General features: G+C 57.8%; 51 protein-coding genes, 1 tRNA gene and 1 pseudogene (1 of these 53 cut by a window edge). 15 read left to right on the top strand and 38 right to left on the bottom strand.

Annotated features, from left to right (window positions below):
- Window positions 1-110: 110 nt before the first annotated feature.
- From ACR0A1_RS18660 to ACR0A1_RS18625, 8 genes are all read right to left on the bottom strand, one after another.
- A complete protein-coding gene (locus ACR0A1_RS18660) occupies window positions 111-1,355 on the bottom strand; it encodes a molybdopterin molybdotransferase MoeA (RefSeq protein ID WP_480868756.1) in 1,245 nt (414 codons plus the stop codon).
- Window positions 1,348-1,833, bottom strand: coding sequence for a plastocyanin/azurin family copper-binding protein (locus ACR0A1_RS18655; protein WP_480868754.1), 486 nt, complete (start codon window positions 1,831-1,833; stop codon window positions 1,348-1,350). Before ACR0A1_RS18655 ends, ACR0A1_RS18660 begins: the two co-directional genes overlap by 8 nt.
- Window positions 1,834-1,847: 14 nt before the next feature.
- Window positions 1,848-4,052 carry a HEAT repeat domain-containing protein gene (locus ACR0A1_RS18650; RefSeq protein WP_480868752.1) on the bottom strand — a complete coding sequence of 735 codons (2,205 nt, stop codon included), beginning with the start codon at window positions 4,050-4,052 and terminating at the stop codon, window positions 1,848-1,850.
- 143 nt (window positions 4,053-4,195) lie between these two features.
- Window positions 4,196-6,877 carry an arsenate reductase (azurin) large subunit gene (locus ACR0A1_RS18645; protein ID WP_480868750.1) on the bottom strand — a complete coding sequence of 894 codons (2,682 nt, stop codon included), beginning with the start codon at window positions 6,875-6,877 and terminating at the stop codon, window positions 4,196-4,198.
- 13 nt (window positions 6,878-6,890) lie between these two features.
- Complete coding sequence (locus ACR0A1_RS18640) at window positions 6,891-7,460, bottom strand: arsenate reductase (azurin) small subunit (RefSeq protein WP_170425700.1); 570 nt, start codon at window positions 7,458-7,460, stop codon at window positions 6,891-6,893.
- Between the two features lie 5 nt (window positions 7,461-7,465).
- The gene (locus ACR0A1_RS18635; RefSeq protein WP_480868748.1) at window positions 7,466-8,650 is read right to left on the bottom strand and encodes a cytochrome-c peroxidase; all 1,185 of its coding nucleotides are present in this window, start codon (window positions 8,648-8,650) and stop codon (window positions 7,466-7,468) included.
- A gap of 11 nt (window positions 8,651-8,661) precedes the next feature.
- A complete protein-coding gene (locus ACR0A1_RS18630) occupies window positions 8,662-9,768 on the bottom strand; it encodes a cytochrome-c peroxidase (RefSeq protein WP_480868746.1) in 1,107 nt (368 codons plus the stop codon).
- 159 nt (window positions 9,769-9,927) lie between these two features.
- Window positions 9,928-10,182 carry a BolA family protein gene (locus ACR0A1_RS18625; protein ID WP_170398480.1) on the bottom strand — a complete coding sequence of 85 codons (255 nt, stop codon included), beginning with the start codon at window positions 10,180-10,182 and terminating at the stop codon, window positions 9,928-9,930.
- 107 nt (window positions 10,183-10,289) lie between these two features.
- Between ACR0A1_RS18625 and ACR0A1_RS18620 the strand changes: the two genes are divergently transcribed.
- Window positions 10,290-10,913, top strand: coding sequence for a DnaJ domain-containing protein (locus ACR0A1_RS18620; protein WP_170398478.1), 624 nt, complete (start codon window positions 10,290-10,292; stop codon window positions 10,911-10,913).
- A 33-nt stretch (window positions 10,914-10,946) separates the two neighbouring features.
- Here ACR0A1_RS18620 and dld read toward each other — a convergent pair whose 3' ends face one another.
- The 3 genes from dld to ACR0A1_RS18605 all read right to left on the bottom strand — a co-directional run bounded on the left by dld (window position 10,947) and on the right by ACR0A1_RS18605 (window position 15,891).
- Window positions 10,947-12,629 carry a D-lactate dehydrogenase gene (gene dld / locus ACR0A1_RS18615; protein WP_480868744.1) on the bottom strand — a complete coding sequence of 561 codons (1,683 nt, stop codon included), beginning with the start codon at window positions 12,627-12,629 and terminating at the stop codon, window positions 10,947-10,949.
- Between the two features lie 14 nt (window positions 12,630-12,643).
- A complete protein-coding gene (locus ACR0A1_RS18610; protein ID WP_480868742.1) occupies window positions 12,644-14,710 on the bottom strand; it encodes a TRAP transporter large permease subunit in 2,067 nt (688 codons plus the stop codon).
- Between the two features lie 128 nt (window positions 14,711-14,838).
- Entirely contained in the window at window positions 14,839-15,891 is a 1,053-nt protein-coding gene (locus ACR0A1_RS18605; protein ID WP_170513809.1) for a TRAP transporter substrate-binding protein, read from the bottom strand.
- A gap of 330 nt (window positions 15,892-16,221) precedes the next feature.
- Here ACR0A1_RS18605 and ACR0A1_RS18600 point away from each other — a divergent pair, with 330 nt between their 5' ends.
- The gene (locus ACR0A1_RS18600; RefSeq protein ID WP_170408227.1) at window positions 16,222-16,995 is read left to right on the top strand and encodes a FadR/GntR family transcriptional regulator; all 774 of its coding nucleotides are present in this window, start codon (window positions 16,222-16,224) and stop codon (window positions 16,993-16,995) included.
- A 68-nt stretch (window positions 16,996-17,063) separates the two neighbouring features.
- Here ACR0A1_RS18600 and ACR0A1_RS18595 read toward each other — a convergent pair whose 3' ends face one another.
- The 10 genes from ACR0A1_RS18595 to ACR0A1_RS18550 form a co-directional block, all read right to left on the bottom strand.
- Window positions 17,064-17,813, bottom strand: a complete 750-nt coding sequence (locus ACR0A1_RS18595; RefSeq protein ID WP_170425690.1) for a hypothetical protein — start codon at window positions 17,811-17,813, stop codon at window positions 17,064-17,066.
- Between the two features lie 144 nt (window positions 17,814-17,957).
- Window positions 17,958-18,551 (bottom strand): GNAT family N-acetyltransferase, encoded by a 594-nt coding sequence (locus tag ACR0A1_RS18590; protein ID WP_480754693.1) that lies wholly within the window; start codon window positions 18,549-18,551, stop codon window positions 17,958-17,960.
- Window positions 18,544-18,942: a ketosteroid isomerase-related protein gene (locus tag ACR0A1_RS18585; protein ID WP_170398462.1), complete on the bottom strand. Its 399-nt coding sequence runs from the start codon at window positions 18,940-18,942 to the stop codon at window positions 18,544-18,546. Before ACR0A1_RS18585 ends, ACR0A1_RS18590 begins: the two co-directional genes overlap by 8 nt.
- 2 nt (window positions 18,943-18,944) lie before the next feature.
- Entirely contained in the window at window positions 18,945-19,397 is a 453-nt protein-coding gene (locus ACR0A1_RS18580) for an arsenate-mycothiol transferase ArsC (RefSeq protein ID WP_170398460.1), read from the bottom strand.
- A 3-nt stretch (window positions 19,398-19,400) separates the two neighbouring features.
- Complete coding sequence (locus ACR0A1_RS18575) at window positions 19,401-19,880, bottom strand: UPF0262 family protein (RefSeq protein WP_170398457.1); 480 nt, start codon at window positions 19,878-19,880, stop codon at window positions 19,401-19,403.
- Window positions 19,881-19,978: 98 nt separating this feature from the next.
- A complete protein-coding gene (gene hisD / locus ACR0A1_RS18570) occupies window positions 19,979-21,280 on the bottom strand; it encodes a histidinol dehydrogenase (protein ID WP_170595202.1) in 1,302 nt (433 codons plus the stop codon).
- A 60-nt stretch (window positions 21,281-21,340) separates the two neighbouring features.
- Window positions 21,341-21,862, bottom strand: coding sequence for a GNAT family N-acetyltransferase (locus tag ACR0A1_RS18565; RefSeq protein WP_480868738.1), 522 nt, complete (start codon window positions 21,860-21,862; stop codon window positions 21,341-21,343).
- The gene (locus ACR0A1_RS18560; RefSeq protein WP_170425681.1) at window positions 21,859-22,335 is read right to left on the bottom strand and encodes a DUF2948 family protein; all 477 of its coding nucleotides are present in this window, start codon (window positions 22,333-22,335) and stop codon (window positions 21,859-21,861) included. The genes ACR0A1_RS18565 and ACR0A1_RS18560 overlap by 4 nt, the downstream gene beginning before the upstream one ends.
- Entirely contained in the window at window positions 22,332-23,600 is a 1,269-nt protein-coding gene (murA, locus tag ACR0A1_RS18555) for a UDP-N-acetylglucosamine 1-carboxyvinyltransferase (RefSeq protein WP_480868736.1), read from the bottom strand. Before murA ends, ACR0A1_RS18560 begins: the two co-directional genes overlap by 4 nt.
- Window positions 23,601-23,606: 6 nt before the next feature.
- On the bottom strand, window positions 23,607-23,762 hold the full coding sequence (locus ACR0A1_RS18550; RefSeq protein WP_170513789.1) for a hypothetical protein: 156 nt from the start codon (window positions 23,760-23,762) through the stop codon (window positions 23,607-23,609).
- Between the two features lie 83 nt (window positions 23,763-23,845).
- Here ACR0A1_RS18550 and ACR0A1_RS18545 point away from each other — a divergent pair.
- The 7 genes and pseudogenes from ACR0A1_RS18545 to ACR0A1_RS18515 all read left to right on the top strand — a co-directional run bounded on the left by ACR0A1_RS18545 (window position 23,846) and on the right by ACR0A1_RS18515 (window position 29,219).
- A tRNA-Thr gene (locus tag ACR0A1_RS18545) sits at window positions 23,846-23,920 on the top strand.
- Window positions 23,921-24,045: 125 nt separating this feature from the next.
- Window positions 24,046-24,180, top strand: a pseudogene (locus tag ACR0A1_RS18540) (DUF6538 domain-containing protein); the annotation flags it as partial.
- 42 nt (window positions 24,181-24,222) lie between these two features.
- A complete protein-coding gene (locus tag ACR0A1_RS18535; protein WP_480868734.1) occupies window positions 24,223-24,417 on the top strand; it encodes a hypothetical protein in 195 nt (64 codons plus the stop codon).
- 1,009 nt (window positions 24,418-25,426) lie between these two features.
- Window positions 25,427-26,923, top strand: coding sequence for an alkaline phosphatase family protein (locus tag ACR0A1_RS18530; protein ID WP_170566766.1), 1,497 nt, complete (start codon window positions 25,427-25,429; stop codon window positions 26,921-26,923).
- Window positions 26,916-27,143, top strand: a complete 228-nt coding sequence (locus tag ACR0A1_RS18525; RefSeq protein ID WP_170398438.1) for a hypothetical protein — start codon at window positions 26,916-26,918, stop codon at window positions 27,141-27,143. Before ACR0A1_RS18530 ends, ACR0A1_RS18525 begins: the two co-directional genes overlap by 8 nt.
- Window positions 27,112-28,560: a hypothetical protein gene (locus ACR0A1_RS18520; RefSeq protein WP_170566762.1), complete on the top strand. Its 1,449-nt coding sequence runs from the start codon at window positions 27,112-27,114 to the stop codon at window positions 28,558-28,560. Before ACR0A1_RS18525 ends, ACR0A1_RS18520 begins: the two co-directional genes overlap by 32 nt.
- A 44-nt stretch (window positions 28,561-28,604) precedes the next feature.
- A complete protein-coding gene (locus ACR0A1_RS18515) occupies window positions 28,605-29,219 on the top strand; it encodes a YidC/Oxa1 family membrane protein insertase (RefSeq protein WP_170566741.1) in 615 nt (204 codons plus the stop codon).
- A 621-nt stretch (window positions 29,220-29,840) separates the two neighbouring features.
- On the opposite strand, the gene ACR0A1_RS18510 is transcribed toward ACR0A1_RS18515, so the two are convergent.
- From ACR0A1_RS18510 to ACR0A1_RS18485, 6 genes are all read right to left on the bottom strand, one after another.
- On the bottom strand, window positions 29,841-31,658 hold the full coding sequence (locus ACR0A1_RS18510) for a BCCT family transporter (protein ID WP_170398432.1): 1,818 nt from the start codon (window positions 31,656-31,658) through the stop codon (window positions 29,841-29,843).
- Between the two features lie 77 nt (window positions 31,659-31,735).
- Entirely contained in the window at window positions 31,736-32,746 is a 1,011-nt protein-coding gene (locus ACR0A1_RS18505) for an Ldh family oxidoreductase (protein ID WP_480754699.1), read from the bottom strand.
- Between the two features lie 13 nt (window positions 32,747-32,759).
- Complete coding sequence (locus ACR0A1_RS18500) at window positions 32,760-33,389, bottom strand: DUF3726 domain-containing protein (protein WP_480868730.1); 630 nt, start codon at window positions 33,387-33,389, stop codon at window positions 32,760-32,762.
- Entirely contained in the window at window positions 33,386-35,068 is a 1,683-nt protein-coding gene (locus ACR0A1_RS18495) for a hypothetical protein (protein ID WP_480868770.1), read from the bottom strand. The genes ACR0A1_RS18500 and ACR0A1_RS18495 overlap by 4 nt, the downstream gene beginning before the upstream one ends.
- Window positions 35,068-36,045 carry a membrane dipeptidase gene (locus tag ACR0A1_RS18490; RefSeq protein ID WP_480754703.1) on the bottom strand — a complete coding sequence of 326 codons (978 nt, stop codon included), beginning with the start codon at window positions 36,043-36,045 and terminating at the stop codon, window positions 35,068-35,070. The genes ACR0A1_RS18495 and ACR0A1_RS18490 overlap by 1 nt, the downstream gene beginning before the upstream one ends.
- On the bottom strand, window positions 36,045-37,487 hold the full coding sequence (locus ACR0A1_RS18485) for an aldehyde dehydrogenase family protein (protein WP_170398417.1): 1,443 nt from the start codon (window positions 37,485-37,487) through the stop codon (window positions 36,045-36,047). Before ACR0A1_RS18485 ends, ACR0A1_RS18490 begins: the two co-directional genes overlap by 1 nt.
- A 99-nt stretch (window positions 37,488-37,586) precedes the next feature.
- Here ACR0A1_RS18485 and ACR0A1_RS18480 point away from each other — a divergent pair, with 99 nt between their 5' ends.
- The gene (locus ACR0A1_RS18480) at window positions 37,587-38,459 is read left to right on the top strand and encodes a LysR family transcriptional regulator (protein WP_170648399.1); all 873 of its coding nucleotides are present in this window, start codon (window positions 37,587-37,589) and stop codon (window positions 38,457-38,459) included.
- A gap of 28 nt (window positions 38,460-38,487) precedes the next feature.
- Here ACR0A1_RS18480 and ACR0A1_RS18475 read toward each other — a convergent pair whose 3' ends face one another.
- From ACR0A1_RS18475 to ACR0A1_RS18455, 5 genes are all read right to left on the bottom strand, one after another.
- Entirely contained in the window at window positions 38,488-38,733 is a 246-nt protein-coding gene (locus ACR0A1_RS18475; RefSeq protein WP_170408213.1) for a MoaD/ThiS family protein, read from the bottom strand.
- Window positions 38,726-40,981, bottom strand: a complete 2,256-nt coding sequence (locus tag ACR0A1_RS18470) for a xanthine dehydrogenase family protein molybdopterin-binding subunit (RefSeq protein WP_480868728.1) — start codon at window positions 40,979-40,981, stop codon at window positions 38,726-38,728. Before ACR0A1_RS18470 ends, ACR0A1_RS18475 begins: the two co-directional genes overlap by 8 nt.
- Window positions 40,981-41,460 (bottom strand): (2Fe-2S)-binding protein, encoded by a 480-nt coding sequence (locus ACR0A1_RS18465; protein WP_170408211.1) that lies wholly within the window; start codon window positions 41,458-41,460, stop codon window positions 40,981-40,983. Before ACR0A1_RS18465 ends, ACR0A1_RS18470 begins: the two co-directional genes overlap by 1 nt.
- Window positions 41,457-42,323, bottom strand: coding sequence for an FAD binding domain-containing protein (locus tag ACR0A1_RS18460; RefSeq protein ID WP_480868727.1), 867 nt, complete (start codon window positions 42,321-42,323; stop codon window positions 41,457-41,459). Before ACR0A1_RS18460 ends, ACR0A1_RS18465 begins: the two co-directional genes overlap by 4 nt.
- Before the next feature lie 129 nt (window positions 42,324-42,452).
- On the bottom strand, window positions 42,453-45,665 hold the full coding sequence (locus ACR0A1_RS18455; RefSeq protein WP_480868725.1) for a reductive dehalogenase: 3,213 nt from the start codon (window positions 45,663-45,665) through the stop codon (window positions 42,453-42,455).
- A gap of 77 nt (window positions 45,666-45,742) precedes the next feature.
- On the opposite strand from ACR0A1_RS18455, the gene ACR0A1_RS18450 reads away from it, so the two are divergent.
- The gene (locus tag ACR0A1_RS18450) at window positions 45,743-46,645 is read left to right on the top strand and encodes a LysR family transcriptional regulator (protein ID WP_480868723.1); all 903 of its coding nucleotides are present in this window, start codon (window positions 45,743-45,745) and stop codon (window positions 46,643-46,645) included.
- Here ACR0A1_RS18450 and ACR0A1_RS18445 read toward each other — a convergent pair.
- A complete protein-coding gene (locus ACR0A1_RS18445; protein WP_480868721.1) occupies window positions 46,636-47,487 on the bottom strand; it encodes a LysR substrate-binding domain-containing protein in 852 nt (283 codons plus the stop codon). The two genes, ACR0A1_RS18450 and ACR0A1_RS18445, sit on opposite strands and share 10 nt — an antisense overlap.
- Window positions 47,488-47,590: 103 nt before the next feature.
- Here ACR0A1_RS18445 and ACR0A1_RS18440 point away from each other — a divergent pair, with 103 nt between their 5' ends.
- Window positions 47,591-48,292, top strand: a complete 702-nt coding sequence (locus tag ACR0A1_RS18440) for an SDR family oxidoreductase (protein ID WP_480868719.1) — start codon at window positions 47,591-47,593, stop codon at window positions 48,290-48,292.
- Between the two features lie 2 nt (window positions 48,293-48,294).
- On the opposite strand, the gene ACR0A1_RS18435 is transcribed toward ACR0A1_RS18440, so the two are convergent.
- From ACR0A1_RS18435 to ACR0A1_RS18425, 3 genes are read right to left on the bottom strand one after another with little or no spacing between them, the layout of a single operon-like run.
- On the bottom strand, window positions 48,295-49,566 hold the full coding sequence (locus ACR0A1_RS18435; RefSeq protein WP_480737599.1) for an NAD(P)/FAD-dependent oxidoreductase: 1,272 nt from the start codon (window positions 49,564-49,566) through the stop codon (window positions 48,295-48,297).
- A gap of 41 nt (window positions 49,567-49,607) precedes the next feature.
- Window positions 49,608-50,642: an ACP S-malonyltransferase gene (locus tag ACR0A1_RS18430; RefSeq protein WP_480868717.1), complete on the bottom strand. Its 1,035-nt coding sequence runs from the start codon at window positions 50,640-50,642 to the stop codon at window positions 49,608-49,610.
- Complete coding sequence (locus ACR0A1_RS18425) at window positions 50,639-52,831, bottom strand: dehydrogenase E1 component subunit alpha/beta (protein WP_480868715.1); 2,193 nt, start codon at window positions 52,829-52,831, stop codon at window positions 50,639-50,641. Before ACR0A1_RS18425 ends, ACR0A1_RS18430 begins: the two co-directional genes overlap by 4 nt.
- 217 nt (window positions 52,832-53,048) lie before the next feature.
- On the opposite strand from ACR0A1_RS18425, the gene ACR0A1_RS18420 reads away from it, so the two are divergent.
- On the top strand, window positions 53,049-53,948 hold the full coding sequence (locus tag ACR0A1_RS18420; RefSeq protein ID WP_170595154.1) for a LysR substrate-binding domain-containing protein: 900 nt from the start codon (window positions 53,049-53,051) through the stop codon (window positions 53,946-53,948).
- Window positions 53,949-53,955: 7 nt separating this feature from the next.
- On the opposite strand, the gene ACR0A1_RS18415 is transcribed toward ACR0A1_RS18420, so the two are convergent.
- Both ACR0A1_RS18415 and ACR0A1_RS18410 read right to left on the bottom strand, forming a co-directional pair.
- Window positions 53,956-54,708 (bottom strand): nuclear transport factor 2 family protein, encoded by a 753-nt coding sequence (locus ACR0A1_RS18415; RefSeq protein WP_170625426.1) that lies wholly within the window; start codon window positions 54,706-54,708, stop codon window positions 53,956-53,958.
- A gap of 216 nt (window positions 54,709-54,924) precedes the next feature.
- On the bottom strand, window positions 54,925-56,082 hold the full coding sequence (locus ACR0A1_RS18410) for an acyl-CoA dehydrogenase family protein (RefSeq protein WP_480868713.1): 1,158 nt from the start codon (window positions 56,080-56,082) through the stop codon (window positions 54,925-54,927).
- A gap of 219 nt (window positions 56,083-56,301) precedes the next feature.
- Here ACR0A1_RS18410 and ACR0A1_RS18405 point away from each other — a divergent pair, with 219 nt between their 5' ends.
- Window positions 56,302-56,943, top strand: a complete 642-nt coding sequence (locus ACR0A1_RS18405) for a pyridoxamine 5'-phosphate oxidase family protein (protein ID WP_170425645.1) — start codon at window positions 56,302-56,304, stop codon at window positions 56,941-56,943.
- A 114-nt stretch (window positions 56,944-57,057) separates the two neighbouring features.
- A protein-coding gene (locus ACR0A1_RS18400; protein WP_480459897.1) for an NAD(P)-dependent oxidoreductase crosses the window boundary here: on the top strand, window positions 57,058-57,439 show its start. Its footprint extends 545 nt past the window's final position; only the first 382 of its 927 coding nucleotides appear in the window; it begins with the start codon at window positions 57,058-57,060; its stop codon lies beyond the right edge, outside the window.

Genomic DNA, 57,439 nt, shown 5'->3' with positions numbered 1-57,439 from the left:
CCGAAGGTCCCGACATAGGTCGGCACCAATGGCCTAAAGCCGCGCGCCATCGACAGCAAAGGGCGCTCGTTGACCAAAGAATTTGATACCTCAAGCGCATCGGGATCCATCTAGAATCGAAGGAAATCCAGAGCTTCTCCGGCTGGCAGCTTCTCAGTTTCTGCCGGAATAATTGCCAGACCATCGGCCTGTGCAAGAAGGGCAACGCGCCCGCTGTAAGACTCGGCCATCAGGCGCAATCGCGGTGCGCCATTCGGTGTACATCCGTCGATGCTTACCGGGCGGTACTCACGCCGCCCCGCGCGGCGTTGAATAGGTTCTGCCAAAACCGCCTGCTCGGGGGTGCGTTCGTTCCGATGCAGACCGGCACGGCGTTCCATCATCCGCGCACCAATGATCTGCCACGTCACAAAAGCCGAAACCGGATTTCCCGGCAGGCCCACATAAAGCGCATCACCCCGACAACCGAACATGATCGGCTTGCCGGGTTTCATCGCCACTTTCATCACCTCGGTTTCGCCACCGATTTCACTGAACAGGCGCGGCATGTGGTCTTCGTCCCCGACCGAAACACCGCCCGTGGTGATGATCAGGTCCGAGCTATTACAGGCATCCCTCAAGACCTGCTTCAGCAGCACCGGATCATCTTCGACCGGGCCTCGGTCGGCTAGTTCGATCCAGGGTTTATCCAGCAAAGCCAAAAGCATGTACCGGTTCGAGTTGTAGATCTGTCCGGGGCCAAGCGCTTCACCCGGCTGGCGCAGCTCGCTACCGGTCGAGAAGATCGTGACCTTGAGCTTGCGATAAACCTTCACCTCGCCATAACCAGCCGAGGCCAACGCGGCGGCCTCACGCGCAGTAATTTCACACCCGCGCCGCAGGATCGGGGCACCAGCTTTCAAATCCTCGCCCGCGCGACGGATATGCTGACCGGATTTTGGACGGCGGTTGAACCGGATGCGATCGGACTGTAACTCACAGTCTTCCTGCATTAATACCGCATCGAACTCGGACGGCACCGGCGCTCCTGTGAATATACGCAAGGCACTGCCATCCGGCGCATCGTGTGCGCCGCTATCACCGGCGGCTATGCGCCCGCCAACTAGCAGTTCGAACACAGGCCCCTCGCCCAGATCGGCGCTGCGAACGGCATAGCCGTCCATGGCCGAGTTATCGAAGGCGGGCATGTCTACATTGCTAGCGCAATCCTCGGCCAATATCCGGCCAATGGCCTGCACCAGCGGCAGTGTTTCGATATCCGTGATGGGGTTGGCCACGGACAAACCGCGCCTCAGGGCGTCATCTACGGTCAGGTACATATGAGCATGGTGGTCGCAGGCACATCCATCAGCCATTTTGGGCCTCCATATACGCAAAGAGCTCTTCGAAACCGACCCGCTCGGCCTCTCCAAGTTTAAATAGATAGGCCTTGGCTTCTTCGAGATTCGAGCTTGGATCACCAACTACCAGCAGCATGACCATTCCGTGACGCCCATGAACGCGGCAACGGATGCCGTAGACTCCCTCTTTCTCGAAAGTCAGATCCAGTTCGGGTTTGCCCCGAATCTCGAAGACGCGCGCGCCCACGGGTATCATTCGAGGAATGGCAGTGACCGTGTGCCGCCCGGTCGAGCCTTTGAAACGCACAGTCGCCCCAGCTGGAACCTGCAGGAATTTGGGTTCGAACCGAAATGCATGCGCCGGAGTGTCGGCGTTCAGGTCGATGACCTGATGAACTACGGCAACCTCGGGGATCTCCTCGGCCAGTGCGACACTACCAAAAGCCATTGCCCCCGTTAAAATCGCCGCGCCTAGTTTCAGCGAAATCGCCATCTATCCCTCCGGTTTCAGACCGCCCGGTAGGGGTCTCCCAACAGGTCGGCCAAAGCGCTGATCAACACCGGCCACTGGGCGCGGCGGTTCTCGTCGCGCAATCCGGCCAACAATTCGCGCCCAATGGACACCAAGGCAGGGGCGCTGTCATTGACATAGGTCACGATCCGTTGCTCAGGATTGGCCAGAAGGAAGGGTACGATGGCCGCACCTGCCTGATCCGGGGCCGTTTCAGACAAAAGCCGCATCGCCGCCTGCCGTACCGGGGCCGAGACATCGTCCAGCAAGCTGCGCGCCACATCGGCCGTCCCGTCCCAGCGGGTCAGAATCTGCATGGCGTCGATACGAAAGGCAGTATCTCCGGTTTTCAGCATAGCCCGCAATTTGCCCCGCAGCGCATCCTGCGGTGGCAGGTCAGCCTGTTGCAGCAGGTTCAGCGCTTGCAGAGACAGATTGGCATCGGTATGCGAAAGCCCCTGTGTGATCAGCTCGATCAAATGCGACTGGTTCAGTTCGGACCCGTTGCGCGCGACCGACAAGCCCAGTGCCGCCAGCGCCTGCGCGGCGATCTCGGTCTCGGGGTCCTGCGCGATCTGGGCCAGCATGATCTGCATACCTGTGACGTCGCCCAGCAGGCGGATGGCCGAAATGCGGGTCTCACGCTCCAAGGCTTCGGCATTGTCATCCAACGCCACGCGGCGGCGTTTGGGATGGCGGGTGGCCTTGACCAACAATGCCTGCTCGCGTGGCGTCAGGGGGTGCAGGTCATCATCCTCGGCCTCTTTCTTCATCTCTGCCGCGATAGCGTCATGGCCAAGGATCGCGCCGAGGCTGGAGGTAGGGCCGTTTTCACCACCGTCGGATACATCCAGCCCTGCCTCTTCCAGCGCGGCGATGTCGGTTTGCGGGGCCTCTTCCTCGTGCGCGTCTTCGACCACGCTCATCGGTGCGAGCGCGAAGGACAGCAGCAATTCGCGGCCCTGCTGCTGGTTCACATGCGGGCGGTCGGTGTCAGTAACAATCATCGCCAGCGAGGCCACGGCCTTCAGCCGCACCGACCGGAAGGGCGCGCGGCAGGCGCGTTGCAGCCATTCTGCCGCCTCGCGCAGGGGCGAGGTCGCCAGCGCGTCGACGATGGCCCATTGGATACGCTCGGCCTTGAGGTCGTCCGCCTCGACCGAGAACAGCGCGTTCAGCCGATCTGCCACCAGTTGCGGGGCCAACGCCGCCAGCAGGCCCAGCGCCTGCGCCGAGACCTCAGGCTGTTGTCCGGTTGCGAGGAAATCCAGCACCTGCCAGCGCAGGTCGTCTTGATCAACGATAGGCTGGCTGCGGTCCAGCCGGTCGATCAGCGCCAGTTGCACCTTTGCGCCGGGGTCGCGCATCATGCGGTCCAGCAGTTCGGGTTCGGAAAGGCCGGACTGGTTCAGCGCTGCGTTGCGGATATCCTCGACCGCATCTGTCAGGGCCTGTTCGACCAGCGCCGGGTCGTTCGGCATCAGCGCCTCATAGGCGATCAGACGCACGGCCCCGTCCTTGTCGGTGGTGGCTTTGCGCAAGATGGCTTCGGCCTCGGGTCCTCCGATGGTGGCCAGCGTGCGCAGAGCGCGGTGACGCAGACGGCGGTTCGAGGATTGAGCGAACACACCCAAGGTCGGCACGGACGGCGTACCGATCTGGCCCAGCGCTTCGCAGGCCACATCCCCCAGTTCTTGCCCGTCTTCGTCCATCAGGGCCATGACAATGGGTTCAATCGCAGCCGCATCGCCCATGCGACCTAACGCTTTGATCGCCGCGATCTGAGTATCCAGCCAGTCGTCCCATTCATCCTGATGCAGCTCGTCCTCGTCCCACGTGATATCCTCGCCGCGTCCAGTGACGAGGGTGCGCAGGTACCGCGTGGCGTCCTTGGCGTTCAGCTGTGCTAAGGCGGTGACGCAGGCCAGTTTCACCTCACCGCAGGGATCGTGGATCAGGTTTTCCAGCAGTTGCGGCGCGGCCTCCGTTACGCCCAGCGCGCCCAGCGCTTGGGCTGCGTCTTGACGGACGTCTTCGTCATCATCCAGCAACGCCTCGACCAAGGCCGGGCTGTTGCTGGCTCCAATGGCGGTCAGGGCCTGAATGGCGCGCAGGCGGATCACGTCATAATCGGATTTTGCGTAGTCGGAGAACAGGCTGGTGGCCTCGTCACGCAGGGCGGTATCGGAATGCATGTTCATATCAGGTCTGCCATGTTTTGCGTTGGGACGGGTTGGGTAAAGTGGAAGACAGGTTTCCCAACCGAAGCCTGCCTTCCAGGTGGTCCCTTCTGCAGCGGGACCGGACCCGAGGGGCGGCATGGCGTCCGCCCCCCGGAAAAGCGTCAGGCGATATCGCGCGGCGCGAAGGACATCGTGCGGAACGAGGTCTTGTAGGGGCTCGGCCCCAGCTTGCGGACCTTGGCAACGCCCATCTTGTAGTTGTAGTTGCCGCTGATCCAGTCGACGATCCGGCCCTCAAGCGCGTTGGCGGGCTGCTGCATGTGCAGGAAGTCCATGTAAACGACGCTTTTCTTTATGGCGGGCGTAACCATGGCCACGGCGGTGATCGCCGCTTTGGTCAGTTCGATATGCCCGTTCTCCATCAGTTTCGAGAACTGGAAGTCGTCGCCTTCCACACCGAGCAGCGTGTGCTTGTTACCCGGAACGCGCTCCGAATAGACCATCACATAGTCGCCGCTTTCGATGCCACGCTCGGCCGCATCGTCGGGGTGAATCTCGACCCAGTTTTCCGGCCAGCGCTGCACGATATAGGGGCGGCGGCGGTCGTCGAAACCGGACTGCCAGCGTTCGTTGATCCGACCGGATGTGGCCCACAACTCGCCTTCGTCCTTGTTGGGTTTCAGCCATTCCCAGTAATCCGAGAACAGGTCCCACGGCGATTTCTGGATGTTGCACTTGCCGGTCTGGCTGTTGAAGTGCGTCAGCTTCTTGTTGAATACATCCGCACCAGCCGCACCGGTATCAGGCAGCGTGCGGGTTGTGTCATGCAGACGCTTGGTTTCAATCAGCGTGACACCGTCGGCATCCAGCATGACCGGGCATTGCACACCATCGGTGCCGAATTCTCGGACCTTCTGGTGCAGACCCTTGCCCTCTTTCTTTGCCAGACGTAAGACCGCGTGGAAGTCCTTGCGCGACCCGCGCGTAAAGCGCACGGCCTCTTCGGCGACCTCGTTCGAGTTCTGCCAGTCGAACCCGTCAAAGCCCATCCGCTGTGCCAGTTGCGCAATGATCCACCAGTCGGGCTTGGCCGCACCGGGCGCATCATAGAACTTCTGGTACAGGCGCAGGCGGCGTTCGCCGTTGGCGCGCAGAAAGTCCTCTTCGCCCCAGGTCGCTGCAGGGAACACGATGTCGGCATAGCGGTTGCCGATCGGATCCTGCAGATAGATGTCCTGGTCGATGACCACCATACCGCCGCTGTCGGCGCGGGCCTTCAGCGCGTCGATCATTTCTTGTTTGTCGAAAGACGCAATCTGATGCGGGTTGCGGACGGTCAGTTCCTCGAACTTGTCAGCTAACTGTTGCGAACCACACATCGCCTGAATCCATGTGGTGCCGATCACATGGGCCATACGGGTATGACCTGCAATCAGATACCGGTCCGTATCCATGGCGCGGCGACGGCGACCCGGCAGTTTCTCGGGCGACTTGTTGCGCGGGTATTTCCCGCCCTTCACGCCGCCCCGCTGGTGACCACCGGCCCGGCCAATCACCTGACCCGGACGACCACCACAGCCGCAGATGATGCCCAGAGCCGAGATCGCCTGCGTGTTGCCGGTGTTGTTCGACCAGTAGAACCCTTTCTCGATCATGACCGAGGTCTTGGGCCGGGTGCCATCCGCCTTGGGCTTGGCAAGCCATTCGGCGGCAGTATAGATTTTCTGCACGTCGATCTCGGCCATGGCTGCAGCGGTTTCAGGCGCGAATTCGTCCTGCGACAGCAGCCATTCTTTCCAATCCTCAAAGCCTTTGGTCTGGAACTTGCCCCAGGTCGTGCGCCACTGCCATGGCGTGTTGCGCGTACCCTGACCGAAGCCCGACGAGCTTTCCCATTTGTTGTTGACCCATTTCTTGATCCAGTCGCTGTCTTCCCAGCCATTTTCCACGATGACGCGGGCGATGGCGTTGACGACCAGAAGGTCGGTGCCGGGCAGAACGTCGATATGCAGGCCACCCATCTTTTCAGCATGGGCCACACCGGCAGACCGGCGCGGAATCAGATAGATCTCTTTCTGACCGTTCTGCATCCCCTTCATCATCCACTGGGTATATAGGATAGTCTTGGTCTCATACGGGTCGGTGCCACAGACCAGAAGGGTTTCCGCATCCCGCCAGTCCTCGTACGAGGGACCAAAGTTGTCGAAACCCGCGTCCCGGAAACCGGGGGTCGAGGTCACGTCGGACGGCGTGTCGTGGAAGGTGAAGTTCGCGGTGTTGATATGGCGCAGCGCGTATTTCGAGATCGCATAGGTGTTCTCGATATATTGATAGCTGAAGGTTTTTACGCCATAGGCATTGGTACCGTGCTTGGCGATCACGTGGTTGCCCACCTCAGCCGCAACATCCAGCGCCAGATCCCACGGAACCGGCATCAGCGTGCCATAAATTCGCATCAGCGGCGTCTTCAGACGGTCACGAGTGGGCGTCTGCGGGTTGTAGCATTTCTGCGCGATACACCCGCCCCGCAGAGAGCTGTCGCCGTCGGTGTTGACGTATTGCGTGTCCTTGTCGGGGATGATCACAACGTGGTGCGGCTGACCTTTGTGCAGGACGATATTGTGTTGGTTCGGCGCGACCCAGGCACCCAGCGGTGCAACGGGGAAATCCTCGCCAAAGGCGTTCTCGTCCGCGGTGGGGCCGCCGGGTTTGGCCGTCACGGGCCAGCGATAGACTTTGTAACCACAAGCCACGATGCAGTAGTCGCAGGCGGTCGAGATGACCTCGGCCCCTTTGGGCGGCAGCGGAACGTTGGTTTCGGGTACGTAATACGGGGTTGCCATGATTCCGCTTCCCTTATGCAATGAGGTTGTCGTAACGGCCGTAGATCAGGCCGAACATGCCAACGGCGTAGATGTCATCGCCGTCCAGTTCCAAAAGGACCTGCGGCAGCGACTGATAGGCCTGCCCCGAGACGAGGATGCCGTGCCGTGTCACGTCATAGGTGGACAGGTGCAACGGGCACGGGCCCAGCACCTTATGTTCAGGCTTGTAGCTGTCATACATCGACCCGCCCTGATGGGTGCAGGTGAGGTTGAAGGCCACAACATCCTTTTGCGGACCAATGCCGCCGCCGCTTTCCACGCCGGTTTTCACAAGGATCGAGTCCGAATAGTCGCCCTCGTCCGGGTAGTAGAACTCGACCGGCACATCCTGTTCCAGTTCGGACAGTTTGCCGATCAGCTTGCGCGGATAGGTCGATACCAATGCGGGCACCTGTTCGGCCTGACCGTGGCGGGTAGGCATGGTCACCATCACGGCAAAGGTGGTGGCACCCGAGGCGAACAGGAACTGGCGGCGGTTCACGGTGCAGGCCTTTTTGGCCTCGCCCGAACAGCTGCATCCGGTTGCGTTATGATCTTTCATGACGCTTACTCCTCTGCTGCCGCGGGAAGCGGCTGGTAATCCGGCAGATCAGGTTCTTCGACCAGAATCTCGTCACCGGACAGGGATTTCAGGAAGGCCACCAGATCCGCTTTTTCTTGATCATTCAGGCCAAGGGGTTGGATCAGCGGGGATTTGTTTTCAGCGAACTCATTCTCGCCGCCGCCCTGGTTGTAGAACTCGACCACATCCTCAAGCGTCTCCAACATGCCGTTATGCATGTAGGGTTCGGTATAGAGGGTGTAGCGCAGGCTTGGCGTGCGGAACTTACCCTTGTCGGCCTTTTCCTTGGTACGGAAATAGAAGCCGGGGTCGTCCTTGGTGTGGCGGTACATCTCTTCGGTCGAGCCTTTGGCATAAAGCTCATACCGGAAGGTGACTTGCGCCAGACCATCGTCCTGCCAACCGTCATAGGCGGGCACACCGGTGTTGTAGTATTTTTCATCCGACAGCAACGCGCCGTTATGGCATTCGGAACACTGCGCCTTACCGGCGAACAATTCCAGCCCGCGTTTCTGCTCGTCGGTCAGCGCCGCGTCATCCCCACGGAGATAATTGTCGAAGGGCGTGTCGGTCTGAACGATGGTTCGTTCAAACGCGGCAATAGCCCGCCATGCATTGCTGATACGCGGCCACTGATCGCCGAAGACATCGTTGAAGCGTTCGACATATTCGGGAACGAAGGCCAGGCGCGCCTCCATCATGTCGGCCTCACCGTTGCCGGCGACCGCACCGCCTGCGGCGGATTTGGCCTGGTTCTCAAGGCTTTTCGAGGAACCTGCCCAGAACAGCTTGCCGTAATAGGCCGAGTTCACGATGGTCTGGCTGTTGCGCCAGTGGGTCGTGCCCGGATAGCCGAACGAGATCGGTGCCTCGACGTCCCAGCCGACATCTGGCATGTGACAGGCCGAACAGGGCGTCGACGGATTCCCGCCAAGACGGGCATCAAAGAACAGCATCTTGCCCAGTTCGATCTTGGCGTCGGTTTGCGGGTTGTCCAGCGGGATCGGCGGCTCGCCCAGCGCCACCAGCGGCGAGTCTACATCGGGGTCTGCGCCACCGATGCCGGCCTCAATCTCCATGCTGGTTTCCGCAATCGCCTGTGCACCTAGGACGGCAAACAGGGCAGCGGTGGCGATTGTGCCTGAAAGGTAAGACTTTAGGTCTTTCATGGGTCCACTCCTCAGTTTGTCGCGTCTTGCCAGTTTTCGATCGGCGCATAATCCGTATCGATGTCCTCGGCGACGAAGTCCGGGCCGGTCAGCGGCTCACCAGACAGCGCCTTAAGGAAGGCCACCAGCTGTGCTTGTTCGGTCTCGCTGAGGCCAAGCGGCTTGATGCGCGGATCCTTGTTTTCATCTTCGCCACCACCGGCGTTGTAGAAGGCCACCACATCCTCGAGCGTCGCAATCGAGCCGTTATGCATAAATGGCGCGGTATAGATCAGCTCACGCAGCGTGGGGGTCATAAACGTGCCGAAGGTATCGGCGGTGTGAGTGCGGATATACGCACCGGGGTCGGCGCGCAGGTTCATGTAATTCTCGACGCCGAGGAACTTCATCATGGTCACAAAGGTGATGCGACGTTCCGGGGTCGCCCAGATATCGGGGTTGTCGCCCACGCCGATATTGTGCGGCAGATCATCCGTGAACCGCTCGCCCGAGTGGCAGGAATTGCAGCCGCTGGCATTGAACAGCTCATAGCCCGCCTTGGCGTCTTCCGACATCTCGCCGGTATCGAACGGCGCGCCGCGCGAAATTAACGTTTTCAGATATTCCGGGATGGCGTTACGGACCCCGCCGTTCGACGGCTCGCCAAATCCGGCGGCTTCGAACATCTCGACATAAACCGGATCTTGCTTGATGCGTTCCTGCATCAAACGCATATCCATGTTCATCGAGTATGTCTCGGTGATGCTTTCGCGGGTCGCGTCGTTGAGGTTGGTGCCAATGCGCCCGTCATGGAACCACGCGGCGCGCTTGGCGCTGTTAATCAGCGTCGGCACGTTGCGGAAATGCAGGCTGCCGGCATAGGCATCCGATAGGGCCTGCCCGTCGGTAAAGCCGTTTTCCGGCTGGTGGCAGCTGGCGCAGGACAGTTCGGTGTCGCCAGACAGGCGCGGGTCAAAAAACAAACGTTTGCCAAGTGCCGCCTTGGCTTGGTCGAACTCAATGGCTTCTACCGGGCCCGGCTGTTCCGCCTGGGCATGGTGAACCGGGAACGCAACACCCACCGACAGCAATGAAACTGTCGACAGTGCCGAGAACCACGTTCTGGCTTTGGTCATCATTTAAAAAGCCCTCATTATCCGCAAATCTGATCGCTCCGGTTAACCGGAGATCGACGAGGCGAATATTAGAGGGTCATGTATCGCGATGCCTTGATCGAGATTAAATCCGCAGAGAATTGGCGACGTAATCGTCGCTTATCTGAACCAAGGCCGCGACTGTCAGACGTCGATATCCAGAGCAAGCGCATGGATACGGGGGACTATATCCCCCAATGCCGTATGTACTGCGCGATGGCGGGCAACGCGGGATTGCCCCTCGAAAGCCGCAGAACGAATAAGGACGTTGAAATGACTCTCACCGCCCTCCTGATATCCAGCGTGACCACGATGGCTCTCGCTGTCGTCAACCACCTCCAGCTCACGCGGGTTAAATGCTGCCTGCAATCGTTCACGGATTTCGTCGGTCACGCTCATTTTTATGCTCAACGGCAAATAAATTGCCGTCCCCCTCTTCTACTTTCGGCTGCTTAGATTAAACTGCTGCCTCCGAGTCGAAAAGATGCCTTCGTGAGGTTGTGCAGATGGTAAAGTCAGATCCCTTCGGATTCGATATGTCCGTGTCGAGCGCTAAGAAAAAGAAGCCGCGCGGCCGTCGGGGTATGTCAGGTGCGTCCGAAACTTCGGTGCGAATCTGTGATCATGAGGGCTGTGAAGAACCCGGTAAGTTTCGCGCGCCCAAAGCTCCGGACGTGCTGGATGATTTTTTCTGGTTCTGCCAGCAACATGTGCGCGAATATAACCAGAAATGGAATTTCTTCGACGGCACCACCGAGGCCGAACTAAACGCGCAGCGTTCGAAGGACAAAGTGTGGGAGCGTGAGACCAAACCGATGGGCGACCCTGAGGCCCGTGCCTGGGCACGTCTGGGGATCGAGGACCCGCATCAGGTTCTAGGCGAAAACGCCACCAAAAATCCCGGCCGCGCCAATTCCGGCGGTCGACGCCTGCCTCCGACCGAGCGCCGCGCGATTGAGATCCTCGAAGCGCAAGATAGCTGGTCGAAGGCAGAGATTCGCAAAGCCTACAAGAAGCTGATCAAAGTGCTGCACCCGGATATGAACGGTGGTGACCGATCTCAGGAAGAGCAGTTGCAAGAGGTCGTCTGGGCCTGGGATCAGATCAAGGACAGCCGCAGCTTCAAGTAGTATCCAACGGATACGGGTCAGCGGCGTTCCGTCTCACGAATAGTGCTTGTTGCGGGACATCTTTCCGATTCCCGGGTTCATACTGTTCGTGGGATCGATCGACTTGTAGAAAGCTGCCAGATCGGGTTTGGCTGCATAGAGATGGCCAACATTATGTTCCGCCGGGTATTCAGCGCCGCGTTTGTCCAGCAACTTTAGCATTGCGGCCTTCAACGCGTTCGGGTCTGCGTCTTTCTTGACGATGTAATCCTGATGCAGAACATGACACATGAAGTGGCCATAGTAGAGTTTGCCGACCAGTTGATCCGCGATCTCAGCTGGCAAATCTTCGAACCAGTCGACATCATTGCGGCGCAGAGCGATATCTAGGGCGATGATATCTTCCACTTCGGCTGCATGAACCTTCATATAACGAATGGCTGCACCTGCGGCAGCAAAACGATGTAGCCCAGCGATCTTTGCCTCACGCAGGTCGCATTCAAAGAAATCCAGCTTGTCTTCGGCAGTCATGTCATTGAGTAGATCGCGCGCTTCATCGATACCGCCATCGCGCATTTTGAGTATGAGGTGATGCGGATACCGATCCCGATAGGCCCGCATCCGGCGCGGTAGGATATCGGGCCAAAGTCGCATCGCGAACTGCATGAAACGATCGGTAAAATTGCCGAGAACCGGTATGCCTTCCAAACGCGCGTCCACCGCGCCCTTCAGCGCAAAGAAAGTGGGCAAACGATCGGTGCCCAACTTGTCAATCATCACCATGGTGTCTTTGCCATAGCGGTCAGAGATATCGAATACCTCCTCATGCATGTATTCAGCACTGACCGGCAGGGTTTTGAAGTTGGACAGGATTCGACGGCGCAATTCCGTGAATGCCTCGGTGTCATGCGCCCCGACGTAGAAAGTACGCTCTGCTTCGTTCTTGGCATATGTATCCAGCCGAACCGCAAAAACCGCCAGTTTACCCGCGCAGCCCGCTGCTTCGTATAGACGCGACTTGTCAGCGTTAAAGCGTGCTGGCGTTTCAGCATCTACATTACGCACCCGACGGGCGTAATCGGTGTCAGAGGCTTTGCGATTGTCGGTCTCGATATCAGTTGCTGAGAAATCACCGTTCTGCAGCCGGGTCAGGATTTCTTCGGGCGTATCACCCAACTGCATGCCCAGATGATTGACCAACTCAAGCTCGCCGTCCTGAGTGATCCGCGCGTACAGTGACAGCTCGGTATAGGAGGGGCCGCGCTCGACCAGCGAACCGCCCGAGTTGTTGCACACCCCGCCAACGACTGAGGCACCGATGCACGAAGATCCGATCACCGAATGCGGCTGGCGGCCAATCGGGTCCAGCAGCTTTTCCAGCGCAAACAGTGTGCTGCCCGGAAAGCTGATGACCTGTTTGCCTTCATTGATCAGATGCAGATCGTCCATCCGCCGCGTGTTGATCAACACTACATCACGATCGTAGCTACCCTTGGGCGTAGACCCTTCGGTCAGGCCGGTATTGGCGGCTTGCATGATGACGATTTTGTCGGCGGCAACGCAGGCTTGAAGCACCTGCCATTGTTCCAGCAGCGTGGCGGGTTGAGCCACCGCGAGCGCGTCCCCTTCACCTGATCTGAACCCCCGGCGAAAGCGGCGGGTGCTGCGCGACGAAGTCAAAACGCGCCGCCGCCCACAAATGGCCTGAAGACGCTTGATCAGATCGGCATCGTTCATCCCGCTACCCTCCGTTAATACGCGACCGAGGGCAACCACGTGGCCAGTTGCGGCCACAAGAAGACAAAGAACAGGCCGGTCAGCTGCAGGATCACGAATGGGATAATCCCTTTGTAGATGTCAGTCAGCTTGATCTCGGGCGGGCAGACCCCTTTCAGATAGAAAAGCGCAAATCCAACCGGAGGTGTCAGGAAAGAGGTCTGCAACGTCACCGCCACAAGGATTACGAACCACACCAGCGCAGGTTCATCGATGACACCGAAGCCGTCGATATCCAGGCCCAGCCCGTTCACGATGGGGCGCATCAAGGGCAGAACGATGAGCGTGATCTCGATCCAGTCCAGCACGAAGCCCAGCAGGAAGACGATGAACAGGATCATGAAGACAGTGCCATTTGGGCCAAGCCCGGTACCGTGGATCATATCCTCGATCAGCGCGTCGCCGCCCAGTTCGCGCAAGACATAGGAGAACACCGTCGCACCAAGGAAGATCGCGAAGATATAGGCGGTGGTGTTGAACGTTGCTTTCAGCACGTTGATCAGCTTGGTCAACGTCAGTTTGCGATATCCAAGCGCCAGCAGGGTTGCCCCCAGCGCACCCACGCCCGAGGCTTCGGTCGGTGTGGTCAAACCCGCGAAGATCGAGCCCAGCACGGCGAGAATCAGGGCCAGCGTCGGCAAGACTGCAATCAGCACGTCCTTGACTGCGTTCCAGTCAGGACGGGTTGCGCCTTCGGGTACTGGGGCCACGTCGCGTTTGATCAAGGCGATGACAAAAATATAGGTCAGGTAGAGCGCGCCAATGATCACGCCGGGGAACACTGCAGCCATAAATAGGTCGCCGACCGATAGCGCCATCTGGTCCGCCATGATGACAAGCATGATCGACGGCGGGATGAGGATGCCCAGCGTGCCTGAAGCGCTGACCACACCGGCGGCCAATGAGGGGCTGTATTTCTGCTCCATCATCGACGGCAGCGAAAGCACGCCCAACAGAACCACAGACGCCCCAATGATCCCGGTCGAGGCGGCCAGAATGATGCCGATCATCGTTACCGTGATCGCCAGCCCGCCGCGCACCGTGCCGAACAGGCGCTGCATCGAGGACATCAAACGCTCGGCCACGCCGGATTCGTCCAGCATCAGGCCCATGAAGATGAACATTGGCAGCGCGACCAGAACCGCATTCGACATGGTGGCATAGACCCGGTTCACCACCGCGCCCAGCGTCAGATAGTCCAGACCGGTCAGCGTTTCCTCAAGCCCGGTCCAGTTCATCAGGCCGTTGTCGAACAGATAGGCCAGACCGCAATAGGCAACACCAACCCCGGCCAGCGTCCATGCCACCGGGAAGCCGGTGAAAAGCAGCGCGATGAAGGTCAAGAACATCGCGATGACCAGTTTTTCCTCGGTCGTTTCCACCAGGAAGGTCAGCGCGGTCGCCACCAGAGCAAAGCACACCAGCGCCCAGACGATCAGACGCAGGCCCTTGCCCTGCCGTTCCTCGTCGAGATTGACGAACAGGGCGTGCACATCGTGGATCAGCCGTGCCGCCGCAGCCAATGCCAGCAATACAAAACTGGCCGGGATCACACCTTTCAAAGCCCAACGCGCGGGCAGGCCGGTGGGGCTGTCCGAGGATTCGTTGACCCTCCAGCTTTCGTAGAAATAGTCATAGCCCTGATCGATCATCAGATAGATGAACGGCACGAGCAGGGTGAAAATTCCGATGATCTCGATGATCCGGCGCGCGCGCTGGCTGAGCTGCATGTGCAGCAAGTCCACCCGCACATGACTGTCAGTAACCAAGGCATACGAGATACCGACCATCGTCACCAGACCATAGAAATGCCACTGAATCTCATCCAGCTTGGGATAGTTCTGGTTCAGCAGATAGCGCATCGCCACTTGCGAAACGATGGCCGCAACCAGCAGCAAGTTGGCCCACATGACCACATGACCCACCGCCTTGACGCCGTTGTCGATGGCAACGGCCAGTTTCTGGCGATCGGGCTCCCCATGCTCAAGGATGCTTTCATAGACTTCAATCGGGTCGTCCTGATGACGCTGTGTCTCGGCCATGGTCTCCTCCTCAAGAGTTCGGCAGTGGGGACGTGAATGCGCCCGGGTCGTTGGGGAAAATAAAGAAAATCAGAAGGGTCCGAGGGCGGCGGAAGGAAGCCGCCCCCGGATAATCGCAAGCGGCAAATTTACTTGCGGGGGAGGAATGCGTTCTCTTTCCAGACCGCATAACCGTCACGGAATTCGTTCATGTCGGCCAGAACCTTGGCAAAGAATTCGTCGTTGGCGGCCTGTTCTGCGGCAACCTCTTCCCAGGTCGCGCGGAAGGTCGACAGCATCTCGTCGTTCCACTGCTTGATCTGAACACCATTGTTTTCAACGTTGTCCAGCAGCGCAGCGTGTTGGATCGCCTCACCTTCGGCAAAGCTGTCAGCCATCGAAGCCTTACAGGCATTTTCGATGATCGCTTTGTGCTGATCGCTGGCTTCGTTCCAGACGTCCTTGTTGATCATCAGTTCAAACACCGTCGCTTGCTGGTGCCAGCCGGGGAAGTAGTTGTACTTGACCAACTTGTGGAAGCCGAGGCGTGCGTCGATGGCAGGCATCGAGAATTCGGTCGCGTCGATCGCGCCTTTTTCCAGCGCCGGGAAGATTTCACCTCCGGGCAGGAGCGAGGTGGCCACACCCAGCTTCTGCATCACTTCGCCACCCAGACCGAAAAAGCGCATTTTCAAGCCGTTCAGGTCTTCGGGGCTGTTGATCTCATTCGCGAACCAGCCCGAGGTTTCGGGGGCGATGATTGCGCAGGGAATGACATGGACGTTGAAGCCTGCCTGATCATACATCTCCTGATACAGGTTCATGCCGTTGCCATAGTACAGCCACGCCATGTATTCGCCCGCCTCAGGGCCAAACGGAACGGCCGAAAACAGCGGTGCAGCCGGGATCTTACCCGCCCAGTAGCCGGCGGTGGTATAGCCCGAATTGATCTTGCCTGAAGACACCGCATCCAGAATTTCAAACGGCGGGACCAGCTTGCCCGGTTCGTAAACCTTCATCTTCAGCGTGCCGCCGGACATCAGGTCCAGCTGTTCGGCCACGCGCGGGATCGGCGAGCCGAGGCCCGGTAGAGCGGTTGAAAACGCGATTGGGGTTTTCAGCAGCATCTTATCCGCCGCGTGGGCAACCGGGGCTGCCAGCAGCGAGGCCGCAACGGCAAGCGATGTCAGGGTGGTCTTCATGGGTTCTCCTCCAAGGTAAAGATCAGCCGGTGGTCTGGCTGTCACTCTCGCCGCGAGCACGGCTTAAGTGGTAAATATTATTTACCTTGTCATTCAGTCAACAATTTAATTTACCAATTTGGCTACGCCGTGGTGATGTGGCTCATAACCAAGATTGACCTTTCATAACCCGGAATTTTCGAATAATTTTGTGACACTCAATAAAAACATACGCTTATACGCGCAGCGAGTATCCGTATTTTTGGGTAGTTTTTCTTGCAATGTCGAAAGCTAGTGGTAAATATTATAAACAACTTCGACGATCTCTAATCTAACTACCGGACAGGAATTATGAGCACGAACAGCCTCTTTGATCCCGTTGGTCACGAATCAATTGCCGATGCGGTCGTCGCACAAATCGAGACAATGATTGTTGATGGAATCCTGAAAGAGGGTCGCAAAATCCCGTCTGAACGGGAGCTTGCGGAAGCCCTAGGCGTTTCACGCCCCAAGCTGCGCGAAGCACTCCAAATCCTCGAAAATCGCGGCTTGGTGACCGTGCGACATGGCGAGGGCACCTTTATCGCCCCACTGACCGGTCGTGCTATGTCGCCCGCCCTTCTGTCTCTCTATGCCCGGCACGGCAGTGCTTTCTACGATTATCTTGAATACCGGCGCGAGCAAGAGGCCTTTGCCAGCCGCCTCGCCGCACAGCGCGCCACACAGTCCGACAAGGAACGGATTGCAGAAATCATCGATGAAATGCAGCGAGCCTGGGAGAATGACGATCAGGATGCCAGTGAAGAGGCTGATTTTCGACTGCACGCCGCCGTTGTCGATGCGAGCCAAAACACGACCCTTATCCACATGATGGCATCCATCTATGACCTCACGCGCCAAGGCGTGTTCTACAACCGCCGCTTCCTGCGCTCGATGGACGGCACGGGTGAAGCACTGCTTGATCAGCACAAGGCAATCGCGCAGGCCATCATCGATGGCGACCCGGACCGTGCAGAAACCGCCGCACGCACGCATATGGATTTCGTCGAGGATTCATTTCGCGTTGGACAAGAACAACAAGCTCGCGAGATCCGCGCGGCAAAACGGCGGCAGTTTTCGGATTGAGGTCAAAAACAGAGGCGTATTTTTTTGTTCTACGGAAAAGTCCACCGCACGACGTACAGAGCCTTGGCTTAACCTTTCTCGACCGGTTCTCGCCTCAGGCACTTTTTCAAGTCTACTTCCAATGCACTGAGGTTTATGTCTCCAGCTCGCAGAGCGTCCACGTCATTGGCTCCTTGCCTCGTCAAACCAAGGTTTTTGAGCAACGTGTTCCAGTCCGGTACGTCCCGCTTCAATCCCGCGCGCAGCAAAACCTCAATTTTTCGAATGTACCAAAGGGTCAGAGAAGACACACGAATGTCAGGTGGAGTGTCCACAGGCACATGGGCGGCAATCGCAGTACTTGCACATGCCATTGACTCGGATGCCACGTAGAAAGCCTGCGCCGCGCTGTTAGGGTTTACGTATTTAACGCCTTCATTGATCAAAGCTCCACCGGCCAAGACCAAGGCCAGGTCTTTCCCTGAGATCGAGGCCGCACTTCCAAGCGCGGCACCGCCTGCTACAGTGATCAGTGCCGCCGCTGTCAGGTCCCGATTGCGCGCTGCTTCGTCGCCCAGCCTTTTGTAGGCATCTGAAAGTTGCAGCGCGTAATACGACGTACGAATAGGACCGCGTTCAAGCAACAGGCTGGTGGACTGAAATGTTTTTGGTGCCGTTTCAAACGCACCCCCGATCCCTACAGCGTGCTGGATAACGTCTCCCGATGTATTCGACAGCACGGTTTGCTCGGCATTAAAGGCCCTGTTCTCGTAGGCACAACCGGTGATCAAAGTCAGCGGCACCAAGGCCGGAATCAGGCGATTGAAAACGGACTTCATCAAATTTCCCCATGAAAACGCGCAATTGAATAGGTGAAACTATACAATCATAGGGTGTTTCAGGCAAATTCGGCCGCACATGTCATCGCCAACTCACAATGCCACAACCCGTTTCAAACACCCGGCGCGACGCGCATGGATGGCTTATAAATCCCGAATCCAGAATTGAAGCGGCTTTTGGGTTTCGCAATCGTCGCCTCGATCCTTCCACGAGAATAGCGCCACGACGCCAGGAAGCGGCGCATATCCCCGCGCGCGCCAGAAGGCATCCAACGGGCGGTAATGATCTGGTCGCATGGGGTGGTCGTCAGGGCGTACTACACTGCAGAAGGCGCTTTTGGTGAATCCCATCGCATGGGCGTGGGCTTCGCGCAGATCAAAGAACGTATGGCCTGCTCCCTGCCCGCGATACTCCGGCAGCAGAACCGATTCTGCGCAATAGAAGATATCGCCCAGCGATAGGCCCGAGCCTTCGAACGCGGCCGCGAAATCGTCGGCGTGATCCGTCAAAGGTGCACCCGTCGAAGCACCCACCAAAGTATCACCGTCGAACGCTCCGACAACGATGGCCATGGCGCTATCGACGTAGGACTGCAGGTATTTCCGCTCATACTTCAGATCGCCATCATAGAGATATGGCCAAGCGTGAAATACGTCGATCCGCAGGCGCGCGACTTCATCCAACGCGTCGACCAATGTCGATCCGGTCATTGCGCGGACCTGCGAAATCTCAGCCATTCGAGACCTGTTTGGTCCAGTCCGCAAGGTTGTAAAACGTGGTCACGCGGGTGATCTTGCCGTCGTTAAGGTCAAAAAACGAACCCGCAGGCAAGCGGTAAGTCTGCCCATACGCTTCTGGCAGACCTTCATCAGTTTCCAGATAGGTTCCGTTGACGATGAACTCAGCCGCAGCACGGGTACCGCCTTCGGCTTCAAAGATCACGATATCCGTCAGGTTCTCGCGGTAGCAGCGGTTCATATGCGCGCAGAAGGCGGCAAATTTCTCTTTGCCGACGCGAATCTGACCTTCGTTGACATGATGGGCCACGTCATCCGACAGGCAGGCCAACATGCCATCCACGTCACCGGCATTGAAGGCATCAAAGTAAGTTTTCACGGTCGGGTTCATGGTCACTCCGTCGGTTCACCCCAGCGGTCTTTCAGATGCGCGATGATCTGATCTCGGGTTTGTCGATAATGACGTAGCTTGTCCTCGCGGGTTTCACCTAGTCCGGTAGGGTCCATAATTGGCCAATAATCGACATCCAGGTGAAAAAAACGCGTCAGTTCCAGCGCTTTTCGCTGGCTGGCGGGTGACAGGGCCACGATCAGATCAAATGAACTGAGGTCATCGCCCCATTGCTCCATTTCGTCAAAAGAACGCGAGCGGTGACGGGACAGCTCAACGCCAATCTCCTGACAGGCTGCGATGCAGAACCCATCGATCTCAAGATCGTTATGCACACCGGCGGATTGCACATAGGTGCCGGTGCCGTAAAACTTCTTCATGATGCCTTCGGCCATGGGTGACCGAACCGAATTGTGGTCGCAACAGAACAGAATGGACTGCGGCAGAGGCGTCACCCGTTAGCCTCCAAAATGAAGGACGCAGATGAGCGTAAAAAGGCGGCGGGCAGTATCAGTATCAACCTCAGCTTTGCCTTCCAGCCTTTCCTGTAACACGCGGCTGCCTTCGTTGTGGATGCCGCGCCGAGCCATATCGATCGTTTCGATCTGGCTGGGCGGCAGTGTTTTCACCGCATCGAAATAGCTCTCGCAGATCTGAAAATAGTCTTTTACGACCTGCCGGAATGGACCAAGCGACAGATGAAACTCAGCCGCCTTCTCGCTGGCTTCGGTGGCGATATCGAAAACCAGTCGCTTGTCACGGATTGATAGCTGCACATGGTAGGGCCCGTCGGGGATCATCCGATCGTCGCGCGCTGGCAGCGTGAACGAGTTATCTTCAAGCAAATCATATATGGCGACCTTCCGCTCCTGCTCGATCTCCGGTGTCGGCGGGGGCAGATTTCGGTCGTCCAGTTCGATATGCGAAATACGGGTCATCTTAACGGTCACAATCCTTGCGTCTGCACAGACCTATAACAACGATTTTCATTGAGCAACGTACAGAAGCGCCATGCGTGCCAAGTCATTGCGTCACTTCAGCCATTCAGCCGGTTAAGGCGCGCCGAAACGGACAGGCCATGCGCTTCGAGGCTTTCGGATTGCGCAAGCGTTTCAGCCGCCGGGCCGATGGCGCGCAAAGCTTCGGGTGTCATCTGGCTGAGCGTTGTGCGTTTGAGAAAATCCATCACGCTAAGGCCAGACGAAAAGCGCGCCGAACGCGCTGTGGGCAGCACGTGATTGGGGCCGCCGACATAATCGCCAATGGCTTCGGGCGTGTACTGGCCAAGGAAAATGGCACCGGCATGGATCGTTTGCTGGCTTAACGCCACCGGGTCGGCCACGCAGAGTTCCAGATGTTCGGGCGCGATGCGGTTGGACAACGCGGCAGCCTCGTCCAGATCGCGCGCAGTGATTACGGCACCAAAGTCGCGCCAGCTGGCCCGGGCGATGGCGCGGCGTTGCAGGGTCTCAAGACGTTTTTCCACCGCTTGCGTCACGGCTTGACCAAATTCTGCGTCATCCGTGATCAAAATGGATTGGGCGCTTTCGTCATGCTCGGCCTGGCTGAGCAGGTCCAGCGCGATCCAGTCGGGGTCGTTGTCCTTGTCTGCAATGACCAGAATTTCCGAGGGGCCCGCGATCATGTCGATGCCGACTTTGCCGAATACACGGCGTTTCGCGGCGGCCACGAAGGCGTTGCCCGGGCCGGTGATCTTATCGACCGGCGCAATGGTTTCGGTGCCATAAGCCAGCGCGGCCACAGCTTGCGCGCCGCCGATGCGATAAATCTCATCCACGCCCGACAGTTGTGCCGCCAGCAGGACCAGCGGGTTTGCCTGACCCTCAGGTGTGGGGACGACAATGGCCAACCGGTCTACGCCCGCCACCTTCGCAGGTATTGCGTTCATCAAAACCGACGACGGGTATGAAGCCAATCCGCCCGGCACATAAAGCCCCGCAGCCGACACCGCCGACCAGCGCCAGCCGAGTGTTGCGCCTGCCTCATCGGTCCACTGATGATCCTCGGGCATCTGCTTTTCGTGATATGCACGAATGCGTTCTGCTGCCAGTTCCAACGCGGCGCGGTCCTGGGGCGTGACCTGCGCGACGGCCTCGGCGATCTCATTGGATGAAAAGGCCATGGTCTCGGGCGTCAGCTCCAGCCGGTCGAATTTCGCGGTAAGTTCGATCACCGAAGCATCACCACGGGTCCGCACATCATCGATGATCTGCGCCACAACCGCATCCACATCGGGGCTGTCCTCGCGCTTGGCGGACAACAGCGCCTGAAATGCAGTTTCGAAATCGGCGGAGGTCGTATCGAGGAAAGCGGGCATGTGAGAGACTCCGGAAGCGTTTCAACGGGTCTTATCGCCCGGGCCGGGTGGCCTCAACCCTTAGGCCGCTGGGTGCAGCGATTTGCGCATCGGGAATTGGGGGATGCCGTGCCATTCCGTCGGGTCGCCGACATCATGCCAGCCGTGCGCCAGATAGAACGAATGTGCCGTTTTGGTCGCGTGCAGATGCGCCTCAGAGGCGCCACGTGCTTGCAGTTCCTCTTCCAACCGGTGCAGCAGCGCTGCACCGAGCCCGCGCCCTGCGTGATCGGGATCGACATAGAGCAGAGATATCTCACCCTCGCCACTTAAACCGCCCACTGCAGTAACCACTCCTACTTGCGTAGCGACCCAAAGGATTGCTCCATTATCGATCCAGTTTCGGACCGAAGCCGGATCCTTATTGGCAGACCAGCGGGAAAGGTTTTCGGGATTATCTAGATGATCCGCCCGACAGAGGTCACGGATCGATCGGATCAGAACACGGCTGATGTCGAATACATCAAACACGGTTGCCCGCCGCACCGCGATGCCGCGTGGCGGATTCGGGAAGGCCTGAGCGATGCCACGTTTATTCTTCACTCGGGGTGATGGGGCGCTTGTCCAGAAGGCGCCTTGTAGGGACGCGTCACATCCTTGAGCGTTGCATCGATGGCCTCAACCGACAGGCGGATCGCGCCGTCGCCTGCCAAGGTCAACAGGATTTGTCCCGCACCATCCTCGCTTGACTCGAATTCGACCGAGAGCAGAGACAGGATCATGTCCTTGTCGCTGCGGTCGATGCCCTGACTGGCTACCGACAGAACCGAGCCGAACATCAAAACGGCCTGCACCCGCTCGTAGGCGCGACCGCGCCGGGCAGCGGCATCCTTGTCTTCCCAACGAAAGCGATTGAGCAACAGCGCAAAGCGGCGCTGGCCGGGTTGCCATGTCATCTCGGTCACCGGGAAAACCGCATCCTGCGTCAGGGTCGCAATCACCTGGAGATCATCCGCATCCTCGGCTCCGAGGTTCAGCGGTGCCTCGCGGCCATCTTTGAAACTTGCGTCTGTCATTGACCCTTAATCCGTTCGATCTTTGCGCCCACGCCTTCCAGCTTGCGCACCACATGTTCATATCCGCGGTCCAGATGATAGACCCGGCTGACAACCGTCTCACCTTCCGCCGCCATTCCGGCAAGGATCAGCGAGACCGAGGCCCTCAGGTCTGTCGCCATCACCGGAGCACCTTTCAATCGTTCGACCCCGGTTACGGTGGCCGTGCCGCCATGTACCTCGATATTCGCGCCCATGCGCACCAGTTCGGGCGCATGCATAAAGCGATTCTCGAAAATACGCTCTTCAAGCACGGACACACCCTCGGCAGTGCACATCAGCGCCATCATCTGAGCCTGCAGATCGGTCGGGAAGCCGGGGAAGGGTTCGGTGACCACATCGACCGAGGTCACACGCCCGTTCTTACGAGAAACTTTTAGCCCCTTGTCGGTTTCAGAAACACTGATCCCCGCCGCATCCAGCTTGGCGGCGAAGGATTCGACCAGCGACATGCGTCCGCCCAGCAGCTCAACCTCGCCCCCGCAGATCGCCGGGGCCAGCATATAAGTGCCCAGCTCAATCCGGTCGGTCACCACCTGATGGGTCGCGCCGTGCAGACGATCGACACCCTGAATTTCGATGGTCGAGGTCCCCTCACCCGAAATCTGAGCGCCCATCTTGCGCAAGCATTCGACCAGATCGACAATCTCGGGCTCGCGCGCGGCGTTTTTCAGCACCGTGGTGCCCTTGGCCAGCGTGGCGGCCATGACGATGTTCTCGGTCGCGCCAACCGAGGCAAAGCGCATCTCATGCACAGCACCTTTCAGCCCGCCCGACGCCTTCGCGTGCAAATAGCCATCTTCAAGCTCGATCTCGGCGCCCAGCGCCTCAAGCCCTTCGACATGCAAATCCATCGGGCGCGCGCCAATTGCACATCCACCAGGTAGCGACACCACGGCCTGCCCCAGCCGCGCCAGCATCGGCCCCAACACCAGGTTCGAAGCGCGCATTTTTCGCACGATGTCATAATCCGCCGTGTGGCTGTTCAGGTCATGGCTGGACATCGCAATGACCTGACCATCCTGCAGCGAAGACACCTCGGCCCCCAGCGACCGCAGCAGCGCCGTCATGGTCTTGATGTCACTCAAACGCGGCGCATTGGTCAACGTCAGCGGTTCTTCGCTGAGCAAGGTCGCGGGCATCAGCGTCAGACACGCATTTTTGGCCCCCGCAATGGGAATCTGCCCGTTCAGCGGGCCATTGCCCGTTACCAGAATCGAATCCATTTGCTCTTATCCCTCGTCCTTGCCGGCTTTGTCCCCGGAGGTGGCTCGCGCCTTGGCCTGAGCCTTGCGCCGCGCCATATTCGCTTTTAGCGCCGCCTTTAGACGGTCTTCGCGCGTTTCCCCGGACTTGCCGTGTTTTTTAGGTGAACTTTTGTCTGCCATTGCCTTTCTCTACAGGAGTAGAAAAAAACCGTCCAGACACCCTTGCGCCGCGTTTCGTTTGAGTCTAATCACCCGCCCACAGCGCTGCTGTAGCTCAGAGGTAGAGCACTCCCTTGGTAAGGGAGAGGTCGAGAGTTCAATTCTCTCCAGCAGCACCATGATTTCCTTATTTACATCAGAAACTTACGATAAAACAGCGGCTTGCGCTTGCAGTCTCCTACATAGGAGTTCTACACAGTGACGCTTATCATGCCTACACCAGGCAAAGACAAAAAACAGCGGAATATACTACATCAGGGTGCGAGTTCCGGCGGACCTTAAGGGAATCGTCGACCGTGCCGAGGTGTCAAAGTCACTCCGCACCAGAGACCCTGCAGAGGCCAAAGAGAGATTTGCGGCTGAATACGCCAAAATCCAAAAGCAGTGGGCGTGCCCGCGGTCAAAGCCTGAAACCCTCCCTTTGAAAAAGATCGTTGCTCTTTCTGGTCGCGTGTATTTCCGCCTGATGGAAATGCTAGATAGTGAACCGGGTGAACCTGAGATATGGAACCGTGTACTGCACCTGAGCCAACAAGCGGAAGCTACCGAAGGCGCTATTAAAAAATGGTACGGAGATGTGCTGACGAGATACTGGCGGAAGAAGGTATTGCTTTAGACGAACCGACGCGTGCGCGATTACTACGTGAAGTCCACAGGTCTTGGATTCAGGCGGCTAGCCAGCAGTTGAAGAGAACGGAAGGCGATTTCACCCCGGACCCTCAGGTCATGCGTTTCCCCGAATGGGAACCCGAAGGCGTATCAAAAAAAGGCGGCAGAAGGCCCAGCACTCACCCATCTCACGGAGCGGTGACAGAAAGACCACCTGAGCAACGGGAATGTATGCAACGATTGAGACTTCGCTCATAAGAAAGACACGTTGGCTGCCTATCCGGAGCACGAGGATATCTCTCGAGTAAGGCCTAAGGACATTGCAGATTAGTGTGACTACCTTCGAGACGAAAAAGGATTGAAGCTACCGATGGACGATCAATAAGCGCCCTTTAGGTACCGACGAGGTGCAGTTCTGTCTTTGCACTAATGCATGCCGCTGCCGCCTCATGGAACTAAAGCGGTACGTCCACATGGGTGATGACGTGGTGGACGATTATGACGACTTTGAACCAGCTGCGGAATGGCCAGGGCCTGGGCTGAGATCTCCCGTCAAGGTGCCAGACCGGTCTATTTCAATCTGATCCCTACGGGACCTTTTGGTCACCATCGAGACGGGTGGCTCTGACGTGCAATGCTCCTCACGTTAGGCAAAGTGGTACCTCTTTCCCTGCCAGAACTTCAATCTGTCGCAATTTCGTGACTGCCTCCCCGGGCTTCGATCGCCTGTCTGCCATGTGCCTCCTCCGGTTTCCTAAACATAGTGGAGGACCAGTCCAACGGAAGAAAACCAAATCACTAGAGCCCGCGAGCTAGTTCCAATCAGATTGCATCGAAGACCGATCTGCAAAACACGTTAAAAATCTCTCGGAACTGTCTCTAGCTACTTTTCAAAAGCCCTAGTGTGTAGTACCGGTCCCTCTCGAGCTCTCAACCAGCCTTAACCACCCGCAATTGAAGAAAATGGTACTTTTCACTAAACACTCGTCTGAAGACCGAAAGTTGATTTCTCTGCAATGAATAATCGCAAAAGACTCATGGGTATTTTCTTAAGCGCATTCATATTAGTTGTAGCGCTATCGATTTTTACGCTGGATACAGTTTTCAGCGCTAGAAATGAATTTCGCCCCGTTGAGTTGGACTACATCAGAACAGCCTTTCTGGCCTGTTCTTCCGCCCTTATTGCAATGGTTGTCGTTGCAAATTTGTTGCCTTCAAAGCTTGCAATTGCGACCCGAGCTCTGACGGGTGTGCTTTTCGCTGCCGCTGTTTTTTCGATTAATTGGTCGATGGTCGAAGCATTCGTATTGCTTCCGATGATAGCAATGGCTGGCCTTTGCCTCCTTGCGATCTATTTGACTTACATCGTTCTGAGCTTGGGTGTTCGGGGCCGGGCAATAGTTGCTGTAATCGTGGCTGTGATTTTCATCCTTGTCCCTGGGCGGGACATGCTGGATGCGAATGGAGAGGCTGAAAACACAGAGTTTCCAGGCATCGAAGATATCACGTTTGATACAAAACCAAATGTCTATCTTATCTCGTTTGACTCAATTCACCCCAAAAGCCTGACATCTCGCTACATGGGCATTGAAGAGACAGCTTTCCACGAACCGGTTTATACCAGAATGGACAGGTTCGAGAATCTGTTTTCGGTCCGTGTCCCCACAAAATATGCGATGAATCTAATGCTACGGATGGAGGTTGATGAATTTGATCGCGGCAAACGTAAAAGTTTTGAACTCTATACGGGTAAGTACGACGGTCGACTAAACGCAATTTTCCGCAACAATGGTTACGAAATCAACACGGCCTATGCCGGAAAATACTTTGGGACCGAACAGGGCAGCTATGTGGATCGGTATCATATTCCGTCGCGAACAGCGGGCGCGTGCGAATTCAATGATAGCAAGTTTCGACAGGTGTCGTTGTTTGGTCTCTGCCGATTCATCGACAAAAACAAGTCCGATACAAAGGTCGACAAAGCAGCACATGTACTTGATTTCGTGTCTTATCTGTCACGTCAAAAGGAGCCGCAGTTCTTACTGGCCTCCATCTACTCCCCAGGTCACACCGGCAAAGACTTTTTGATCGAAGACGAAGAAGCCGATGCCGCTTACAATGACTTCTACCTGGAGCGTTCTTTGGAAGCACAGCAAACGTTGAACCAGCTTCTGGACCAGCTTGAGCGGGAAGATCCCACGGCGATTCTTTATATCTTCGGTGATCACGGCCCTTGGCGGAGCCGGGGAACTTGGGAGACCCGTTTTGCGAAAGATCCAGAGTTCTTTGTACATGACCGTTTTGGGATATTAGGGGGCGTTTTTCCGAAGGGACGTTGTAAAACCTATGTGGACCTGAGAAATGAGCAGACGTATACGACGAGCGTTCAAGGTGCGGAAGCAATCTTAAAGTGCCTGACCGAGGGTCGCTATCAGGAACTGGATCAAGTCTATAGAATCAACCAAAGCGTTGACGGCGTAAGTGATAAATTCGAGGACTATGTATATGAATAGCCGCAAGAAATTGGCATTGCTCATCATTGCCGCTGCCATTGTGCACCCATCCGTTGCTCTGGCATACGTGGATCCAGGTTCGGGGAGCGTCATTGTAACCACAATTCTCGGGTTCTTCGCAGCGATTGCTTACACGTTCCGCAAATACTTCTATAAGCTGAAGCGAAAGATATTTGGCACAAAAAGCGATGAAGAAGACAGTCGAGCGCTCGATGACTAAGGCAAACAGCGGCTCCTTTCGTGACCCCAGCAGCCGTGTATATACAATTGACTTACCCGAAAATGGCAGTTCTGCGATTTTTCGAGGCGTCGACAATAAAACGCTTGAGAACTTCAAAAAGCTCCAGACTGAGCCCTTCTACCAACAACTTGAAATCGAAAAGCGCGTTGTAAAAACCAAGCTTTGCGCGCCTGACGATCCTGTTGCAAAGGAAATCCTAGAAGCCGGATGGGCAGGTGTGATGCAGCATGAGCCTGTCTCGATCGTTTCTTACTCTTACGAATGGTCGTTCGCCATGCTAAGACGAGCGGCTCTATTGCATCTGCGTATCTTGACCGACGCGCTGGAAGCTGGGTGGACCATTAAGGACTCAACACCTTTTAACATCCAGTTTGAAGGTACGGCACCAGTCTTTATTGACATCCCATCGTTTGTGCCTTGGCAGGAAGGCGAACCCTGGTTGGCATACCGACAGTTTTGTTGCTGTTTTCTGACGCCGTTGATGATGCGTAGTCATCTGGGCATCAATCACCTTCCATTATTACGGTCCTACTTGGACGGTATACCTCCGGTTGAGGCTGCGAACTTTTTCAGAGGTTTCTCCCGTTTCAAGCGCGGTGTCGCTAGCCACATCATGCTACCTGCTCGCGTAGAAAAGCGGATTGAGGCGCGTGAACGCGATGCCGTTCCCGCTCAGGACCGAAGTCAGCGCAAAGTCAGTCGAAAATACGTACTGGCACTTGTTGAAAGTGTAACGCGACTGGTCAAGTCGCTCTCTGTGAACATCGAGCACACGGACTGGTCGGAATACGACAAAACCCACACTTACGATGACGAGGAACTCCAAGCGAAAAAAGGTTTCGTACAAAAGTTCGTACAAGAAAAGAAACCTTATTGCCTAATGGATATCGGCTGCAACACAGGCACTTTTTCAAAAATTGCTGCGGAACATGCAGACTTGGTCATTGCAGCTGATGGCGACCACGATGCGGTCCAGAAACTGTTTATGCATGAATCCAGTCACTCGGTGCACAACAACATCTTGCCGTTAGTGCTGGATTTGTCCAACGTCTCCCCCAATCAGGGATGGGCAGGCAAGGAACGCTCTTCATTCGACAGTCGCGCCAATCCAGATGCAATTCTGGTTCTGGCCCTTGTCCACCACATTCGGATTTCTGCCAATATCCCGATGGCATTATTCCTAGACTGGTTGCGGTCTTTCAATTGCGACATCGTTATTGAGTTCGTTGATCGGCACGACGAGATGGTCGTCAAATTGCTGCAGAACAAAACGGAACAGTATCTGGATTACGACCGCGTGGCCTTCGAGCACGAGCTAAAAGAGCGCTTTAAAGTGCGTACTTCCAAAGACCTCAAAGGCGGTAAGCGCGTGATTTACCATATTGAGCCACAGTGATAGGGGATGTTGTTTATACGGTCCTGTTGCCGGTTATATATCCGATGGACTTGCTGTTCGATTTGATGTGGACAGCAACGAATTCTGCTGGGCTATCGATAATTCTGCTTGCAATGGTGATCTCGATTTTGACCATCCCGCTTAAGAAGTGGGCGAAAAAGTCCGAGGATAAATTTCTTGCGGTCAAGCAGTTGGTCGACATCGATATCGCAAAGCAAGCTGCTGGACTAAAAGGCGAAAAACGATTCGAAGTAGTTGAAAAAGTTTATGAAAAACACGGCTATCATCCAATTAAATCGATCGTCGCCGGAACTTCGTTCGTTGTTATGATTCCATTTCTGATTTCGGCGATCTTTATTTTTGGAGGCTCGGATGAATTGAAAGGCGTTAGCTTTTTGTTAATTAGTGATCTTTCGGAACAAGATCATCTGTTTTTTGGATTAAATTTACTCCCTATCTTAATGTTGCTCCTTGGAATTAGCGAGGCCCTATTGCGCTGGCATAACCAAAAGGATCAATTGATCCGTTACTTAATCGTGTCGGTTGTTCTTTTTGCGTTGGTCTATTCACTTGCATCTGCACTAATACTCTACTGGATTAGCATGAACATTTGTGCCGGGATCATCTTTTTTGCGGCGAGAAGCCAGAATCCTCGTTAGAGGTGAACTTTCGGTTGGCGACATCCTGTGTCTCGCGCCAGATTGCCTCTCCCGTTTTAGGAGACAGCTCTAGTGTCGTCCGGCAGCGAATTCACGGTTACAGGAGGCAGCTATTATTTAGCTGACCAATAAAGTTCACTGTAGAAACGGTGGCGAAATGATGTTTGGTGCGTATCTGAGAATCTGCAAAGTCTGTAGAGTAACTTTGCTTTGAGCTGAAGGCTGCCCGGTGCATTCACGAAATCCTGACTAAATGCGAGGACGCGTCGGTGCAAGTGTTCGGCTATCGAGAAGCTTGCGAAGGATATTCCTTCAACAATTGCCGAAGTTACATTGTAGCTTATATTAGTCATGATATTGGCCAATACGCCTCCGCAGGACCGCCACATATAGCTGCTCTACGTATGGTTTTATATCATTAAATCAATGTATTGGCACTCCTTCATCCAAATTCAATTCCCTCCGGGCACACCATCTTCACGTCCGACATAATGCTTCGAATAGTGCACGATAACGTGGCGTCTCTGCCACTGGAATTTTCATTGAATTGAGTTGAAGTTGACGTGCGCAAAAGCGCCTGACGACAGCGGGCGGTTGCATCACAACCGCCCGTGCCTAGGTTTATTCCGCAGGTGCTGTGGTCTGCTTTTGCCTCAGACCATCGCGATAAAGCGCCTTGGCGAGCGCTATGCACATCAGGCCCATGACCATCGTAAAGGGCAGCGCACCGATGATCATCGCATTTCGCAAGGCGTCCATCGGATTGTTTTCACCCGCAGCGAGGATCAGAGCGCCAATCACCGCTGTCAGGATAAGGCCCCAGACGATCTTGTGCTTGTTGCCGATGTTCTGATCTCCGCCAGACATGATGGTGTTCATCACCAGAATGCCCGAGTCCGCCGACGTGACCAGGAAGGTCATGATCAGGACGACGCACATCACGGTGATGCCAGACAACAGCCCACCGGTGATCATCTCTTGCAAGGTGACAAACAGCTTGGCGGTGTTCGACGCCCCGATGATGGCGCCTTCGGCGGTGCCATTCAGTTCGAGATCGATCGCGGTGCCACCCAGAATGGTCATCCACGCAAAGCAGACCAGCGCAGGGGCAAAGACACAACCGATGATGAACTCACGCACCGAGCGTCCCTTGGAAATGCGCGCCAGGAACAGGCCGACGAAAGGCGAAAACGCGATCCACCAGGCCCAGTAGAACGTGGTCCAGCCCGCTTGCCAGCCAAACTGCCGACCCGGATCACCTGCGGCGTAGACCGAAGCCAGAACAGATTCCGGCAGCGCGGCGGCGTCGCCTTCCAGGCCAGATTTGAACCCGTCAAACGATCCCCAAGGATTGGTCGCACCGGCATAAAGCGCATCGGCAAACGGCGCTGCTTCACTCGGCAGGGCAGCATCAAACGCCGCCGCCGATTGCGGATTGAAAGCACCAAAGCTGAGCGAAATGAAGTGCTGGATGTAATCGACAAATGCAGTTGCGTAAGTCGTCATCGCGAACAGGAACGACCCAAAGACAACAAAGACCAACAATAGGATCAGCGACAACACCAGGTTCAGGTTAGACAGGTACTTGACGCCACGACCAACACCAGAGACAGCCGAGATGATTGAGAGGCCCATGATCACAATGAGGCCAGCCAGCAGACCAACAGTGCTGGGGGCTGGTGCGTCACCGGTCAGATCCATCATCCATTCCATACCCGAAATGGCGTATAGGCCGTCGATGAACTGCGAAACCCCGTACCCGATGGTAACTGAAACACCCAAAATGGTTGCCACCACGCCCAGTACATCCACGACGTGGCCCAGGAAGCCGTTCATCAGCTTGCCGAACAGAGGTGTCAGCGCGGTGCGAATAGTCAGGGGCATGTTGCGCGTATAGGCGTAATAGGCCAGCGACAGACCGGTCACCACATAGATCGCCCAGGCGTGAAATCCGTAATGCAGGAAAGTGTAGCGATATCCCGACTGCAATGCGTCTTCGCTATTGCCGACGACATCGCCCGCGATGACAACCGGGTTCGATCCCCACAGCCCTAAAGGCTCAGCGGTAGCGAACACCATGAGACCGACGCCCAAGCCCGCGCCAAACATCATCGAAAACCATGAGAAATCCGAGAATTCTGGTTTTTCGCCCTCTGGGCCCATAAGCCGCTTACCGGTTTGCGGCAGCGCCGCCACGACAAACAGGAAAAAGACAAAAAAGCCGACAATAATGATATAGAAGGCGTTGAAATCTTCCAGCAGACGCGAGTTCAGGCTTCCAAGAACTCCGTTTGCATTTGCGGGCCAGACAAGCGCCCAGATAACCAGCGCGACCATGATTGACTTGCTCAGCAAGGCAATCTCAACACTGTGCCCTTCATAAAACCCGCCCGAAGATCGCTTGATCTCCAGATCGGTAAAAGGTTCCTTCATAGACATGTGTTTCCTCCCTATTCGCACGTGTCCTGATTTCCAGAAAGATCTTCATGAGCGTCCCGGAGCTTCGCCATCGAGCCCTACGTCAGCAGAGCTTCTATTTTGTCGAGGGTCGCTACACTGACAGCCACACCATCGTTCTTGGCCACCAAACGCTTTGCCTGGCGGCCGTCACCGGGCAAATGTGCGCCGTTCTGAGATCGGATCGCTTCGACAAGATCGACAATTCTGGAAGAAAATGCGTCATCCGCAGTCGCAGAAGCGTCAATTGCAATAAAGAACTGGCCTGTTTTCGGAGGCCCACCGGCGGTTCCCGAAAAAGGTGAGGCGTGTATCCCAAGCGTGGCACCAGTCAGCGCTGCAGCCAAAACCTCGGTCATCAGGGCAACGCCAACCCCCTTGTACCCACCCGATGGGGCCATGGAACCCTTAAGCCCAACATTCGGGTCGGTCGTAGGGTTGCCATCTGCGTCCAACGCCCAGCCAACCGGGATTGGTTTGCCTTCGCGCGCGTGTTTCATGACCTCGCTTTTGGCGATGGTGCTGGCGCTTTGATCGATCAGTAATGCGGGTTGGCCGTCGTTTCCAGGGACCGCGATTGAAAATGGGTTGGTTCCGACCACCGGTTTGGCACCCCCGGACGGCGCGATGGAGGCGGGCGCGTTGGTGAACCCAAGTCCCACAAAACCAGCCTGTGCCAGCCGGTAGGTGTGATACCCCAGCACGCCGCAGTTATAGCTGTTGCGGATCGCCAGCACCGCAACGCCCTGCGTACGCGCCGCAGCGATCAATGCATCGAACCCCGCGTCGATCGCCGTGTGGGCGAACCCGGTCGCGGCGTCGACCGTCACTACGCCGGGGCGCGGCTGGGACAGCTGAGGGGTGGCCTGCCCATCTACCTTGCCGCACTGAACATGTTCGCAATAGATCGGGATATAGGCCAGACCATGGCTCGCTACCCCGTCCGCCTCGGTTGCGGCGGTTGCAATTGCCAATGGGCGCGCGTTTTCTTCGCTGGTGCCCGCGGACACCAACGCACGGAAAGAAAGATCCTCGATTTCAGCTAGGCTAAGGGTACGGGTTTCGATCATGTCGCTCTCTCATTCAGTCATTGTCGGACAGGCCAGCGCCGGCACCCAACAGTCGGGATTCATCGGTAGCAGGCGCGTAGGTGCGATGGGCAAATCGGTTGAGGGTGTCCCAGCAAACCGGGTCCGGGGTTGCGCGGGTCACGTGCGGTCGAGGGGTGGTAAGTTGGCCGCCCAGCGTGATCTGGGTGTGATCAGAAAACGATGGCCAATCCTGCCCCGCCTCTAGACGATCGCCATCCGTTGCGGCCCTGAACAGATCGCACGTATGCGTGATCACGTTATTCTGGGCGCGTGCCGCCGAGGCTACGAAGGGCAGCAGAAAAACAGGTACTGCGAGCTTCTGGATACGTATGGGACCTGCGTGCAGCAGGTCAGACCGATCAGACAGCAAAGCGCCCGTGATGATCGGGCAAAGCACACCTTGCCCCGCCCAAGCCGACTGCATCTCAACCGGGCGGTGATTCTTGAGTGAGGCTGCCAGACCTTGCTCCAACAATTGCGCAAGGGAATTCGTGCCATCAATCCCGTGCGCGCATAGCCAACGTGTGGCTTTGCCGACCTCTTCCGCCAGTCCCCAGGGGTATCCGGCTCCGCGCGCGGCGCGTTTGGCCGTGGCTTCGACCTCATTCAGCGATACGTTCACGGTCCAAGCTCCGGATAGACCCACAGATCGGCAGTCTTGCTGCTTAACTCTTCGGGATAAGGCGCGCCAGCATACATGCAGATACGCACCCAGCGGTCTGAACGAGGATCGAAATGCGTGGCGCCAAAGAACGAGAGTTTGGCACGCAGCATGTCGATCGGCAGAACATCCGCGCTGATCGTGTTGTCGCGAATTTCGCCGTAAGGCGCGACGCGGCTCATTTGCGCGCGACGGATCGTGTGGCGGTGTTCAGGGTGTTCAAGTAGGAACTCGGCGATGGGTGCACCATCCGCCCATTCCGAAAGCGCGCTTTCGGCCAGAGCCGCGTCGCGCGCCGGGGCAAGCGGCTGTTCGTAGTCTGCAATCGGTTCGTCAAACCGCTCACCCAGCCGGGGCTCGAGCTTTTCCTCGGACACATACCAAGCGCGCGCGCAGTGTTCGGGCGCGTTCCAGTCCAGATCCATTGCCCAGCCAAAGCTGGCGCGGATCAGGTCGCGCACCGCGCCAACGGTCATCGTGCCATCAATCACATGCGCCGCTCCGTTGCTGTCTGCCATACAGCTGGTCAGCCCATCGACCAGTTCTCCGTAGGGTTCAAGGATCAGCGAGGCCAGCAACTCCTGCCCTTCTTCGCTGAGCGCAGCCTGAGACCACTGTATCAAGCGGTCCCAGGGCTGATTGCCCGTCAGATCGGTCTTGTCGAGATAGTCCGATATTGCGCACAAGTCAGCATTCAGCGCCGCGAGCTTTTCGATCTGGATTGGATGCTCGGACTTCCACCACGAGATCGACAATCTGCTACGGGCGAAGATGTTGCGAAACTTGGCCGCTTCTGCCTCTGTTGCGGTCTCAATGGACCGAACCCGCGAGATCGCCTCTTCCCGGACCATGATCCAGTTGTTGAACAGGATCGGGTGATTGACGATGAAAGGCGCCATACCTAGCCCGGTCGAATTGCCTATACCCAGCCAACGCGCGATTTCCGGGTTCAACTCTGCGGTCTGGTCGCCACCCTTGGTGCGGGCCATATGTTGCACCAGATCGCGCACGAAGGTCCGCGTCAGGTAGACCGAAAGCATCTCGGCCTGAAATGGCGCGCTGACTTCGTCTCGGTCTGCAATCCTCTCACGATCTGCCGCGCCGAACTTGCCCGAGCCATACACGGCGGTTGTCCGCATCAGGTAACCGACCTTGTAAATCTGTTCGAGGTCGGGCTGCTGACCGGTGGCAAGACGATCCACGACATGTGCCCACAGACGCACCGAGCGGTTGGCCCGTGACAAGGACAGCTCGCTTTCGCTTACACGCCCGGCCTCTTGCAGAGGTACGTTTTGCGAAAGCCGCTCAATGTCTTCCGGGTCAGGAATTCCGTCAAACAACGCAAAGGTCGCGTCCCATGCCTCGGCGATCACACGATCCGAGCGTTGCTCGGGTGGCAGATCATGGGCAAACGCCACCAACGAATAAGCGCGTTCCGGACCTTGTGCAGTGTAGACCGCGTGACCGACGCCCTTTTCATCAATCTGGAAGACTGGGCGGGTGAACGTCCAGTTTTCGGCAGCCATCCGACGGGTCAATTGCCGCATGAAACTTAGACGGCATTGATGCAACGATCCTAGACGGGACAGGCGCATCACAGTGGCCGGGTCGCGGCGTGCGATATGCGGGTTTTGGTCCATCATGTGCCTTGTGGCCCAAAATTATCGGCAAAGAAGCGGTACCAGTTGCCGCCCATGATCCCCGCGACCTCGTCGGAGTTCATGCCAGTGGCGCGCAAGCCGGACTCGATGTTGCCGAAGTCGCGATTGTCCCGAAACCAGCCCGGCATTGGCGGGAAACCGGGGGCCGAGGCCGAACCCTCGCCATAGTCGATCTGTTTTGTCCAGCGCCCCACGCGCATCCATTCAACCACACTGTCGGGCTGATCTTGACACAGGTCGGTGCCAATCCCCAGATGCTGGACGCCATATGTATCTGCCGTGCGGGCGATCATCTCGCAGAAACTCTCCAACGTGCAGTCGGACTTGTCCTTCAGGTGATGAGGATAGACCGAAAAGCCCAGCATCCCACCATTTTCCGTCACCGCCCGGATCACCGCATCGCGCTTGTTGCGCAAAGCAGGTGACCATTCGTGCGGATTGGCATGGGTGATGGCAATGGGGCGCTCGGACAATTCCGCCGCTTCGATGGTCGACCGATCCGCCGAATGGCTCATGTCGACAACAAGGCCCACGCGGTTCATCTCTTTGATCACCTGCTTGCCCATGCGGGTGATGCCGGTGTCTTCGGCCTCGTAACAGCCGGTCGCCAGCAGCGACTGGTTGTTATAGGTCAGCTGCATGAAGCGAGCGCCCAGATCATGTAGAACCTCAACCAGACCGATATCGTCTTCGATCGGGGATGGGTTCTGAAACCCGAAGAACACAGCCGTCCGCCCCGTTTCGCGCGCGATGTCGATGTCGCAGGCCCAACGGCCTTTCATGATCAGGTCCGGGTATTGCTCGAACCAGCGATTCCACTTCTCAAAGTTCAGAACGGTTTCACGGAAATTCTCATGATAAGCGATGGTGACGTGGATCGCATCCACGCCGCCTTCGCGCAGTTGGCGGAAAATCTTCTCCGACCAGTTGGCATATTGCAGCCCGTCGATACGCATCAGACGGGGCCCGCGCTGATATAGGCGGTCTTGACGGTGGTATAGAACTCTGCCGCCGCTTTGCCTTGTTCGCGCGGCCCATAAGAGCTGTCGCCGCGACCGCCAAAGGGTACGTGATAATCGGTGCCTGCCGTAGGCAGGTTCACGGTCACCACGCCGGTGCGCGCATTGCGGCGGAAATGGGTGGCGCGGGCCAGAGATTTGGTCACGATGCCCGAGGTCAAGCCGAAATTGGTGTCGTTCACCACGCTCAGCGCCTCGTCATAGCTGCCGACCTTGATGACGCTGGTCAGCGGCGCGAACATTTCCTCGCGGTTTATGCGCATGTCGTTGGTGGTGTTCAGGAACACGCCCGGCGACATGTAGAAGCCCTCATGCGGCATCTCTAGGCGCTGTCCACCGCAGGCCAGTTCGGCCCCTTCAGATTTACCTAGATCGACATAGGCGAGGTTCTCGCCTAGTTGCTGCTGGCTTACGACGGGGCCCATCTGAACACCTTCTTCCAGCGCGTGGCCAACTTTCATCGCCTGCGCGCCTGCGACGAGTTTCTCGACAAAAGCATCATGGATGCCTGCATGCACCACCAGCCGCGACGAGGCGGTGCATTTCTGACCGGTGCCGCCGAATGCGCCGCCCAATGCCAGCGAAACCGCAAGATCCAAATCCGCGTCGTCCATCACGGCCAGCGCGTTCTTGGACCCCATCTCCATCTGAACTTTGGTCAGGTTCTGGATCGCCGCCGCCGCGATGCCCTTGCCTACTGGAACCGAGCCGGTGAAAGAGATCGCGTTGACCTTAGGACTTTCGACCAAACGCTGCCCGATGCTGCGGCCTGAGCCCATAACGAGGCTGAACAGACCTTTGGGAATGTCCTGCCGTTCGATGATTTCGGTCAGTGCCACGGCCGAGGCCGGGGTGATGTTCGCCGGTTTCCACACCACAGCGTTGCCATAGCACAGCGCGGGCGCAATCTTCCACGAAGCGGTCGCGGTGGGAAAGTTCCACGGGCTGATAATGGCGACAACACCCACCGCTTCGCGGCGCACGTCAATCTCGATATCGGGTCGAACGGAGTCGGCGTTTTCCCCAATCTGACGAAGACATTCAGCGGCGTAGTAGGTAAAGAACTGACCCGCTCGATAGACCTCACCCTTACCCTCGGCCAGCGGTTTGCCCTCTTCCCGGCTGAGCAACGTGCCCAGTTCCTCGGCGCGGGTCATCAGCTCGTTACCGATGGCGTTCAGAACCGCCTGCTTACGTTCCAGCCCATAGGCAGCCCATTCAGCTTGCGCGACACGCGCCTGATCCAGCGTCGCTTCAAGTTGGTCGCTGCTGGCTTGCGCGAACATACCAACCAGGTCAGTCAGATCAGAAGGGTTGCGGTTTTCGATTTCGCTTTCGCCTGCCAGCCATTCGCCAGCGATCAGGTTCAGTTTGGTCACAATGCGCCCCAGAGTCAGAATTCGTTTGTCACAGGATGGATTTTCCGATGCACATCAGTCAAACTCAAATAACTTAAACAAACTTCAAGGAACCTGAAGTTGGCAATCAAGATTGAGATGCTGCGTTGCTTTTGCACGGTGGCCCAGACCGGGAACCTGTCCGAGGCCGCCGACCGCCTTGGTCGAACGCAATCAGCCGTCTCGATGACATTGAAGCAGCTCGAAGACCATCTGGGCAAAAAGCTGTTCGAAGGCGAGCGCAAGAACCAGCTTTCCCCGCTGGGTGAGCAGGTACTCGATCTGGGCTTGCGGCAAGTGCGCCAATTCGATCAGACCGTCCAGAATATCGAAGCCGCCGCGCTGGCTGAACAGGGATTGATCCGGATCGTATCCGTCCCGTCGGTTGGCGCGTTGATCTTTCCACCACTATTGCACCACATGAGCAGCGAATCCCCCGGGGTGAAGATCGAGCTGCGCGACACCGACACGCAGCAGGTGTTGGATGCTATCGCTCAGGATCAGGCAGATATCGGAATCGCATCCGGGTATCACGCCCTGAACGGCATCCGAACCATTCCGCTATTTCAGGACTCCTTTGGATTGGTCGCTGCCTCGGATCATCCTCTGATCACACGCGCAGAACCGCTGAATATCCCCGACATCGCCACCGCGCCCTTTGTCCGAAACACGTTGTGCGATCTGATTCAAACGCCGGCTTTCCATACGGCAATCAAAAACGCCGAGATCACAATTCACAACACGCATTCATTGATCACGCTGGTGCGATCGGGCGAGTGGATCACAGTGCTTCCTCAAACCGTTGCCGAATTCTTGCCGGAGGCGGTGTCTTACCGCCCGATCACGGACCTTCACGACAAAAGGCAAGTGTATCTCTATGTCCGCGAGCGTTCGCGCTTCCAATATCTGACCGAGCAGTGTTGCGCGTTCATCCTGTCCCGTGATTTCGCGTGAGGGAGGGGGTCGATTAGACCTTTCGCCTTCAACCGCCCCTGAGACGCTGCATCAGATAAACCTCGGCACCTTCCGGAATCGGCTCGGACAGTCCGGTCGCGATGATGCGCCCGTCCAACGCCACCGAGACCCCCGCATCGATCGGTGCCTGCAGCCGGGGATGTATACGCACCAGTTCCTGCAGCAATTCGCCCGTGGTAGCGGCCTCAACCTCGACCACCTCGCGACCCCCGGTCAAAGACCGGAGGCTGGACCAGAGGTGGACCTCAACCATTGTCCTTGAGCGCGGCAAGAATGCGCGGCGGGGACATTGGCAGTTGCTTCAGGCGTACACTGGCCGCGTTGGAGACCGCGTTGGCGATGGCGGCCAAGGGCGGCACGATGCCGGTCTCTCCCACGCCGCGTACACCGAACGGGTGGCCGGGGTTGGGCACTTCGACAATCACCGTGTCGATCATCGGCAGATCGCTGGCGACCGGGATGCGGTAATCGAGGAAAATCGAGTTCTGCAAGCGGCCATCCTCACCATAGATATATTCCTCGTTCAGCGCCCAGCCGATGCCCTGCGCAGCTCCGCCCTGATACTGGCCTTCGACATAGGTCGGGTGGATCGCCTTGCCCGCGTCCTGAATGACCGTGTAGCGGGTGATGCTGGTCTTGCCGGTTTCCGGGTCGACCTCGGCATCCACGATATGGGTGCCAAAGGATACACCCGCGCCTTCCGGCGTGGCCTCGAAATGGCCCGAGATCGGGCCGCCGGTCGCGCCCATATGGGCGGTGATATCGGCCAGCGGGCGCGGATCGAAGTCACCGGCATTGGGGCCTGAGGGCACGGCACAGCCGTTCTCCCATTTCACCGCATCAACCGGGATTCCCCAACTGGCCGCTGCGCGGGCGCATAGCTGCTCGACCGCGTGGCGCGCCGCCTTGATTGTCGCCAGACCCGAGGCATAGGTCACGCGGCTGCCGTGGCTCACATCATTGTAACCCAGCGTTGCCGTATCGGCGACGGTGACGCGAATGTTCTCGTAGGGAATGCCCAGAACCTCGGCCGCCATCAGCGCCATTGACGCGCGTGATCCGCCGATATCCGGCGTACCGACCATGACTTGGGCCGAGCCGTCCTCGGACAGCGCCAGAGATACCGAGGTCTCACCACCATGGTTGAACCAGAACCCACAGGAAATCCCGCGCCCTTGCCCCGGCTTCAACGGGGCCGAGTAATGCGGATGCGCCTTGGCGGCCTCAAGCGTTTCGACAAGACCTATGCGCTCATAGGTCGGGCCATAGCTGGCTTTGGTGCCTTCATGCGCGGCGTTTTTTAGGCGCACATCCACCGGGTCGAGGCCGAGTTGATTGCACAGCTCATCCAGAACGGATTCGACCGCGAACGCACCCATCGGAGCGCCTGGCGCGCGATAGGCGGCCTGTTTCGGGCGGTTGGCCATTACGTCATAACCGACCTGGCGAACGTTGGTCAGGTTGTAGGGCGCAAAGGCACACATGGCGGTCATGTCGCCCGGCGCACCCGGGAAGGCACCGCCCTGCAGGCGGAAGATGCCTTCGGCTGCCGTGATGGTGCCGTCCTTCTTCATACCGATCTTGATATCCATCGACGCCGATGAGGTCGGGCCGGTCGCACGGAACACCTCGGACCGGGTCATCACGATCTTTACGGGGCGGTTGGCCTTGCGGCTGAGCGCCAAAGCAACCGGTTCGATGAACACAGTGGTCTTACCACCAAAGCCGCCCCCGATCTCAGACGCGGTCACACGCAGTTGTGAGGTTTCGATGCCCAGCAACGCCGCGCAGGTTTTCTGTGCGATCCAATGGCCTTGGGTGGTGCACCAAAGCTCACCTTTGCCGTCAGTACCCAGAGACCCCATGCAGGCATGAGGTTCAATGTAACCCTGATGGGTTGCCTCGGTAACGAAGCTGTCCTCAATTACCAGATCCGCCTCGGCAAATCCGGCTTCGACATCTCCGTGGCCGCTTTCGTGATAGCGCACCACGTTGGGGTGCATCCCCTCAGGCACCGAATAATCTGCCGCACCTTCGCGGATGACAGGCGCGTCCGGTGCCATCGCCTTGTCCACATCTGTGACGTGGGGCAAAACTTCATATTCAACCTCGATCAGCTTCAGCGCATCGCGCGCCGCCAAGGCTGATGTCGCTGCAACTGCTGCAATCGCGTGGCCGTCATACAGAGCCTTTTCGCCCGCCATGACATTTTCCAGCACGTTCCAGAATTCGCCTTCCAGCCCCGGCTTGAAGGGGACATCGGCGAAATCGGCGCGGGTAACAACGGCTTTGACGTCTTTGTGGGCCTCGGCCTTTGAAGCATCAATCTTGACGATCCGCGCATGGGCATGGGGTGAACGCAGGATAGCGCCATGCAACATGCCGGGGGCTGAGATATCCGCACCGAACTTGGCGCGGCCCGTCACCTTGTCCAGACCGTCAGGGCGGTCAGGGCGGGTGCCGACAAACGTGAAGTCAGATTTGCGATCGTCCAGTGCCATTACGAAGCCTCCCGCATCTCAGCCGCCGTATCCATCACGGCGCGAATAATCTTGTCATAGCCAGTGCAGCGGCAGAGATTGCCTGCCAGCCAGTACCGGGTTTCCTCTTCGGTGGGATTGGGGTTCTTTTCCAGCAGCGACTTGGCCGCCACCAGAATGCCCGGGGTACAGATGCCGCATTGCAGGGCGGCATACTCGATCATCTTCTTTTGCAGCGGATGCAGGACGTCGCCGTCCGCGATCCCTTCAACCGTTTCGATCTGCTTACCTTCAGCCTCGACGCCCAACATCAGGCATGAACACACAAGACGGCCATCGACGCTGACCGAACAAGCACCGCAATCGCCGGTGCCGCAGCCCTCTTTCGCGCCGGTCAGGTTCAGCTTGTCGCGCAGACAGTCCAGCAGGGTTTCGCGTGGGTCGCAGAGGTATTCAACCGCGTCCCCATTTACGGTGGTGGATACGTGGAACTTACTCATACGTCTTCTCCCTTTGCGCGGGCATAGGCGATTTTTGCGGCGCGCTTGGCCAGAACGCCAGCAACTTCGGTGCGGAATGCAATAGTGCCGCGTTTGTCATCAATGGGGTTGCAGGCAGCCGAGGCCGCTGCAGCGAGCGCGTCCAGCGCCGCGTCATCCAACGCGCTGCCAATCAGCGCTTTGGCGCAGTCTTCAACCAGCAAGACGGTTGGTGCGACAGCCCCCAGTGAGACGCGCGCCTCGGTGATGGTATCGCCATCCAGTCGTAAGTTTACGCCCACACCAACCACCGCGATATCCATCTCGGTGCGCGGGATAAAGCGCAGATAGGCGTCACCGGCGTTGTCGCCACGCGCTGGAATGTTGACCGCCGAGATCAGTTCGCCTTTGGCCAGTGAGGTCTTGCCGGGTCCCGTCGGGATGTCTTCGACCGCCACCTCTCGTGTGCCGTCCGGGCCCGTCACGGTGACTGTAACGCCTGCCGCAACCATCGCTGGCACCGAGTCCGCCGCCGGAGAGCCATTGCACAGATTCCCGGTCAGCGTCGCACGCCCCTGTACCTGAGTCGATCCAATCAGATCCATCGCCTCGACCACACCCGGCCAATCGCGGCCCAACGCGGCGTGCTCGCTCATCTCGGCGCCGGTCGCGGCGACGCCCAGCGTCCAGCTGCCATCGGCATTGCGGGTAATTTCGCTAACGCCATCGATCTTCTTGATGTCGATCAGCGTATCAGGCGTCACAAGATCCGAGCGCAGCTGCACCAGCACATCGGTGCCGCCTGCCAGAAACCGTGTAATGCCCGTCGCATTCGCGGCCAGAGCCGACGCCTCGGCAAAGCTGGCGGGGCTGTGATAATCCATGAAAATACCTCGCACCTGTTGATCAGGATAGACTGGGGTTCGTTGGGGACGTTAGTGCAGCAAATCGGCGGCGTCCATGGCTGGAACGACCAATTCTTGCGATTCAAAATGTCGTTTTCTTGCGATTGCTCACAGATCGATCTCGATCAGCCCGTCAGGCTCAGCCGCGCGGCTCTGGCAAAGGATGATCGCCCCTTCACGCTGCTTGTTGGACAGAACAAAATCTCGATGCTCAATCTTACCTGAGATTACGCCACACTTGCAGACTCCGCATATCCCGTCCGAGCATTTTACGTCCACATGATATCCTGCCTCGTTCAACACTTGCGCGGCATCCTTGTCGGTCGGCACATTCAGGTCCCGCCCTGACCTTGCCAGACGCAACGTGAATGGATGGTTTTCATATTCGGGCTGTTCGGGGACCGAGAAATATTCCAGATGCCGCGCCTGTTCGGGAAATCCCTGTGTCTCGGCAGCTTGCATCACACCATCCATGAACCGATCCGGGCCGCATGTGTAGACGTGCCAGCCATCCTGATAGCCGTGCAAAATAGCCTCCAAATCAGCACGCGTGCCTTCGTCTGAGAAGTGATAGTGCACGTGATCGGCCCAGGGCATAGCCGCCAGATCGTCCAGATATCCGGCGCCCGCACGTGTGCTGGCGGAATAGTGCAATTCAAACGGCTCACCCATCGCATGCAATCTATGGGCGAAGGCAATCATCGGTGTGATACCGATACCGCCGCCCATCAGAAATGTCTTGGTTGCGGTCTCGTCCAATTCGAAATGGTTTATTGGTTTCGAGATGAAGACCTTGCGCCCTTCGTTGAAGATGCGATGCAGCAAGGCCGAGCCGCCGCGCCCTTCGTCTTCGCGCAGCACGCCGATCTGATATGTGGTGCGATCCGAAGGGTTACCCGACATCGAATATTGCCGCAGAAATTCGGGCGAAACCAGCACGTCCAGATGCGCACCGGCGGTCCATTCGGGCAGCGGTGCACCGTCCAGGGTTGAGAATTCGTACTTGGTGACGTCCGCAGTCATCTTGTCGACCTTGGTCAGCTCAACCCGCATGACCGGCGCATCCCCGGCGATCTGATATCGGTGGATGACCGACAAATCGCCAGCTGCTTTGCGCGCTTTGTAGTCATCGGCCGTGACCATCGCTTCGTATGCGGAAATCCCGGCCTCGCGATCCATATTGAATGGGTAAGGCCAAGGATGCGGCGCCAAGGGTGCGGGGTAAACAGCCAGCGTTTGGTCCTCGTATTTCAGATCGAGGTCTTTTTGCAGATCCCGCCGGTTCAATGGGTGCTGCGACGGGCGATAGGCCCCGTCAGGTTCCAGCTCGATATCCCACCACCATTTCTTGATGTTATTTAGACCACCATTGCCGACCGCATCATCCAGTTTGGCCAATGCAGGCGCGGCCTGCGGAATATTCATCGCGGCCCATCGGAACGGGCGTTCCTTGAATATACCTTCGAGATTCCATGGGCAGGTCTTCATGCATCGTCCGCACATCGCCCCCCCGGGCGTGGTGATACGGTAAGTGGCGCATTTCTGGCTGTCGGATTTCCAGATTTCATAGCCGTTGAACATCAGCTTTGGCCCGGCAGTGATCGCGCCCGAAGGGCATTCCCGAGCGCATTTGTTGCAGCTTTCGCAAAACGTCTGAAGGCCGAAATCGATGGGCTTGTCATGCGTCATCGGCATGTCGGTTGTCACGACACCGGATTTCAGGCGCGGGCCAAGATAGGGGTTCAGGATCACCTCACCGATCCGACTGACCTCGCCCAACCCCGACAACAGCAGCAGCGGCGGTTGCAGCACCTCGCCATCCATCACCGTATGCGCCTTGGCCTTGTAGCCGAGATTTCGGATTTGCTGCGCGATCACGCCCCCCAGCAGTGAAAACCGCAGATAGGCGCGCATGGATTGGGCCACGCTGATCCAGTCATCCCCGCTGGCGCCTTCCATCGTCTCATAGCCCTGGTCGATGATCATGCTGATCGCCTGATCATGGGGCGGAACGATTTCTTCTCCGGTGGCGTCATGGGAATACCAGCTCCACTCGGGGCACCGGCTGAGCCCGACCGCATCGACCCCAAGGAAATAGGTTGCAGCCTTGATATTCGCGGCATTTCTTTCGGTATCTGTGGGTTGTACAGCCTCGGCGCTGTCACCGTCCTGCAGCAAAACAAACGCGCCCAGCGCGCGGCGTTGGGCAAAGCTGGGGGCGGATTTGCGCACGTAATGCCCGCCCTTGGTCGCGTCCTGCAGCGATTTTCCCATGTCGCCGAACTGAGCCCGCGCAAACATGTCTGCGCGTTTGGGCACCCGGGCTACGTTTTGCTCGTCGATATAGGTGGTCGGTGTTTCGACTCGTTTGAGGTATTCAAAAGGATGTGCCCCGTCCACATAGCGCCGCTTGGCATAGGCATCCCGGTTCAGAGCGTTCTTGGCGAAGCCTGCACCCAGCCACCATGCAGGTCCTTGCGTGCGGAACCACGGTTGTTCGGCCAGCGGTTGCAAGGGTCGGTCATGCGCGATCTCCATTTCGGTGGTCACAGCGGCCAATCCGAACCGCTTACCCAACCAGGGCACCACAACCGCACCATCCTCAACCGAGGCCAGACCCGCAGCAACGGCCAGCTTGCCCAGATCAACCTCAGAGGACATCGCCGTATGCGCCCGCGCATCGAAACCCAGGAGGCGGATGTAGTTGGCAATGACCACTGCATTCTCGGTGGCAAGCAAACAGGCGCGGTGATCCTGCGCATCCATGATCCAATCGGACCCGGGCTCCGAGGGGTCCGGATCGCGGTTGAACTCATACAGAAACACGAGCGTATGGCGATGACAGTCCATCGGGCGTGGCGCGGCCTCCATGCTTTCTTTTAGATCCGCCATGATCAGATCGATGCCCGAGGCCAGCGTTTTGGTTTGCCGCGTCCTAAGCGCATGAGCCAGCCGGTCGATATCCGGGTTGCGCCGAGGCTCAGCCAGCATCGCCTCCGCGGGTAGCGGCCCACAGCCCATCATCGACGCATCGTTGAAATAGCCAAACGCTTTCAGATGATTGGCACGATCTGCTGGGTTGGCAAGAATTTCCGATGCGACGGGGTTCACAAATCCATCCCGAATTGCGTCCATCATCGCCTGAAACTCGCCCATCGCATTCACGATGCTTTCGGGCTGCTCGGGCCTGCGAAAGCTAAGCGCACACATCGGTTCGACCTGCGCCAGATCAGGCATCCGATCCAGCCGCGCCAGCCGTTCCAGCGGGAACGGACCCATGTGAACAGGTCTGTTCTTGTCCGAGAAAAAGCGGATCCCCATCGCGCGCCTCCAGTTAGCTGCCCTTTCCCCTACCCCGGCATGGACACCAAATCCATTCATGAATAATCATAAATGGTATGAGCAGAATTGATTTCACAGATCTGGACGGCAAGGTCCTACGGGTGTTCCTGACGATACTCGAAGAAAGCTCGGTGTCGAAAGCTGCCGACCGGTTAGGGGTGACGCAATCGGCCATCAGCCATACGCTGGGCAAGTTGCGGCAAGTGCTGGGCGATCCACTATTTGTCCGATCCGGACAGGGGCTGACCCCGACCGAACGCGCTTTGTCGTTGAAAGAACCCGTACAGCAGGTGTTGGATAACATGCGCGCCCTGACCGAAGGTCGCCCGTTTGATCCGCTGTCCGAACAGATGGACATTCAGATCGCCACCAACGACATGCCGCGTGAGTTGATCTTTCCCAAACTTCTGCGGGCGACACGCGCCGAAGGCGTCAGGTTGCGGCTGGAGTTCATCCCGTCGGGTGTTCCCGACCCGGACTTGCTGCGCAGCGACCGGTGTCAATTGATGCTCACCCCGCTGCCACCGGACGGGCCGGATATCTTTCAGAAGCGGCTGATCACCAGCCCGTTGTTGGTATTCTATGATGCCGCTCACCGTGATCCGCCTGAGGATTGGCAATCCTATTGCAACAGCGACCATGTCGAGGTGCGCTTTGCAGACGGCCGCAATGCCCGCGCCGTGATGCGCGGCGTGGATCAAAGCCAGATCAGACCGCCCGTCGTAACCCTGCCGCATTTCAACGCAATCCCGCCATTCGTGAAAGGCAGCGACCTGATCTCGACCGACACGGCGCTGATGAAACGCGGGCCGCTTACCACGCTGGACAGCGCACCACTGCCGTTCAAATGCGAAGCAGTGTCAATCTATATGGTCTGGCACCAACGCTCGGCCAACGACCCGGCACATCGTTGGTTACGGGAACGGATCGACGCGATTGCTGCCACACTTCAGACCTGAGATAGCAACCAGTCGCGCATTTGTTTCAACAGCTCCGGTTGGCGCGGTTTCTGCGGGGTGACGATGAAAAAGCTCAAATCGTCAACCAGCACCTCAGAGAGCGGCTGCACCAACCGACCCGAAGTCAGTTCCGCAGACACAAGTGGCGCATTGGCCAGCGCAAAGCCTTGCCCCGAGACAGCGGCGTCTATCGCCAGACTTGTCTGGCTGAAACTCATCATCCGGGGCCTTCCCTCGACCCCGGCGCGTTCAAGAAACAAAGGCCACAGACCATGGGAATCGCTGAGCAGAACGTGTTGCATCAGGTCGTCTGGACCAGAAATTTGTGATGCGAGGTCCGGACTGCCCACGACAACGAATTCGGTCGAGAACAAAGGTGTCGCTTGCAGACCGCGCGCAACCGGTGAACGGCTTTGGCGTACCGCGATATCAATTCCATCAGACTGGAAATCCGCCAACCGCTCGCGCGCGTCAACCTGCACCGAGATATCGGGATGGCGGGTCACAAAATCATTCAGACGCGGCACCAGCCATTTTGAGGCAAAGCTGGGCGTGACCGAGATCGTGATCTGCCGCTGATCAGCCAGCTCATCGACAGCCTCTTCAATCAGCCGAAACGCCCGACGCAGCGGCGCGTGGAACCGACGCCCCGCTTCGGTCAAGCGCAACCCACGTGGTAGTCGTTCAAAGAGTGCAGTGCCCAGCCGCGCCTCCAACCCCCGCACCTGCTGCGCAATGGCCCCTTGAGTCACCCCAATTTCTTCCGCAGCAAGACGAAAATTCAGGTGGCGTGCCGAGGCCTCGAAGGCGCGCATCGCGTTGAGAGGTGGAAGAGCGGGCATAGCTAAACTGTAGATTTTCTACTGCCACTGCGCAACAGAACTGATTGGTCAAATCGAGGTTGCTGCGCCATCTTCTTGCGAAACAGGGCATAGGAGCGTGAAGATGGAAAAAGTAGCTTTGATCACCGCAGGCGGCAGCGGCATGGGCGCGGATTCCGCGCGTAGACTGGCGGCTGATGGCTTCAAAATCGGCATCCTGTCCTCGTCGGGCAAGGGCGAGGCGCTGGCACATGAATTGGGCGGTGTGGGCATCACCGGCTCGAACCAGTCAAATGATGACCTGCAAAAACTGGTTTATGCAGCAATGTCCCATTGGGGGCGGATCGATGTGCTGGTGAACTCAGCCGGGCACGGGCCCCGCGCTGCGGTGCTTGAGCTGACCGATGAGGACTGGCACACCGGCATGGATGTCTATTTCATGAATGCCGTAAGACCTACGCGACTAGTGACCCCTATCATGCAAACGCAGGGCGGTGGATCGATCATCAACATCTCAACCTTTGCTGCGTTTGAACCGGACCCGGTTTTTCCTACCTCGGGCGTATTCCGCGCCGGGCTGGCGGCGTTTACCAAGCTGTTCTCGGACAAATACGCCGCCGACAACATCCGCATGAACAACGTCTTGCCCGGGTTCATCGACAGCCTTCCGGAAAAAGAAGAGTTCCGCACACGCATCCCGATGGGCCGCTACGGGCGCAGCTATGATGAGATCGCCTCGGTCGTGGCTATGCTCGCCTCAGAAGGCGGAGGCTACATAACCGGGCAGAACATCCGCGTCGATGGCGGTATCACCCGGTCTGTCTGAACTCAGAACCGCGCCTTAACAAGATGCGTCAGCGCCGCGCCGGTTTCGAAGAAAGCGCGGCGTAGGCCAGTCCAGTTTTCGCTATACTCAGCCACTGACGGAACCGGCAGCAAGGACGGATCGTCCTTGAGCAGACTTTTGGCCATCAAACGCCCGAACACGGTGCCCGGCCCGATCCCACGCCCCGAGAACCCATGCGCGGCTAACGCATTTGGACCGATCAGAGTGATTTTGGGAATATGATCCGAAGTCATGGCAATCCGCCCATGCCAGCCCTCAATCAACGGCTGATCCGCCAATTGCGGATAAAGTGCAGCCATTTTGCGCTTGATCCAGGATTTGTGTGCAAATCCTCCGGCGCTGCTTAGGTCGCCCATACCGCCAATGATAAACCGTCCTGCCTGGTCCAAACGGAAGGATGTCATGATCAGGCCGGTATCCCAGCATCCCTCTGCTTTAGGCAATATGCTGGCCCGCAGGTTATGGGACAGCGGCGCGGTGGCGTATTGGAAGTAATAGACCGGCACATAGTCTGGTGCCGTATCAGCAATGCCCTGATGATAAGCGTTGGTCGCCTGAATAACCGATCTTGCGCGTACGGTTCCACCATCCCCCTGCAGCACCCAAACCCCGGCTTCCTGCCGCAAAGATCGAATCGGGCTTTGCGTATATATCTGCGCCCCCGCATTCTGTGCGGCGCGGGCCAGTCCCACCGCATAGCCCAGCGGCTGAATTGTACCCGCGCGGGGGTCAAACAATGCGCCGTGGACTGCCGGGCTGCCCGTCCGCTGGCGCGACGCATCAGGATCGAGCAATTCGACCGGCGCACCAGAAGCGCTCAGCTGTGCGTGGCGTGTACGCAGATCACCAAAGCCCGAGGCCGAATGAGCACAATGCAACGTGCCTTGCCGCTCAGGCTCGCAGTCAATCCCGTGCGCTTCAATCAACTCGAACACGTCTGACGGCGCGTTAGCCAGCAGATCGATCAACCGATCCCCCGCCATTTGCCCCAGATGCGACCGAATTTGATCGGGTGGCAGCCAAAGCCCTGCGTTGACGAGACCGACATTCCGCCCCGATCCACCATGGCCGATCTGATGCGCTTCGAGCAGGCACACCGAAGCCCCCGCTTTTGCTGCGGTCAAGGCCGCAGAACACCCGGTGTAACCACCGCCGATCACGGCAAGATCAACGCTTACGTCATCAGACAGCTTTTGCGTGTCGATACGCTCGCGACAGGTCTGCCGCCATAACGATTGATCATAGTCGCGCATGCCCGGGCCTCGCCAAAGTTTCGCCGATCATCGGGCTGGTCTCAGTTGGTTGCAAGGGCGCGCTGGTCAGCCCGCCCCATAGCGATGAGGAACGGATCCGCCTCCTGATGCGACTGGAATGACGCCTTATCTGTCATGCCCCGCCAGTGCCCCAGTGTCAGAGACTGCGCCACCGCGCCGCTCAGCGTTGCACCGGGGCCGGTGACGATGAACAGATCGGGTGCGAACTCGCGTGCGGCCGTCTGGATTGCATGGGTGAAGTCATAGGTCTCGGTCACCTGATGGCCCAGCGTGTAGTCCCACAACTCACTCGTGTCAGTTGCGCCGGGCCACCAGATTTTGCCACGCCCGTCAATCATCGGGAACTTGGGCTGAGCAAAAAGATCAGAACTCAATTGCGCCCGACCTTCCGCCGCCACCGGGGCCTGCAGCGCCGTATGAAAGGCGGCGTGATTGGCCAGCCGCAATGGGAACCGAACCTGCACGGTGGGGTGTGCGGCCTCAAACGCCGTCAGACCCGCCTCATTGCCTGCCAATACCAGCATCCCGCCCAGATCGATGGAAAGCGCCAGAGTGTGATCGTGCAACGCATTGATCCTCGCCACCTCATCCAGCAATGCGGCTTTGCGGGCAGGATCATTCGCCCATGTCTCATCGACGAATGGGTAAACCAGTTGACCGCCGATCAGGTGCTTCTGCATCAGCGTGCCCATCGTATTGACCACGCGAAACCCGTTCCCAGGGGTCAATGCCCCTGCGGTGGCCAGCGCAATATACCAGCCCATCGAGTTACCAGTGACGGCGACGACTTCAATATCGTTGGCCAATGCCTGCGCATCGGCCAACGCGGCAGCATAGATCAGGGGTGAGGCCACATCGCCGCGCGAGTACTTCCCGACGCTAAAGCGATCAGCCCCATCCAAGGCAGTAATCGCCTCCTGTCCGGTTCCGGCGCGAATGGCGTCGAAGCTGCGTAACAAGTCCATTCGATCCGAATGATGTTGGTGCAGATAGCCCAGCTCAGGCTTGTTATAAGTGCCCCGGCCCGGGCAGATCACAACGGCGGTGCGGGTCATGAGGCTGCTCCTGTCAAAGCCAGCGCTGCGGCAACGATACCGTCTTTCGAAGGAAGAGGTGCGGCATAGGCGGGGCCGGTTGCGATAAAGCAATCCTCGGCCACAACGCGGGCAGTTCGAGTAGAAGAACTTTGTTCGGCGAAGAAAGTCATCAGCGCCTCGGACTGGCTGCCGGTCTTGCGGCATTCGTCGACGATCAGAACATGCGCGCATGTTTTGGTGGCTTCGCGCAGCGCCTCCTCTGGCAGAGGAGCTAGCCAACGCATATCGATAATCCGGGTTTTCAGACCCGCCGCCTCAATTTCGGGCAGGGCCTGTTGCGACAGGTAATGCCCGTTGCCATAGGTCACGATGGCGAGATCGGTGCCGTCCCCGTGTACTCCCACATCGCCCAGCGCAATTTTCTGATCCCGCGCAGGATAGGTGGTCATCCACCCGCCATCCTGCGCCGCATGCAGATCGCGCATCGGGTAGAGTGCAATCGGTTCAAGAAACACCACTACCCGCTGCTCTTCGCGCGCCAACCGCACGCATTCGCGCAGCATTTGCACCGCATCCGCCCCGGTCGACGGGCAGGCGATGATGACACCAGGGATATCCCGCAAAACGGCCAGAGAGTTGTCGTTATGGAAATGCCCACCAAAGCCCTTCTGATATCCCAGCCCCGCAATCCGCAGCACCATAGGGTTGGTGAACTGCCCGTTCGAGAAGAACGGCAAAGTTGCGGCTTCGCCCCGAATCTGGTCCTCGGCATTGTGCAGATAGGCCAGAAACTGGATCTCGGGGATCGGGATGAAACCGTTATGGCCCATACCGATCGCGAGACCCAGAATGGATTGTTCATCCAGCAGCGTATCAATCACGCGGTCCGGACCAAAGCGTTGCTGCAGCTTTTGTGTGACGCCATAGACGCCACCTTTGCGGCCCACATCTTCGCCCATGCAAACGATCTCGGCATGTTCCAACATCAGATCGGTCAGCGCCCAGTTGATCAGGCGGCTGAGCGGCTGCGGCTCATCCATCGCGCGCATATCTGCGCCAAAGGTCTTCGCACGCGCCTCAGCGCTCGGGCCGTTGGTCGCTTTACAAGGGCGCTTAGGCGGGATCAGGCTTGCCATCACTTCGGCCGCATTGGCCAGATGGGGACGGCTGGCAGCCTCTGTAGCCACACGATCCGTTCGGGTGCAGGTATCGCTGTAGATTTTTAACGCCTGATCCGGCGACAATGCACCCGCCTGATCCAGCAGTCGTACGGTGTGCAAAAGCGGATCATTGGCCTCATCCGCCTCAACCTCAGTTTTCGGCAGATAGGTCGTGGGCACATCCGCCCCGGCATGGCCATAAAGCCGCACGGTTCTGAGATGCAGGAAGGCCGGTTTCCTGCGCTTGCGGACATAATCTGCAGCCTCATTCGCGACCGCATGGGTTTCATAAATGTCCAACCCATTGGCCTGAAAATACTTGATCCCCGGACGATGCTCCATCGACGCCTGAATCCAGCCCTTGGGCGTTTTGACCGAAATCCCGATCCCGTTGTCTTCACACACGAACAGCAGCGGCAGCGGCGTCGATTGCACACTGGTCCAGCCTGCCGTGTTGATCGCCCCCTGCGCGGATGAGTGATTGGCCGAGGCATCCCCAAATGAACACATCGCAATCCCGTCTTCCGGCAACACGCGATGTTCGGGCGCATGTCGCCGGGCTGCCCCCAGCGCATAAGCCGCACCAACGGCTTTGGGCAAATGGCTGGCGATGGTCGAGGTCTGCGGCGGGATCATCAGCGCCCTTGATCCCAACACCTTGTGCCGCCCGCCCGAGGTCGGGTCCTCACTCGAGCACGCAAAGCTGAGCAGCATATCCCACGCGATCTGCTGACCGGGCACCTGTTCGGCACGCGCGATCTGAAACGCAGCATCCCGGTAATGCAGAAAGGCAATATCGCTTGGGCGCAATGCGTGCGCGACGGCGGCCATCCCTTCGTGGCCAGATGAGCCGATGGTGTAGAACCCCTGCCCCGCCTTCTGCATCGCCCGGCTGGTCCGATCCAACGCGCGGCTGAGAACTTGCGACCGGAATAGCGAAACGGCTTCAGCATCGCCCAGACCGACGCGCGGTGGGGCTCCGTCGGGAAAATCACGATTTGCGACACGGGTCAGGAAATTCTCATGTACGATCTGGGCGCGGTCCATGTCTCTCGCTTTTGTCTTGTTGGTGTCATCGGCCTTGGGGAACCTCTGCGCGGGCCCGACCCGCTTGCTGATTTGTCCCGCGCTCCGACGTGAATTTCAAGATCGCGGATGGTACGGCACCCTCTCGGCCACAAAGGTGTTGTGGCGCACCAGTCATCGCTCTGGCGGCAGGAAAAAACCAGTGCTATTGCGTTCAATAGGTATGAGGAATTATCATATGATTGCACCCCGCCGTTTCTTGCCTTCAATCTCGTCCTTGCTTGCGCTTGAAGCCGTAGATCGGCTGGGCAGCGCATCTGCTGCGGCGGCCGAACTGTCCTTGACACAAAGCGCGATCAGCCGGCAATTGAAGACGATGGAGGATCAGCTGGGAGTCCAGTTGATCGAGCGTAGCCAGATGCGACTGCACCTGACGCCTGCAGCCAAAGTCTATGTGCAAACCGCAAGGTCTGCTGTTCAGAATCTGGCGCAGGCCGCACTGAAACTCAAAGCCAATCCGGCGGGCGGGTCACTTGACCTGTCGATCCTTCCAGCGTTCGGCATGCACTGGCTGGCACCCCGCCTGCAGCATTTTGCGCGACGTCATCCCGAGGTTACTGTCAATCTGGGGACCCGCCTCAAACCGTTTGATTTTACGACTGAGCCATTTGATGCCGCGATCCATTTCGGTCAGCAGGATTGGGCGGGCGTTCAGTATCTGCCGATCATGCGGGAAGAGGTCCTGCCGGTCTGCGCCCCTGCCCTTACCGCCTTCAATTTCAGTAACTTGGATGCTCTCCGCGCCGCGCCACTGCTGCATCTGGAGTCGCGTCCGGATGCCTGGGAGCGCTGGTTTGAGATACAGGGCCAGCCCGTCACCGGCCTACGGGGAATGCTGTTCGATCAGTTTTCGACCATGATTCAGGCCACGATTCATGGGTTGGGCGTGGCTCTGTTACCGTCATATCTGGTGCAGGATGATTTGCGCACCGGGCGGCTTGTCCAGGCATGGGACGGGCCGCGCGTGAGCCTTGGCAGCTATTATCTGGTCTGGCCAAATGACCGCTCGATGCCCGAGCCTCTACGGTCTTTCCAAGCCTGGATCAGTGAACAGATTGGGGCAGACGCCCACGCCTAACGCGGCCTTAGAACTTGCCGTTGTCATTTTTCCATTCGCTGCGTGGTGCAATGGACTCAACCGTGTCCCAGTGTTCGACGATCTTGCCATCTGCAACGCGGTACAGATCATAAAATGCGCTGTGAGTGCCCTGATATTCACCTTCGCACACGGTCAGTACAAAATCCCCTTCCGCCAATACCCGATGCAGATGCTGATAGTTTAGGGCGTTCCTATCGGCCAATGCGGTCCTCAAGGCAGTCAAATTATCAGAGAACTGCGGACTGTGTTCTACGTAAGCGGAAGTGTTGATACAGGCCTCTATCTGGTCGAGGTTCCCGGCAATCAACGCGGTTTCGACGAAGGCGCGAACAAAGGCCCGGTTTTCCTCGGTTTGCTCGACATCCCGAACTTCGGTCGGACCATCCACCATACTGTGATCCGAGCCGTTTGGCCCCATCCGTTTCTGGATATTGTCCCAATGCTCTACCGCTTGCCCGTCTTCGAACCGGAACACTTCGAAGCCGATATTCCGCCGTGAGAAATCATATTCCGTATGCGCGAAGACAAAATCGCCGTCTTCAAAGGCGCGTACGATATTCACGCGCGGTGAGGTCTGGGACAGCCGTTTGAATAGGGATGCAAGCCCTTCGCTGCCTTCATGGGTTTGCGGATTGTGCTGGATATATCGTGCTTCATTTACCACCGAAACCGGACCCGGATCGCCCGTTTCGATGCTTTTGAGCAGGGCAGATATGCGATCTTTGTTGGACTTCTCCATACCGGGTTCCCTTCAGGTCTGACTACTCCGTGATCACAATGGCAGGCGACGTGTCAGGCATCAACGCCAGCAACAGCCAAACCCTGCGCGGCCTTCGGCCTTGCGTCTTGCGGACGGCAGGGGGCCAGGCAGGCGCGGGCTGCGTCCGCGCCTGCCTGGCCCAACGGGAGGAGACGTTCCGTAAGGAATGTGGACGACGGGCGGGAGTGTTTTGGTTCAGACGTCCAGCGAACGGGCGATGAGTTCTTTCATGACTTCATTCGTCCCGCCATAGATCATCTGGACCCGCGCATCCGCATAGAGCCGCGCGATCGAGTATTCCATCATGAACCCATAGCCGCCGAACAGTTGCAGGCATTCGTGCATCACTTCGTTCTGCACCTCAGAGCCCCAGTATTTCACCATCGAGGCCGTCGCAGCATCCAATTCACCGGCCTCCAGTTTTCCAATGCAGTCATTGACGAAACTGCGCAGCACCTCGGCCTTGGTTTTACACTCGGCCAACTTGAAACGTGTGTTCTGGAAGTCCATCACCCGTTGTCCGAACGCCTTGCGCTCCTGCACGTAGTCCACCGTCTGCGATATGGCGAAATCGATCGCGCCCAGCGCCATGATCCCGATGGTCAGCCGCTCCCACGGCAACTGCTTCATCAGTTGATAGAACCCCTGCCCCTCTTCCGGGCCCAGCAGGTTGGTCATTGGCACCTTAACGTCTTCGAAGAACAGCTCAGCCGTATCGTTGCCCTTCATTCCCAGTTTCTTGAGGTTCCGCCCCCTCCGGAATCCGTCAGCCCCGTCGGTTTCGACCACAATCAGAGAGACACCCTTCGCCCCTAACGACTTGTCAGTTTTGGCAGCCACAATAACCAGATCAGCCGATTGCCCGTTGGTGATAAATATCTTGGACCCGTTGAGCCGATAAGAATTGCCATCCTTCTCAGCGGTCGTCTTCACCGCCTGCACATCCGATCCCGTGCCCGGCTCGGTCATGGCCAGCGCGCCGATCATCTCACCCGAGGCCAGTTTCGGCAGCCACTTCTGTTTCTGATCCTCACTGCCATAAGCGGTGATGTAGTGGGTCACGATAGACTGGATGCCATATCCCCATCCTGCGTCCCCGCGCGCAGTCTGCTCATACAAAGTAACGGAATCGAAACCCATCCCGCCGCCGACGCCACCATATTCCTCAGCAATCGAACCGGCCATCAGACCCGTCTCTCCCGCCTGCAACCAAAAGGTACGATCAACCGCCCCGTTCTCGGCCCATTTCTCGGTATTGGGTACCAAGGCATCATCCATGAACCGGCCCGCCATTTCAGCAAACATTCGGTGTTCGTCAGTAACCCAGGCGGCGGTGCTGGTAAAAAGCGACATCAAATAGCTCTCCAGATCAGGTGTTTGCCCAAAACTAGCCGGGTGTGTGATTCCTTCCAATCCATGTGACGTGGCGTCCAGGACAGATACTACGCAACGTCCTTGGCACCGTTGCCGAATTTGGGGCCAAACATTCACATCTGTGTTCCCACGCCTGACAGAGCAGGCCATCATCGACCATATTGCGCATACGCCCCGGACGACGCAGGAGACAGCATAATGCCCCGCGCCTTTTCTGAACTGACCTTCACACCTGCCGTTCGCGCCCATCAAGAGCGGATGGGATCCGCAGCGACCTACGCGAAATTCCTGAGCCGAGGACCAAAACAGGGCCACCAAATCGGACCGACCGAAGAGGCGTTCATTCGCGCCCGCGACGGGTTCTATCAGGCCACCGTCTCAGAAACCGGCTGGCCTTATGTGCAGTTTCGCGGTGGGCCGATAGGGTTTCTGAAAGTGCTGGACCCGCACACCATCGGCTATGCGGACCTGTCTGGTAACAAACAATATATCTCGCGCGGCAACCTGGATGGAAACGACCATGTGGCGTTGATCTTGATGGATTACGCGAACCAGCGCCGTCTCAAGATTCTTGGGCGGATGACATTCACGGAAGGTGCCGCAGCAGCGGCTGATCTCTACATCAAAGGCTCCGAGACCGAGGCAGAACGGGCCGCGATCATCAAAGTTGAAGCGCTTGACTGGAATTGCCCCCGCCACATCACGCCGCGCTTTACCGAGGCCGAGCTTCGGCCACATCTGAATGATCTGGGTCAGCAACTGGCTGTTCTGCAATCAGAAAACCAGCGTTTACAGAGGGAATTGGCTGAGCTCAAAGCTGCGGCCGTTTTTCGAAGATGAAATCCGCGCCGGTTCAGATGTGAAACGAATGGCGCGCGATCGCTATGGATCTGAGCGGCAAATTGTGACGCAGGGTTGCCCTTTGGTCCAAGCTTTGCTTTGTCCTTTCTAAACATCACGACCTGCCGTCCGCTTGAGGCAGGAGCGGATAACAGAGAGGATCATCACATGGCAAAAGTTGCGTTCCTTGGCCTAGGCGTCATGGGCTACCCGATGGCCGGGCATCTTCAGGCTGCCGGCCACGAAGTCACCGTCTACAACCGCACCGCATCCAAGGCCGAGGCTTGGGTCGCCCAGCATGGCGGCGCGATGGCCCTGACACCGCGGCAAGCCGCAGAAGGGGCAGAGTTCGTGATGGCCTGCGTTGGCAATGACGACGATCTGCGTATGGTTTGCACAGGTGAAGATGGCGCCTTTCACGGAATGGCCAAGGGTGCGGTATTTGTTGATCACACCACCGTCTCGGCCAAGGTCACGCGCGAGTTGTACGAGGCTG

The organism is Ruegeria sp. D6 (genome assembly GCF_056534365.1).
The sequence above is the reverse complement of the archived record's forward strand: the minus strand, read 5'-3'. Positions and strand labels throughout refer to the sequence as shown.

Coding starts and splice junctions, on each gene's coding strand:
- ACR0A1_RS18505 (WP_480754699.1), bottom strand. CDS start 32,746: ATGATCGAAACCCGTACCCTTAGCCTAGCTGAAATCGAGGATCTTTCT.
- ACR0A1_RS18635 (WP_480868748.1), bottom strand. CDS start 8,650: ATGAAAGACCTAAAGTCTTACCTTTCAGGCACAATCGCCACCGCTGCC.
- ACR0A1_RS18520 (WP_170566762.1), top strand. CDS start 27,112: ATGAAGAAGACAGTCGAGCGCTCGATGACTAAGGCAAACAGCGGCTCC.
- murA (WP_480868736.1), bottom strand. CDS start 23,600: ATGGATTCGATTCTGGTAACGGGCAATGGCCCGCTGAACGGGCAGATT.
- ACR0A1_RS18470 (WP_480868728.1), bottom strand. CDS start 40,981: ATGGCACTGGACGATCGCAAATCTGACTTCACGTTTGTCGGCACCCGC.
- ACR0A1_RS18430 (WP_480868717.1), bottom strand. CDS start 50,642: ATGACCCGCACCGCCGTTGTGATCTGCCCGGGCCGGGGCACTTATAAC.
- ACR0A1_RS18585 (WP_170398462.1), bottom strand. CDS start 18,942: ATGAACCCGACCGTGAAAACTTACTTTGATGCCTTCAATGCCGGTGAC.
- ACR0A1_RS18660 (WP_480868756.1), bottom strand. CDS start 1,355: ATGGCTGATGGATGTGCCTGCGACCACCATGCTCATATGTACCTGACC.
- ACR0A1_RS18640 (WP_170425700.1), bottom strand. CDS start 7,460: ATGAAAGATCATAACGCAACCGGATGCAGCTGTTCGGGCGAGGCCAAA.
- ACR0A1_RS18415 (WP_170625426.1), bottom strand. CDS start 54,708: ATGGAGAAGTCCAACAAAGATCGCATATCTGCCCTGCTCAAAAGCATC.
- ACR0A1_RS18620 (WP_170398478.1), top strand. CDS start 10,290: ATGGTAAAGTCAGATCCCTTCGGATTCGATATGTCCGTGTCGAGCGCT.
- ACR0A1_RS18525 (WP_170398438.1), top strand. CDS start 26,916: ATGAATAGCCGCAAGAAATTGGCATTGCTCATCATTGCCGCTGCCATT.
- ACR0A1_RS18575 (WP_170398457.1), bottom strand. CDS start 19,880: ATGACCCGTATTTCGCATATCGAACTGGACGACCGAAATCTGCCCCCG.
- ACR0A1_RS18450 (WP_480868723.1), top strand. CDS start 45,743: ATGAGCAGAATTGATTTCACAGATCTGGACGGCAAGGTCCTACGGGTG.
- ACR0A1_RS18475 (WP_170408213.1), bottom strand. CDS start 38,733: ATGGTTGAGGTCCACCTCTGGTCCAGCCTCCGGTCTTTGACCGGGGGT.
- ACR0A1_RS18605 (WP_170513809.1), bottom strand. CDS start 15,891: ATGAAGACCACCCTGACATCGCTTGCCGTTGCGGCCTCGCTGCTGGCA.
- ACR0A1_RS18645 (WP_480868750.1), bottom strand. CDS start 6,877: ATGGCAACCCCGTATTACGTACCCGAAACCAACGTTCCGCTGCCGCCC.
- dld (WP_480868744.1), bottom strand. CDS start 12,629: ATGAACGATGCCGATCTGATCAAGCGTCTTCAGGCCATTTGTGGGCGG.
- ACR0A1_RS18465 (WP_170408211.1), bottom strand. CDS start 41,460: ATGAGTAAGTTCCACGTATCCACCACCGTAAATGGGGACGCGGTTGAA.
- ACR0A1_RS18560 (WP_170425681.1), bottom strand. CDS start 22,335: ATGACAGACGCAAGTTTCAAAGATGGCCGCGAGGCACCGCTGAACCTC.
- ACR0A1_RS18510 (WP_170398432.1), bottom strand. CDS start 31,658: ATGTCTATGAAGGAACCTTTTACCGATCTGGAGATCAAGCGATCTTCG.
- ACR0A1_RS18460 (WP_480868727.1), bottom strand. CDS start 42,323: ATGGATTATCACAGCCCCGCCAGCTTTGCCGAGGCGTCGGCTCTGGCC.
- ACR0A1_RS18410 (WP_480868713.1), bottom strand. CDS start 56,082: ATGTCGCTTTTTACCAGCACCGCCGCCTGGGTTACTGACGAACACCGA.
- ACR0A1_RS18530 (WP_170566766.1), top strand. CDS start 25,427: ATGAATAATCGCAAAAGACTCATGGGTATTTTCTTAAGCGCATTCATA.
- ACR0A1_RS18515 (WP_170566741.1), top strand. CDS start 28,605: ATGGACTTGCTGTTCGATTTGATGTGGACAGCAACGAATTCTGCTGGG.
- ACR0A1_RS18490 (WP_480754703.1), bottom strand. CDS start 36,045: ATGCGTATCGACGGGCTGCAATATGCCAACTGGTCGGAGAAGATTTTC.
- ACR0A1_RS18445 (WP_480868721.1), bottom strand. CDS start 47,487: ATGCCCGCTCTTCCACCTCTCAACGCGATGCGCGCCTTCGAGGCCTCG.
- ACR0A1_RS18590 (WP_480754693.1), bottom strand. CDS start 18,551: ATGGCTGAGATTTCGCAGGTCCGCGCAATGACCGGATCGACATTGGTC.
- ACR0A1_RS18435 (WP_480737599.1), bottom strand. CDS start 49,566: ATGCGCGACTATGATCAATCGTTATGGCGGCAGACCTGTCGCGAGCGT.
- ACR0A1_RS18595 (WP_170425690.1), bottom strand. CDS start 17,813: ATGAAGTCCGTTTTCAATCGCCTGATTCCGGCCTTGGTGCCGCTGACT.
- ACR0A1_RS18655 (WP_480868754.1), bottom strand. CDS start 1,833: ATGGCGATTTCGCTGAAACTAGGCGCGGCGATTTTAACGGGGGCAATG.
- ACR0A1_RS18420 (WP_170595154.1), top strand. CDS start 53,049: ATGATTGCACCCCGCCGTTTCTTGCCTTCAATCTCGTCCTTGCTTGCG.
- hisD (WP_170595202.1), bottom strand. CDS start 21,280: ATGCCCGCTTTCCTCGATACGACCTCCGCCGATTTCGAAACTGCATTT.
- ACR0A1_RS18455 (WP_480868725.1), bottom strand. CDS start 45,665: ATGGGGATCCGCTTTTTCTCGGACAAGAACAGACCTGTTCACATGGGT.
- ACR0A1_RS18610 (WP_480868742.1), bottom strand. CDS start 14,710: ATGGCCGAGACACAGCGTCATCAGGACGACCCGATTGAAGTCTATGAA.
- ACR0A1_RS18600 (WP_170408227.1), top strand. CDS start 16,222: ATGAGCACGAACAGCCTCTTTGATCCCGTTGGTCACGAATCAATTGCC.
- ACR0A1_RS18550 (WP_170513789.1), bottom strand. CDS start 23,762: ATGGCAGACAAAAGTTCACCTAAAAAACACGGCAAGTCCGGGGAAACG.
- ACR0A1_RS18495 (WP_480868770.1), bottom strand. CDS start 35,068: ATGGACCAAAACCCGCATATCGCACGCCGCGACCCGGCCACTGTGATG.
- ACR0A1_RS18440 (WP_480868719.1), top strand. CDS start 47,591: ATGGAAAAAGTAGCTTTGATCACCGCAGGCGGCAGCGGCATGGGCGCG.
- ACR0A1_RS18630 (WP_480868746.1), bottom strand. CDS start 9,768: ATGATGACCAAAGCCAGAACGTGGTTCTCGGCACTGTCGACAGTTTCA.
- ACR0A1_RS18425 (WP_480868715.1), bottom strand. CDS start 52,831: ATGGACCGCGCCCAGATCGTACATGAGAATTTCCTGACCCGTGTCGCA.
- ACR0A1_RS18405 (WP_170425645.1), top strand. CDS start 56,302: ATGCCCCGCGCCTTTTCTGAACTGACCTTCACACCTGCCGTTCGCGCC.
- ACR0A1_RS18650 (WP_480868752.1), bottom strand. CDS start 4,052: ATGAACATGCATTCCGATACCGCCCTGCGTGACGAGGCCACCAGCCTG.
- ACR0A1_RS18625 (WP_170398480.1), bottom strand. CDS start 10,182: ATGAGCGTGACCGACGAAATCCGTGAACGATTGCAGGCAGCATTTAAC.